Source organism: Acidovorax lacteus (assembly GCF_039540375.1).
Taxonomy (GTDB): Bacteria; Pseudomonadota; Gammaproteobacteria; order Burkholderiales; family Burkholderiaceae_C; genus Acidovorax_G; species Acidovorax_G lacteus.
The window spans coordinates 294985-351311 of record NZ_BAABEX010000029.1; the positions used below are offsets into that span (position 1 = coordinate 294985).

51 protein-coding genes, 1 tRNA gene and 1 pseudogene (1 of these 53 running past the window's edge) are annotated in these 56327 nt (G+C 64.7%); 32 read left to right on the forward strand and 21 right to left on the reverse strand.

Annotated features, from left to right (window positions below; translation table 11 throughout):
* Positions 1-219 precede the first annotated feature (219 nt).
* From ABD866_RS14190 to ABD866_RS14200, 3 genes are read right to left on the reverse strand one after another with little or no spacing between them, the layout of a single operon-like run.
* Complete coding sequence (locus ABD866_RS14190) at positions 220-1230, reverse strand: cytochrome d ubiquinol oxidase subunit II (RefSeq protein WP_345066464.1); 1011 nt, start codon at positions 1228-1230, stop codon at positions 220-222.
* Between the two features lie 31 nt (positions 1231-1261).
* Entirely contained in the window at positions 1262-2680 is a 1419-nt protein-coding gene (locus tag ABD866_RS14195; RefSeq protein WP_345066467.1) for a cytochrome ubiquinol oxidase subunit I, read from the reverse strand.
* A 2-nt stretch (positions 2681-2682) separates the two neighbouring features.
* Positions 2683-3267 (reverse strand): GbsR/MarR family transcriptional regulator, encoded by a 585-nt coding sequence (locus ABD866_RS14200; RefSeq protein ID WP_345066470.1) that lies wholly within the window; start codon positions 3265-3267, stop codon positions 2683-2685.
* Between the two features lie 466 nt (positions 3268-3733).
* On the opposite strand from ABD866_RS14200, the gene ABD866_RS14205 reads away from it, so the two are divergent.
* Together ABD866_RS14205 and ABD866_RS14210 are read left to right on the forward strand one after the other, a co-directional pair.
* Positions 3734-4867, forward strand: coding sequence for an acyltransferase family protein (locus ABD866_RS14205; protein ID WP_345066472.1), 1134 nt, complete (start codon positions 3734-3736; stop codon positions 4865-4867).
* A gap of 375 nt (positions 4868-5242) precedes the next feature.
* Positions 5243-6394, forward strand: a complete 1152-nt coding sequence (locus ABD866_RS14210; RefSeq protein WP_345066860.1) for a PA0069 family radical SAM protein — start codon at positions 5243-5245, stop codon at positions 6392-6394.
* Between the two features lie 129 nt (positions 6395-6523).
* Here ABD866_RS14210 and nosR read toward each other — a convergent pair whose 3' ends face one another.
* The 12 genes from nosR to ABD866_RS14270 form a co-directional block, all read right to left on the reverse strand.
* Positions 6524-7885 carry a response regulator c-di-GMP phosphodiesterase, NosR family gene (gene nosR / locus ABD866_RS14215; RefSeq protein ID WP_345066475.1) on the reverse strand — a complete coding sequence of 454 codons (1362 nt, stop codon included), beginning with the start codon at positions 7883-7885 and terminating at the stop codon, positions 6524-6526.
* Positions 7882-8868 carry an ATP-binding protein gene (locus ABD866_RS14220; protein ID WP_345066478.1) on the reverse strand — a complete coding sequence of 329 codons (987 nt, stop codon included), beginning with the start codon at positions 8866-8868 and terminating at the stop codon, positions 7882-7884. Before ABD866_RS14220 ends, nosR begins: the two co-directional genes overlap by 4 nt.
* Complete coding sequence (locus ABD866_RS14225) at positions 8865-9746, reverse strand: HDOD domain-containing protein (protein ID WP_345066480.1); 882 nt, start codon at positions 9744-9746, stop codon at positions 8865-8867. The genes ABD866_RS14220 and ABD866_RS14225 overlap by 4 nt, the downstream gene beginning before the upstream one ends.
* On the reverse strand, positions 9743-9955 hold the full coding sequence (locus tag ABD866_RS14230) for a hypothetical protein (protein WP_345066483.1): 213 nt from the start codon (positions 9953-9955) through the stop codon (positions 9743-9745). The genes ABD866_RS14225 and ABD866_RS14230 overlap by 4 nt, the downstream gene beginning before the upstream one ends.
* A gap of 9 nt (positions 9956-9964) precedes the next feature.
* A complete protein-coding gene (locus ABD866_RS14235; protein WP_345066486.1) occupies positions 9965-12877 on the reverse strand; it encodes an EAL domain-containing protein in 2913 nt (970 codons plus the stop codon).
* Positions 12878-13434: 557 nt separating this feature from the next.
* Positions 13435-14748, reverse strand: a complete 1314-nt coding sequence (locus ABD866_RS14240; RefSeq protein ID WP_345066489.1) for a citrate synthase — start codon at positions 14746-14748, stop codon at positions 13435-13437.
* Positions 14749-14805: 57 nt separating this feature from the next.
* Complete coding sequence (locus ABD866_RS14245; protein WP_345066492.1) at positions 14806-15132, reverse strand: FAD assembly factor SdhE; 327 nt, start codon at positions 15130-15132, stop codon at positions 14806-14808.
* Between the two features lie 20 nt (positions 15133-15152).
* Positions 15153-15857 carry a succinate dehydrogenase iron-sulfur subunit gene (locus tag ABD866_RS14250; protein WP_345066495.1) on the reverse strand — a complete coding sequence of 235 codons (705 nt, stop codon included), beginning with the start codon at positions 15855-15857 and terminating at the stop codon, positions 15153-15155.
* Between the two features lie 22 nt (positions 15858-15879).
* On the reverse strand, positions 15880-17688 hold the full coding sequence (sdhA, locus tag ABD866_RS14255) for a succinate dehydrogenase flavoprotein subunit (RefSeq protein WP_345066498.1): 1809 nt from the start codon (positions 17686-17688) through the stop codon (positions 15880-15882).
* A gap of 22 nt (positions 17689-17710) precedes the next feature.
* Entirely contained in the window at positions 17711-18076 is a 366-nt protein-coding gene (sdhD, locus tag ABD866_RS14260) for a succinate dehydrogenase, hydrophobic membrane anchor protein (RefSeq protein ID WP_345066501.1), read from the reverse strand.
* 33 nt (positions 18077-18109) lie between these two features.
* The gene (sdhC, locus tag ABD866_RS14265) at positions 18110-18544 is read right to left on the reverse strand and encodes a succinate dehydrogenase, cytochrome b556 subunit (protein WP_345066504.1); all 435 of its coding nucleotides are present in this window, start codon (positions 18542-18544) and stop codon (positions 18110-18112) included.
* A 137-nt stretch (positions 18545-18681) separates the two neighbouring features.
* Positions 18682-19428 carry a GntR family transcriptional regulator gene (locus tag ABD866_RS14270; RefSeq protein WP_345066863.1) on the reverse strand — a complete coding sequence of 249 codons (747 nt, stop codon included), beginning with the start codon at positions 19426-19428 and terminating at the stop codon, positions 18682-18684.
* A 236-nt stretch (positions 19429-19664) separates the two neighbouring features.
* On the opposite strand from ABD866_RS14270, the gene ABD866_RS14275 reads away from it, so the two are divergent.
* The 5 genes from ABD866_RS14275 (at position 19665) to ribD (ending at position 26335) form a co-directional block, all read left to right on the forward strand.
* Complete coding sequence (locus ABD866_RS14275) at positions 19665-20651, forward strand: malate dehydrogenase (RefSeq protein ID WP_345066507.1); 987 nt, start codon at positions 19665-19667, stop codon at positions 20649-20651.
* A 31-nt stretch (positions 20652-20682) separates the two neighbouring features.
* A complete protein-coding gene (locus tag ABD866_RS14280; protein ID WP_345066866.1) occupies positions 20683-21720 on the forward strand; it encodes an HpcH/HpaI aldolase/citrate lyase family protein in 1038 nt (345 codons plus the stop codon).
* Positions 21721-21741: 21 nt separating this feature from the next.
* Complete coding sequence (locus ABD866_RS14285; protein WP_345066510.1) at positions 21742-22368, forward strand: hypothetical protein; 627 nt, start codon at positions 21742-21744, stop codon at positions 22366-22368.
* 103 nt (positions 22369-22471) lie between these two features.
* Positions 22472-25075 carry a bifunctional aconitate hydratase 2/2-methylisocitrate dehydratase gene (acnB, locus tag ABD866_RS14290; RefSeq protein WP_345066513.1) on the forward strand — a complete coding sequence of 868 codons (2604 nt, stop codon included), beginning with the start codon at positions 22472-22474 and terminating at the stop codon, positions 25073-25075.
* A 135-nt stretch (positions 25076-25210) separates the two neighbouring features.
* Positions 25211-26335, forward strand: coding sequence for a bifunctional diaminohydroxyphosphoribosylaminopyrimidine deaminase/5-amino-6-(5-phosphoribosylamino)uracil reductase RibD (gene ribD, locus ABD866_RS14295; RefSeq protein ID WP_345066518.1), 1125 nt, complete (start codon positions 25211-25213; stop codon positions 26333-26335).
* 10 nt (positions 26336-26345) lie between these two features.
* On the opposite strand, the gene ABD866_RS16345 is transcribed toward ribD, so the two are convergent.
* Positions 26346-26540, reverse strand: a complete 195-nt coding sequence (locus ABD866_RS16345; RefSeq protein ID WP_425549594.1) for a hypothetical protein — start codon at positions 26538-26540, stop codon at positions 26346-26348.
* Between the two features lie 165 nt (positions 26541-26705).
* Between ABD866_RS16345 and ABD866_RS14300 the strand changes: the two genes are divergently transcribed.
* The 23 genes from ABD866_RS14300 to ABD866_RS14410 all read left to right on the forward strand — a co-directional run bounded on the left by ABD866_RS14300 (position 26706) and on the right by ABD866_RS14410 (position 48496).
* On the forward strand, positions 26706-27863 hold the full coding sequence (locus tag ABD866_RS14300) for a pyridoxal phosphate-dependent aminotransferase (RefSeq protein WP_345066521.1): 1158 nt from the start codon (positions 26706-26708) through the stop codon (positions 27861-27863).
* Positions 27864-27964: 101 nt separating this feature from the next.
* On the forward strand, positions 27965-28231 hold the full coding sequence (gene rpsO, locus ABD866_RS14305; RefSeq protein ID WP_345066524.1) for a 30S ribosomal protein S15: 267 nt from the start codon (positions 27965-27967) through the stop codon (positions 28229-28231).
* Between the two features lie 202 nt (positions 28232-28433).
* On the forward strand, positions 28434-30668 hold the full coding sequence (gene pnp / locus ABD866_RS14310; protein ID WP_345066527.1) for a polyribonucleotide nucleotidyltransferase: 2235 nt from the start codon (positions 28434-28436) through the stop codon (positions 30666-30668).
* A 113-nt stretch (positions 30669-30781) separates the two neighbouring features.
* Positions 30782-31774 (forward strand): NAD(P)H-quinone oxidoreductase, encoded by a 993-nt coding sequence (locus tag ABD866_RS14315; protein ID WP_345066529.1) that lies wholly within the window; start codon positions 30782-30784, stop codon positions 31772-31774.
* Positions 31771-32517, forward strand: coding sequence for a triose-phosphate isomerase (gene tpiA, locus ABD866_RS14320; protein WP_345066531.1), 747 nt, complete (start codon positions 31771-31773; stop codon positions 32515-32517). The genes ABD866_RS14315 and tpiA overlap by 4 nt, the downstream gene beginning before the upstream one ends.
* 38 nt (positions 32518-32555) lie before the next feature.
* A complete protein-coding gene (gene secG / locus ABD866_RS14325) occupies positions 32556-32918 on the forward strand; it encodes a preprotein translocase subunit SecG (protein ID WP_345066533.1) in 363 nt (120 codons plus the stop codon).
* Between the two features lie 112 nt (positions 32919-33030).
* Positions 33031-33115 (forward strand) — tRNA-Leu (locus tag ABD866_RS14330).
* 76 nt (positions 33116-33191) lie between these two features.
* Positions 33192-33551, forward strand: coding sequence for an NADH-quinone oxidoreductase subunit A (locus ABD866_RS14335; protein ID WP_345066535.1), 360 nt, complete (start codon positions 33192-33194; stop codon positions 33549-33551).
* A gap of 25 nt (positions 33552-33576) precedes the next feature.
* A complete protein-coding gene (locus ABD866_RS14340; RefSeq protein ID WP_345066539.1) occupies positions 33577-34056 on the forward strand; it encodes a NuoB/complex I 20 kDa subunit family protein in 480 nt (159 codons plus the stop codon).
* A gap of 11 nt (positions 34057-34067) precedes the next feature.
* Complete coding sequence (locus tag ABD866_RS14345; RefSeq protein WP_345066542.1) at positions 34068-34676, forward strand: NADH-quinone oxidoreductase subunit C; 609 nt, start codon at positions 34068-34070, stop codon at positions 34674-34676.
* Between the two features lie 27 nt (positions 34677-34703).
* Positions 34704-35957 carry an NADH-quinone oxidoreductase subunit D gene (locus tag ABD866_RS14350; RefSeq protein ID WP_345066546.1) on the forward strand — a complete coding sequence of 418 codons (1254 nt, stop codon included), beginning with the start codon at positions 34704-34706 and terminating at the stop codon, positions 35955-35957.
* On the forward strand, positions 35954-36445 hold the full coding sequence (gene nuoE, locus ABD866_RS14355) for an NADH-quinone oxidoreductase subunit NuoE (RefSeq protein WP_345066549.1): 492 nt from the start codon (positions 35954-35956) through the stop codon (positions 36443-36445). The genes ABD866_RS14350 and nuoE overlap by 4 nt, the downstream gene beginning before the upstream one ends.
* Positions 36442-37797, forward strand: a complete 1356-nt coding sequence (gene nuoF, locus ABD866_RS14360; RefSeq protein ID WP_345066552.1) for an NADH-quinone oxidoreductase subunit NuoF — start codon at positions 36442-36444, stop codon at positions 37795-37797. The genes nuoE and nuoF overlap by 4 nt, the downstream gene beginning before the upstream one ends.
* Before the next feature lie 15 nt (positions 37798-37812).
* On the forward strand, positions 37813-39939 hold the full coding sequence (nuoG, locus tag ABD866_RS14365) for an NADH-quinone oxidoreductase subunit NuoG (RefSeq protein ID WP_345066555.1): 2127 nt from the start codon (positions 37813-37815) through the stop codon (positions 39937-39939).
* On the forward strand, positions 39936-41018 hold the full coding sequence (nuoH, locus tag ABD866_RS14370) for an NADH-quinone oxidoreductase subunit NuoH (protein ID WP_345066557.1): 1083 nt from the start codon (positions 39936-39938) through the stop codon (positions 41016-41018). Before nuoG ends, nuoH begins: the two co-directional genes overlap by 4 nt.
* 12 nt (positions 41019-41030) lie before the next feature.
* Positions 41031-41543: an NADH-quinone oxidoreductase subunit NuoI gene (nuoI, locus tag ABD866_RS14375; protein ID WP_345066560.1), complete on the forward strand. Its 513-nt coding sequence runs from the start codon at positions 41031-41033 to the stop codon at positions 41541-41543.
* Positions 41544-41587: 44 nt separating this feature from the next.
* Positions 41588-42259 (forward strand): NADH-quinone oxidoreductase subunit J, encoded by a 672-nt coding sequence (locus ABD866_RS14380; protein WP_345066563.1) that lies wholly within the window; start codon positions 41588-41590, stop codon positions 42257-42259.
* Complete coding sequence (gene nuoK / locus ABD866_RS14385; protein WP_345066566.1) at positions 42256-42564, forward strand: NADH-quinone oxidoreductase subunit NuoK; 309 nt, start codon at positions 42256-42258, stop codon at positions 42562-42564. The genes ABD866_RS14380 and nuoK overlap by 4 nt, the downstream gene beginning before the upstream one ends.
* Positions 42565-42595: 31 nt before the next feature.
* On the forward strand, positions 42596-44608 hold the full coding sequence (gene nuoL, locus ABD866_RS14390) for an NADH-quinone oxidoreductase subunit L (protein WP_345066568.1): 2013 nt from the start codon (positions 42596-42598) through the stop codon (positions 44606-44608).
* Positions 44609-44621: 13 nt separating this feature from the next.
* The gene (locus ABD866_RS14395; RefSeq protein ID WP_345066571.1) at positions 44622-46097 is read left to right on the forward strand and encodes an NADH-quinone oxidoreductase subunit M; all 1476 of its coding nucleotides are present in this window, start codon (positions 44622-44624) and stop codon (positions 46095-46097) included.
* Between the two features lie 25 nt (positions 46098-46122).
* A complete protein-coding gene (gene nuoN, locus ABD866_RS14400) occupies positions 46123-47616 on the forward strand; it encodes an NADH-quinone oxidoreductase subunit NuoN (protein ID WP_345066574.1) in 1494 nt (497 codons plus the stop codon).
* Positions 47617-47644: 28 nt separating this feature from the next.
* Positions 47645-47953, forward strand: coding sequence for a DUF2818 family protein (locus tag ABD866_RS14405; protein ID WP_345066577.1), 309 nt, complete (start codon positions 47645-47647; stop codon positions 47951-47953).
* A gap of 81 nt (positions 47954-48034) precedes the next feature.
* Positions 48035-48496: a DUF1178 family protein gene (locus ABD866_RS14410; RefSeq protein WP_345066580.1), complete on the forward strand. Its 462-nt coding sequence runs from the start codon at positions 48035-48037 to the stop codon at positions 48494-48496.
* 102 nt (positions 48497-48598) lie between these two features.
* Here the strand turns inward: ABD866_RS14410 and ABD866_RS14415 are convergent, their stop codons facing one another.
* The 3 genes from ABD866_RS14415 to ABD866_RS14425 form a co-directional block, all read right to left on the reverse strand.
* Positions 48599-50419 (reverse strand): ABC transporter transmembrane domain-containing protein, encoded by a 1821-nt coding sequence (locus ABD866_RS14415; protein ID WP_345066583.1) that lies wholly within the window; start codon positions 50417-50419, stop codon positions 48599-48601.
* A gap of 530 nt (positions 50420-50949) precedes the next feature.
* On the reverse strand, positions 50950-52137 hold the full coding sequence (locus ABD866_RS14420; RefSeq protein ID WP_345066586.1) for a lipocalin-like domain-containing protein: 1188 nt from the start codon (positions 52135-52137) through the stop codon (positions 50950-50952).
* A 17-nt stretch (positions 52138-52154) separates the two neighbouring features.
* Positions 52155-53210, reverse strand: coding sequence for a PLP-dependent cysteine synthase family protein (locus ABD866_RS14425; RefSeq protein WP_345066589.1), 1056 nt, complete (start codon positions 53208-53210; stop codon positions 52155-52157).
* A gap of 478 nt (positions 53211-53688) precedes the next feature.
* On the opposite strand from ABD866_RS14425, the gene ABD866_RS14430 reads away from it, so the two are divergent.
* Positions 53689-54117, forward strand: coding sequence for a hypothetical protein (locus ABD866_RS14430; protein WP_345066592.1), 429 nt, complete (start codon positions 53689-53691; stop codon positions 54115-54117).
* A gap of 38 nt (positions 54118-54155) precedes the next feature.
* Here the strand turns inward: ABD866_RS14430 and ABD866_RS14435 are convergent.
* Positions 54156-54392, reverse strand: a pseudogene (locus ABD866_RS14435) (hypothetical protein); the annotation flags it as partial.
* Positions 54393-54507: 115 nt separating this feature from the next.
* On the opposite strand from ABD866_RS14435, the gene ABD866_RS14440 reads away from it, so the two are divergent.
* Positions 54508-55413: a CPBP family intramembrane glutamic endopeptidase gene (locus ABD866_RS14440; RefSeq protein WP_345066597.1), complete on the forward strand. Its 906-nt coding sequence runs from the start codon at positions 54508-54510 to the stop codon at positions 55411-55413.
* A gap of 83 nt (positions 55414-55496) precedes the next feature.
* On the opposite strand, the gene ABD866_RS14445 is transcribed toward ABD866_RS14440, so the two are convergent.
* A protein-coding gene (locus ABD866_RS14445) for an FtsX-like permease family protein (protein WP_345066600.1) crosses the window boundary here: on the reverse strand, positions 55497-56327 show its 3' portion. It continues 1800 nt past the right edge of the window; 831 of the gene's 2631 nt are visible here — the last part of the coding sequence; its start codon lies off the right edge, out of view; it ends in the stop codon at positions 55497-55499.

Consider the following 56327-nt stretch of genomic DNA (forward strand, 5'->3'; position numbering starts at 1 on the left):
CAGGCGCACGGCAGTGCGCCTGGGGACGCAGACGTGGGGTCGCCTTTTCTTTGGTGACTTTCTTTTGGCGACCCAAAAGAAAGTCACTGCGCCGCCGGGCGCACATCCCGGCACCGGAACACGGCACAAGCACAGCAGCCCACTATCGCCAGCCACCGAATGCTATGAACTTGATAGCTGCTCGTGCTTAAGAAACAAGCACAAGCAGCCCAAAAGCCTTCACAACCCGTACGTCAACTCCCGCGCCTTGCCCCAGAACACGCGGTACATGAAGATCGTATAAACCACGATCACCGGCAACGTGATGCCCACCCCAATCGCGATCACCACCAGCGACTCGGTAGCGCTGGCCGCGTCCCACACCGTCAGGCGGTCGATCACGATGTACGGGTACAGGCTGTAGGCCAGGCCGAAGAAGGCCAGCACAAACACCAGCACCGTGGCCACGAACACGATCCAGCCGTAGCCGGCGTCCACCACCCGCGGCGTGTGCAGTACATGGCGGATGGCCAGGAAGGCGGCCACGCAGGCCAGCGGAATCGGCAGCAGCACGAACAGCTCGGGCAGTGCGAACCACTTGGCAAACACCGTGGGGCTGACCAGCGGAGACGCCATGGAGATGCCCAGCAGCGCCAGGCCCATGGGCCACAGCACTGCACGGCCCCAGCCCATGGCCTTGCGCTGCAGCTCGCCTTCGGTCTTCATCAACAGCCAGCCCGAGCCCAGCATGGCGTAGGCGGCAGGCAGCGTGAAGGCGATGCCCAGGGCAAACAGGCGGGCCCAGGTGTCGGTGGCAAAGCCGGTGATGTAGGCCCCCAGCATCCAGCCTTGGGCCAGCGTGGTGACAAGCGAGCCGATGGCGAACACCGCGTTCCAGGTGGCCTTGTGCGAATCGCGCGCCTTGACGCGAAAGTCAAACGCCACGCCGCGCAGGATCAGGCCGATCAGCATCACGGCCACCGGCAGGTACAGCGCCGACAGCACCAGCCCGTGCGCCATCGGAAACGCCACCAGCAGCACGCCCACGCCCAGCACCAGCCAGGTTTCGTTGGCGTCCCAGAAGGGGCCGATGCTGGAGACCATGATGTCTTTTTCGGCATCGGTGGCAAAGGGCAGCAGGATGCCCACGCCCAGGTCGTAGCCGTCGAGCACGACGTAGGCGAGCAGGGCCAGGCCCATCACGGCCATGAAGGCCAGGGGCAGCACGGTGGACCAGTCAATCGTTGCCATGGTGCGGTGTCTTTCTGTGGTGCGCCTGGCCTCAGGCGGTGCCGGTACCGGCCGCCGTACGGGCCTGTGAGGCGGTGGTGGCCACGGCGGGCGGTGCGGGCGGGTGCACGGCGGCAGTGGGCTGGTGCGCGTGCTCGGCCATGTGTTTGATCACGCCCACGTAGGCCACCAGCAGCAGGCCGTACACCACCAGGTAGGCGATCAGCGTGGCCAGCACGGTGTGCGGCGGGTGCTGGGCCACGGCTTCGGCGGTGGTCAGCAGGCCGTACACCAGGTAGGGCTGGCGGCCGATTTCGGTCACGTACCAGCCGGCCAGCGTGGCCACCCAGCCCGAAAACGTCATGGCCACCAGTGCCCACAGCAGCGTGCGCGGCAGTGCGGCGGCGGGCTGCGCCAGACGGCGGCGGCGCCACAGGCTGGCGGCGCCCCACCAGGCCACGGCCAGCATCAGCATGCCCACGCCCACCATGATGCGAAAGCCCCAGAACACCGGTGCCACGGGCGGGTGGGCGTTCGGAAACTCGTTCAGGCCCTTGAGTTCGCCGTCCCATTCGTGCGTGAGGATCAGGCTGGCGAGCTTGGGGATCTTGATGGCGTAGTCGGTGCGCTGCTCTTCCTCGTTGGGAATCCCGAACAGCGTGAGCGGCGCGCCCTTTTCGGTCTGCCAGATGCCTTCGATGGCGGCCACCTTGGCGGGCTGGTGCTCCAGCGAGTTCAGGCCGTGCAGGTCGCCCATGAAGATCTGCGCCGGGATGAGCACCGCCGCAGCCGTGAGTGCAGCGCGCAGCGCCTTGGGCGTGCCCTCGGTGGCGGTGCCCTTGAGCAGTTGCCAGGCGCTCACGCCCGCTATCAGGAAGGCCGCCGTCAGGCCCGAGGCCAGCAGCTTGTGCCCCAGCCGGTACGGGAACGAGGGGTTGAACACAATGGCCCACCAGTCCACGGCGTGGAACTTGCCGTCGATGATTTCATAGCCCGCAGGCGTCTGCATCCAGGAGTTGAGGCTCAAGATCCAGAACGCCGACAGCGTGGTGCCAATGGCCACCATGAGCGCGGCAAACAGGTGCATGCGCTCCGACACCCGGTTACGGCCGAACAGCATGATGCCGAGGAAGGTGGCCTCCAGGAAGAAGGCTGTGAGCACCTCGTAGCCCAGCAGCGGCCCGGCAATGTTGCCCGCCCGCTCCATGAAGCCCGGCCAGTTGGTGCCGAACTGGAAGCTCATGGTGATGCCCGACACCACGCCCAGCGCGAAGGTGAGCGCGAACACCTTGGTCCAGAAGTAGTAGGCCTGCTCCCACGCCGCGGCAGCGGGCGTGCCCCGCGTGGCCGCATGGCGCAGGCGGAAGAACACCAAAAACCAGCACAGCGCGATGGTGATGGTGGGAAACAGGATGTGGAAGCTGATGTTGGCCGCGAACTGGATGCGCGACAGCAGCAGGGTGTCGTCCATGGTCATTGCCCCTTGGCGTTTGGCGTGCCGCCCTTGCCCGTCAGGCGGTCCTTGAATTCGAGCACCCGCGTGACCGCGGTGCCCATGCCCATCAGTTGCAGCGCGGTTTCGGGTGCCAGGCGCTGCACGTCGTCAAACCAGGTCATCAGGCGGTCGATCAGGTCGTGCATCTCGCGCATGCGCTCCTGGGCGTGGCGTTCCTGCTCGGTGGAGGGCTCCTCCAGCAGCGCCATGCGCAGCATCGACAGCGTGGGCTCGATCTCGCGGCGGCGGCGCTCTTCGGCCAGCACGCGGAAGATCTCCCACACGTCCTGCGGGGCCTCGAAATACTCGCGCCGGTCGCCCGGCCGGTGGCTCAGCTTCACCAGCCGCCAGGCCTGCAGCTCCTTGAGGCCCATGCTCACGTTGGAGCGCGAGAACTCCAGCGCCTCGGCGATTTCGTCGGCATTGAGCGGGCGTTGCGACAGGAAGATCAGGGCATAGATCTGCCCCACCGTCCGGTTGATGCCCCAGCGGCTGCCCATTTCGCCAAAGTGCGCCACGAACTGCCGGTTGAGCGGGGGAAGCAAGGTATTGACGGAGGTCATGGAACGGCATGATATCCGGCTTCTCCTGAAATTTCAGTATTTACTGAAAATTCGCGAATTTCCGCAAAGTGTGTAGGGAGTTGATCTGGCGTGGAGTTGCTGGGCAGCCCGGCGCACGCGCAGTCCGCCGGTGTGGCAGGGCGCTGGCATGGTGTGAACAGGCGCTGCAAAGGGTGGGGCTGGGCGGGCAAGGTCGAGCATGGGGTGGGGCGACACATGCCGCAGGCGCGGTGGTGTGCACGCGCGCGGGTCGCCGTGTTCGCCGCGCATGCGGTCTGCAAGTGCCCGGCGCTGCAGTGCCCCCCGCTGGAGGCGGCGCTCTTTTTGTCGCGCGGGCGCTGCAAAGCCACGCGCGGGCAGGGGACAATATGCGGTTTGCCCGCCACGGCTGGCGTCGCGTGGCCCGCACGGGCTGGGCTGGCGCGTGCAGCCGCCTCCTTCGCTCGTCCACCCTTTGCCGCCCGTCATGGCCACCGCTCCGATGTCCCGCACCCCGTTTCTCGATATGGCCAAAGGCCTGGCCTGCGCGGTGATCGTGGCGCACCACCTGGCCTTCTACGGCCCGATGTCGGATATCGCGCAGCCGCTGGCCCCGGCGCTGATCGCTTGGCTGTACGACTACGGCCGCATGGCCGTGCAGGTGTTTCTGGTGCTGGCGGGCTATCTGGCGGCGGCCAGCCTGGCCCCCCAGGGCGTGGCCCGCTACGACAGCGCCTGGCAACAGGCGCTGCGCCGCTATGCGCGGCTGGTCACGCCGTATCTGGTGGCGCTGCTGGTCACGCTGGCCGTGGCCGCGCTGGTGCGCGCCTGGTTCGCACACGATTCGGTGCCGGGCGAGCCCGACGGGCTGCAACTGCTGGCGCATGGGCTGCTGCTGCATGGGGTGCTGGGCTACGAGTCGCTGTCGGCCGGGGTCTGGTATGTGGCCATCGACCTGCAACTGTTCTGCTGCGCGCTGCTGATATGGTCGGCTGCGCGGGCCGTGGGCCGCAGGCGCGGTGGTGTGCAGGGGGCGCAGCACGCGCTGCGCGCCGCACAGGCGCTGGTGGTGGCAGGGGCTGCGGCGTCGCTGTGGGGCTTCAACCGCGATGCCGCGTGGGACAACTGGGCGCTGTACTTCTGGGGCGCGTATGCGCTGGGCATCGTGGCCTACTGGGCGGTGCAGTCGGCCCGTCCGCTGGGTTGGCTGCTGACCCTGGGGCTGCTGGTGGGCGTGGCGCTGTGGCTGGACCCCCGCACACGCATTGCCGTGGCAGGTGCCACAGCGCTGCTGCTGGTGGGGGTCATGCGCTCGCCGTTGCTGCGCAGTGGGGGCTGGGCGCCGCTGGTGCAGCTGGGCCAGCGCTCGTACTCGGTGTTTCTGATCCACTTTGCCGTCTGCCTGCTGGTCAACGCCGTGGCCAGCCGCTGGTGGCCCCCGGTGCCCGCCCTGCACGCCGCGGGCATGGTGCTGGCCTGGGGCCTGTCGCTGGCGGCGGGGCAGCTGCTGTACGCGGGGGTCGAGTCGCGCAGCACCGACCTGCGCTCGGCCCTGCGTTGGCTGGCCGGCCTGCTGCTGACCGGTGGCCTGCTGGAGGCGTACGCGCTGGCCACGGCCTGACGCCCGCCCCACGGCTGCGGCGCTGCCCGGCAGCAGGCTTGAGCGTGGGCCTTGAGGCCGGTGCCTGTAGGCCTGTGGGGCTTGCGCAGGGCGGTGGCAGCCTTCAGGCCTTTGAGGCCTTCGAGGCCTTTGAGGCCACTCGTGCTTATAAATCAAGCACGAGCAGCTATCAAATCAATAGCAAAAAACACACAACGGGAAGTCCACCACCGAGGCAACGCCGCGGGCGGTGGCCGCCGCTCAAGACCCGTGCAACACGGAGGGCGCCGCACCGTCTCGGGCTGCAGCGGTGTGGCCTGCTCCATCGCCTGCTGGATGGGTGCCCAAAGCACCAACAAAACTGTATATTCGTACAGTATGTCAAAGCCCTTGCACATGGACTCGGCCGATACGCTGACTCCCAAGTCCGGCCTGCCAGCGGCTGCGGTGGCAGCGCTCAAGGGGCGCGGTGTGTCCATGGCGGTGGCGCACCGCTTCGTGAGCGACCAGCGCGAAGCCTTTGACGACGGCTGGGGCGGGCCTGCCGTGGGGGCCGACGGGCTGCCGGATCGGCCGCCACCTCCCACCACCCAGGTGCGGCTCGAAACCGTGCGCAGCGCGCTGTGCGAGAACGACTCGCCCGACATCTTTTTCGAGCGCTCGGTGAACCCCTACCGGGGCTGCGAGCACGGCTGCGTGTACTGCTACGCGCGGCCTACGCACAGTTACCTGAACCTCTCGCCCGGGCTGGATTTCGAGACCCGCATCATCGCCAAGCAGAACGTGGTGGAGGTGCTGGCCGACGAGATCACGCGGCCCGGCTACCGGCCCACGCTGGTCAACGTGGGCTCTGCCACCGACTGCTACCAGCCGGCCGAGCGCGAACTGCGCCTCACGCGCGGCGTGGTCGAGCTGCTGGGGCGGGCGGGCCATCCGCTGGCGCTGATCACCAAGTCCAGCGGCGTGGAGCGCGATCTGGACCTGCTGGCGCCGCTGGCTGCGCGGCGGCTGGCCGCGGTGTACGTGACCATCACCACGCTCGACGCCCGGCTGGCGCGCATTCTGGAGCCGCGCGCCGCTGCGCCCCACCGGCGGCTGCGCACCATCCGGGCCCTGGCCGAGGCCGGGGTGCCCGTGGGCGTGAGCGTGGCACCGCAGATTCCGTTTGTGAACGAAGACATGGAGCAGGTGCTCGAAGCCGCGCGCGACGCCGGGGCGCGCAGCGCGTTCTACACGGTGCTGCGCCTGCCCTGGGAACTGGACCCGATTTTTCGCGCCTGGCTGCAGCAGCACTACCCGGACCGCGCGGCCCGCGTGATGGCCCGTGTGCAGGACACGCACGGCCTGACCGACACCGAGCGCGCCGAAGGCCGCAGTTACCGCAGCGACTTTGCCAGCCGCATGAAGGGGCAGGGCCTGTGGGCCGACCTGCTGCGCCAGCGCTTTGCCAAGGCCTGCGCGCGCCTGGGACTCAACCGCGAGCGCACCGAGCTGGATCTGCAGCAGTTTCGCCCGGCCGCCGTGCGCGGCCAGCACAGCCTGTTCTGACGGGCCCACGGGCTGGCAGGGCGCGCATGCAGGCGTGCAGATACGGCGGGTGCCCAGGCGCTGTGTGGGCCTAGGCCATGCACGGGCCGGGTGCGCAGGCCCAAGGCACGGGCACGAAGGCACAGACCCTTAGCGCGCGGCGTTCGGCTCCGGCAGGCGGATGTCGAGCACGATCTGCAGCCCCTCGGTTTTTTCGTAGCGGCGGATGCGGTGGATCATCTCGGCCGAGAGCACATGCCCGGCCGACAGCAGCAGCACGCCTTCTTTGGAGACCAGGTCCTTGCCCAGCACCATGCCGGGCACCAGCGATTCGGTGTCGGTGGGCACCAGCGGGCGTTGGGTGGGCTTGGCCTGCTGGGTGATGTGCAGGAACACATCCACCACCTCGGGATCAAACTGCGTGCCGCGGCCGCGCTGCAGCAGCGTGCGGGCTTCGGCTTCGGTCAGGTTGGCGCCCGTCAGGTGGCCGTGCAGCAGGTCGTCGTAGGTGTCCACCACGGCCAGAATGCGCGCGCCCAGCGCAATGTCGGCACCCTGCAGCTGCTGCGGGAAACCGCTGCCGTCAAAGCGCTCGTGGTGGCTGCGGATGACCGTGGCCACGCCCTGGTGCTCGTCCAGTGCCATGAAGGCCTGGGCGCCCAGTTCGGGGTGGCGGCGGTACTGGGCCAGCTCCTCGGCCGTGAGCCGGCCCACGGGTTTGGACAGGATGCTGTCGGGCAGCGCCATGAAGCCCACGTCGTGGATCAGGCTGGCCACGAAGACGTCCTGTACCGCGTCGGGCGGGAGTTCCATGGCCAGGGCCACGCGGCGTGCGAGTTGCGCCGTGCGCTTGCCGTGCCCGGCCAGCGGGCCGCTGCGCAGCTCCATCAGGCTGGAGAAGATCTTGATGCTGGTGAGGTAGCTGCGCTGCAGTTTTTCGTTGGCGCTGCGCAGATCGGCCGTGCGTTCGGCCACGCGCGCCTCCAGCGTGGCGTTCAGCTCGCGCAGCGCTTCGTTCTGCGACGCCGTGAGCGCCTGCAGCGCTGCGCGTTCGCGCTCCAGCCGCTGCCGCTCGACGGCCTGGCGCACCGTCACGCGCAGTTCGGTCTCGTCCCAGGGCTTGTGGATGTAGCGGTAGATCTGGCCTTCGTTGATGGCCGCGATGGTCGCGTTCATGTCGGCATAGCCGGTGAGCAGAATGCGCGCCACCTCGGGCCAGCGTTCGCGCACCTGCGCCAGCAGGGCAGCGCCGTCCATGCCGGGCATGCGCATGTCGCTGATGACCACGTCCACGGTTTCACGCTCCAGCACCGACAGCGCCTCGGCACCGCCGCCGGCCTGCAGCACACGGCAGTCTTCGGCGCGCAGCACGCGCTTGAGCGCCGACAGGATGTTCGGCTCGTCGTCCACGCACAGCACCGTCCACGTCGAAGCCGCCATGGCGGGGCTGCCGACGGGCCCTACTGGCTCCGATGGTGCGGGCGTGGTGCTCGGGGCAATCTGATCGGTCATGGGCGGCTTTCGGCAAGGGCGGCCGGTGCCGGTGCGGCCGTGTCGGCCACGGGCGGCTGCTGGATGGGCAGGGTCACCCGGAAGGACGTGCCCTGGCCCAGCTCGCTGCACACCTCCATGCGGCCTCCGTGCTTTTGCACGATGCCGTAGGACAGCGACAGGCCCAGGCCGGTGCCCTTGCCCACGGGCTTGGTGGTGAAGAACGGATCGAAAATGCGCGCCAGGTTCTCGGGCGCGATGCCGCAGCCGTTGTCCGACACCTCCACCCACACATGCGCGCCATGCGTGCCCGTGCGGATGCGGATCGTGCCGCGTTCGGCCGTAATGGCATGGGCCGCATTGACCAGCAGGTTCATGAACACCTGGTTCAGCTCGGACGGCAGGCACTGCACTTCCGGGATGTCGCCGTATTCCTTGATGACGTCGGCCTTGTACTTGATCTCGTTGTTGACGATGTTCAACGTCGAGTCGATGCCGTGGTGCAGGGACACGGTCTCCCATTCCTGGCGCGCGTCCACGCGCGAAAAGTCCTTGAGGTCTTGCACGATCTTGCGCACGCGCTGAATGCCGTCGCGCGACTCGTGCATCAGCGTCGGAATGTCGTCCTTGAGGTAGGCGAGATCCCGCTCGGACTTGAGTGTGCGCAGGCGCATGAGCACGGTCGGGTCCTGGATGCTGGCCTCTGCGTCTTCGTAGGCCTGCAGGATGTCGAACAGATCGCCCAGGTACTGCTCCAGCGTGCCGAAGTTCGAGAAGATGAAGCCGATGGGGTTGTTGATCTCGTGTGCCACGCCCGCCGCCAGCTGGCCGATGGAGGCGAGCTTTTCGGATTGCATCAGCTTGTTCTGTGCGTCTGACAGCCGGGCGTTGAGGGTCTTGAGGTCTTTGTTGGCCTGCAGCAGCTCGCCCACGATGGCGCGGATCTGCGCATCGGACATTTCGGCCAGTGTGGGCTCGGCGGGCAGTGTTTGGAGGGTGTTCATACGGCCTCCGGTATTGGTCGAAGAATGGCTTGCAAGGTCTGGAATTCCAGTTCGATGGCCTGAAGCGTGGGCACCAGCGCACCGGTGTGCCACTGCAGTCGCTGCCAGGACCAGCCATTGACCGGGGGCACGGCCTCGGCGTCGTGCAGCGCGATGTCGAGTGCATGGGCGATCGCATCGGCTCCATGCACCACGTCGATCAGCGTGACGGCACCGGACGGTGGAGGCTCATGGTGCTGCCCAATCGCCTCCACCACCTGGGGCGCAAAGCGCCAGTGCCGTGCCATCCACTGGCCGACTTCGGTGTGGTCGATCCCCAGCAAGGCTTGCTCTGCCTGGCATAAGCACATGTCCTGCGCACGGGCCCAGCGCAGGACCTGGGCCATCTCGTTCGGATACCGGCTGTCGAGCACGAGGCGTCCCACGTCGTGCAAGAGGCCGGCCGTGAAAGCAGACGCCTCGTCCAGGCCCACGTGGCGCGCCAGGTGCTGTGCAGCCACTGCGCAGGCCATGGAGTGTCGCCAGAAAGTCTCCATGTGCAGCGACTGGCCATGCAGCCGCTCAAACTGCAGGGTCACGGCCGCTGTCAGCACCAGGCTGCCGAGCTGCCGCAGCCCGAGGATCTTGATACCGTCCCGAATCGAGGCAATGCGGCCCGACAGGCCGTACAGCGGGGAGTTGGCCAGTTGCAGCACACGGGCGGACAGGGCCTGGTCCTGGCTGAGCGTGGTACCGATGCGGTCTATGTCGGCTTCCTGGGCCTGCATCAGCGCCAAAAGCTCCTGCACCACGGTGGGCAGGGATGGCAGTGCCCGGATGTTGCGCGCCAGCGCGTCGCGGTCAAGCGTGAGGGGCAATGGCAGTGCGGCAGTGGTCATGGGCGAACTCCGCGCAGTTGGCAGATGGCTTCGTACAGCGGGTGCTCCGCTGGCTCGGGGCAGCGCCTGAACAGGTACCGCACGCGTTCACGGCGCGCGTGGCCGTCGTCGGTCGGCACGCCCGTGGACGGCAGCCCGGACGCGGGCGCAGGCTCCTGCGGTGTGGGGTCCCGGGAGGCGTCGCGAGAGGGGTCGAGGGCGCAGGACATGGGGAGCTTTCAGTGGGGGCGCTGTGCCGCTTCGGTGAGGACCAGCAGCGTGCCGCGCGCGCTGGGCTGGTCCAGGGTCTGCATGCGCAGCAGCCATCTGCGCTGCTGGAGCTGTACGCATGAGGGCAGGGCGGGTGCATCGCTCTGCAGCGGGAGCGCCATGTCTGCCACACCGGCCACCGCGTGGGGCCGCAGCAGCGTGCAGACCTGCTCGCCGAGCAGTGGGGCTTGCGGTCCCCACAGCCGCTGCGCTTCGCGATTGACCAGCACCACGGTGCCGTCTGGGTCCACACCCAGCACCGGCACGGGCAGCAGGTCCACCATGTCCCGCGCAGTGTTGGCGCGCACCTCTTCGCGGTCAATCTGGCTCTTTTGTGTGGCCAGCACCATCTCCAGCCGTTCGTTCACCTGGGCGAGGGCCTCATTGGCGCTGACCACTTCGCCCGCCAGGCGCTTGTTCTCATCGGCCATGCCTTTTTGCCGGAAGGCCTCCTGAACGTGCTCGCGCAGGTGTTCGTCGTCCCAGGGTTTGGTCAAGAAGCGGTAGATCGCGCCTTCGTTGATGGCATCGGTGATGGATTGCAGTTCGGTGTAGCCCGACAGCACCATGCGCACCGTGTCGGGGTACAGCTCCTTGGCGCGGCGCAGGAACTCCACACCCGTCATGCCGGGCATGCGCTGGTCTGAGAGCACCACGTCCACCTCGTACTCGGCCATGCGCTGCAGGCCCTCCACGCCGCTGTGCGCCGTGACGATGCGGTAGCCGTCGCGCCGGAACAGTCGCTTGAGCGCCGAGACGATGTTGGGTTCATCGTCCACCAGCAGCAGCGTGCGCTCGCGTTGTGTGCGCAGGAAGTGGGCTGGCAGGCGCAGGCCTTCGCGCTGCTGCCGCACGACCTCTTCAGCCAGGCCGGGCAGGGCGAACACCGGTCCCTGCATGCGGTCGCAGCCGTTGGCCACGAGCAGCGTGAGCTGGCCCGGGGTTTCCACCCCCTCCGCCAGCACCTTCAAATGCAGGCTGTGGGCAAGGTTGAGGATGGCGCGTGTGAGTGACACGTCGCCCGTGGCAGCGGTCACGTCCGGCACGCAGGAGCGGTGCACCTTGATCACGTCCACGGGCAGCGTGCGCAACAGCCGCAGGTTGGTGGCGCCCGAGCCGAAGTCGCCCAGAGTGATCTCCAGCCCCAGGGCCCGAAGGGCCGACAGGGTCTTGGCGATGTCCATGTGGGCGCTGACCAGCACCTGCTCACTGATCTCGATGCCAAAGCGCGACCCCGGCACCCGGTGGCGTTCCAGGCAGCCCCGGATGCGCTCGACGATATCGGGCTGCGACAACTCCAAGGGCGTGATGCGCATGGACACCCGCAGTGCCGCCATGCCCTGGGCGTCCCAGGCCGAGAGCTGCCGGCACACCGCATCGCGCGCCCAGTTGCCGAGCATCACGATCAGGCCGGTCTGGCGGGCCACCGACAGGAATTCCGGCCGGGGCACCTCGCCCAGCTCGGCGCTGTGCCAGTGCAGCATCGCGTCGGCACCAGCGAGTTCGCCTGTCACCAAGTCGGCTTGCAACTGGTAGCGCATGAACAGCTCGTCGCGCTCCACCGCGTGGCGCAGCCCGGACTCAATGGCGATCCGGCGCAGTGCGGTGGCGCGGGTCTGGGGCGTGTAGAAGGCCACCTCTTCATCCGGGCTGCCCATGCGTGCGGTCTGGGCGGCTTCCAGCAACTGACCGGCCTGTTCGGCATCTGCCGGGAACCGTGCCACGCCCACCCGGCCCCGGGGCACGATCTCGGCCGCTCCCAGGCGCTCGGGTCGTGCCAGGGCTTCGACGATCTTGCGCGCATGGTGGGCGCCGCTCGGATCCATGGCGGCGCTGCGCGGGTCCAGCAGGATGGCGAATTCACCGCCATCTACGCGGGCCACTGTGTCGCCGTTTTCAGCGAGGACGCACAGCCGTGCCGCAACGGCCATCGCGAGGGCGTCGCCCGCTCCATAGCCCATGGCCCGCCGCAGGTGGTCGATCTCGTCCACCTCAATCGACAACAGCAAAAAAGGCTGCGGGTCCCACCGCGCTGCATGCACCGCCTGGTCAATCCGATCGAGCAGCTGCGTGCGGTTGGCCAGGCCAGTCACCTCGTCGTGGTTGGCAAGCTCTTGAATGCGCTGTTCGGCTTCGCGCTGCGCGGTGATGTCCTGCAGGATGAAGTAGCCGTGCTTGCGGCCTGCGGCATCGGTCTCTACGGTGCCGCGCTGCAGCACCTCCATCTTGGAGCCATCCGGCCGCAGCAGACGGTGCTGAAACTCGAAGGGTTCGTCGGTGATGGCTGCGCGCCAGATCGAGGCCACATACGGCCGTTCGGCCGGGGGCACCCAGCGCAGCAGGCGCCATGCGGCCATGGGGGCTGGGTCGAAGCTCAGGCACAGCAGACGGTGCAGGCCTTGCGACAGAACAGCCTGCCCGTTGTCCAGATCGATCTCGGCCGAACCGCTGCGGCCCATGGCCTCGGTCTGCTCCAGCATGCGCGCGCGCCAATCGGCCGAAAAGGCGATGCGCTGGGTGTGCGTGTCGTCCACCACCGTGATGACTTCGATGCCCTCGAACTCACCGGGCAGCGGGCGCATGTAGGCCCGCCCGACGAACGGCTTGCCGTCTGTGCGCGTGAGACTGATGCGCTTGGGCGCTTTGCCCAGCCCGACCAGCTGGGGCCACAGGTCGGGCCACTGCGCCTGCAGCGCCTCGCTGTCGGACTGTGCGTTGCCCGGTGCGCCGCCGAGCATGGCGGCCAAGTGCTGGTTGACCGCCAGCGGAACGCCTTGGCGCAGCATGCACAGGCCCATGGGCGTCACTTCGAACAGGCGGCTTTTGAGCAGGCCGAGCTCTTCGGGCGTGATCCGGGCAGCGATGGCGGTCGGGTCCGGCATGGGCATGTCCCTCTTGTGTGGGCGAAAGCTCTCGGAACCGGAGCGGTCCTTCAAACCTGCAGGTTGATTATGCCGGCTTTGCGGTTTTAATCAATCACATTTATCAATTAAGGTCGATGGCCATATCCATGGTCGCCAGGTCTTGGGCATCGGTTTGCTATAAAAATAATAGCTGCTCGTGCTTGATAAATCAGCACGAGCAGCCTCTTTGGCATTCCATGGACGCGCGGGTGGAATGGTGTGGCACTGGCTGGGCAGCCACGCCGGTGCGTCCTGGCCGCTGTGCACAGCGCTCGCAGCACTGCACGGGACCTGGTGTACCGCTGTCTGTGCAGAGAAAGCAGGGCCTGCTGCGATGTCTGTTCAGACGCCAGGCCGTGGGGCCTGCAGCGAGAGCCAGGCCGCAGACCACCCGTGCCATGCGCAGGCATGGCCCAGAGGTCGAATTCGGGCGCGACACCGCCGATAGCGGCCTCACGCCAACAAAAAAGCCCGCCAGAAGGCGGGCTTGTTCAAGGGGCCGGCGGCACGCGCCGACCCGGGCACAAGGCCAGTGCTCAGCCGCGCTGCGCGAGCGGGGGCACGTCGCGGCGCACGGCGCCGGTGAAGAGCTGGCGCGGACGGCCGATCTTGTACTCGGGGTCGCCGATCATTTCGTTGAGCTGTGCGATCCAGCCCACGGTACGGGCCAGCGCGAAGATGCCGGTGAACAGGTTGACCGGAATGCCGATGGCGCGTTGCACGATGCCCGAGTAGAAGTCCACGTTCGGGTAGAGCTTGCGCTGCACGAAGTAGTCGTCTTCCAGGGCGATCTTTTCGAGCGACTTGGCGAGCTTGAACAGAGGATCGTTTTCCAGGCCCAGCTCGGCCAGCACTTCGTTGCAGGTTTCCTGCATCAGCTTGGCGCGCGGGTCGTAGTTCTTGTAGACGCGGTGGCCAAAGCCCATCAGCTTCACGCCGGAGGACTTGTCCTTGACCTTCTCCATGAACTCGCCCACCTTGGCCACGCCGCCCATGGCCTGGATTTCTTCCAGCATGTTCAGGCAGGCTTCGTTGGCGCCGCCGTGGGCAGGGCCCCACAGGCAGGCCACGCCAGCGGCAATGGCCGCGAACGGGTTGGTGCCCGACGAGCCGCACAGACGCACGGTGGAGGTCGAGGCGTTCTGCTCGTGGTCGGCGTGCAGGATGAAGATGCGGTCCATCGCGCGCTCAATGACCGGGTTGACCTTGTAGTCCTCGCAGGGCGTGCCAAACATCATGCGCAGGAAGTTGCCGGCATAGCTCAGGTCGTTGCGCGGGTACATGTAAGGCTGGCCAATGCCGTACTTGTAGGCCATGGCCACGAGCGTGGGCATCTTGGCGATCAGGCGGATCGCGGCAATCTCGCGGTGCTGCGGATTGTTGATGTCCGTGCTGTCGTGGTAGAAGGCCGACAGCGCGCCCACCAGGCCCGTCAGCACGGCCATGGGGTGGGCGTCGCGGCGGAAGCCGCGCAGGAAGAACTGCATCTGCTCGTTGACCATGGTGTGGTTGGTCACGAGCTTGTGGAAGTCGGCACGCTCGGATTCGCCCGGCAGTTCGCCCTTGAGCAGCAGGTAGCAGGTATCCAGGTAGTCGCAGTGCGTGGCCAGTTGCTCGATCGGATAGCCGCGGTACAGCAGTTCACCCTTGTCGCCATCGATGTAGGTGATGGCCGACTGGCACGCCGACGTGGACAGGAAGCCAGGGTCGTACGTGAACATGCCGGTCTGGGCGTACAGCTTGCGGATGTCGATCACGTCCGGGCCGATGGTGCCTTGATAGACCGGCAGGTCCACGCTGGGGCTGCCGTTGCTGAACGACAGGGTGGCTTTGTTGTCAGCGAGCTTCATTTTTGTTTCCTTGGGTGGGTTGCTGAGAATCGTCCGGTCGAAGAGGGCGGTGCCAGGTCAGGCCGCCCGCAGGGCAGTCGGCGTGCCGCGGGCGGCACGGAGCAGGCCGAGCACGGCATGGACCTCGGGCACGTCGAGCGCGTCCTCCGGTTCGCGCCGGCGCAGCAGCAGGTCCAGCAGATCGTTGTCTGCCAGGTCCATCAGGGCCAGCAGGCCCTGGGCATGCCATTGCGTGAGTTGCGCCTCGTGCCGCAGAAAAAACTGCTCGATGAACAGATCGTTTTCGAGCAGGCCGCGCCGACAGCGCCAGTGCAGCTTGCTGAGCTCGCGCTCCGACAGGAGCGGCGAGCCGTTCGGGGTGGGCAGGGGCTCAGTGCTTGCCATGACAGGCCGTGGGGCTGCGCTCAGACGGCGCGGCGAACCATCAGTTCCTTGATCTTGCCGATGGCCTTCGTCGGGTTCAGACCCTTGGGGCACACGTCCACACAGTTCATGATGGTGTGGCAGCGGAACAGACGGTACGGATCTTCGAGGTTGTCGAGGCGCTCACCGGTGGCCTGGTCGCGGCTGTCGGCGATGAAGCGATAGGCTTGCAGCAGACCGGCGGGGCCCACGAACTTGTCGGGGTTCCACCAGAAGCTGGGGCAGCTCGTCGAGCAGCTGGCGCACAAAATGCACTCGTACAGGCCGTTGAGTTCTTCGCGCTCTTCGGGCGACTGCAGGCGCTCCTTCTCGGGCGGCACGTTGTCGTTGATCAGGTAGGGCTTGATCGAGTTGTACTGCTTGAAGAACTGCGTCATGTCCACGATCAGGTCGCGGATCACCGGCAGGCCCGGCAGCGGCTTGAGCACGATCGTGCCCGGCAGCGTGCGCATGTTGGTCAGGCAGGCCAGACCGTTCTTGCCGTTGATGTTCATCGCGTCCGAGCCGCACACGCCTTCGCGGCACGAACGGCGGAACGACAGCGTTGGATCCTGAGCCTTGAGCTTCATCAACGCGTCGAGCAGCATGCGCTCGCTGCCATCCAGCTCGACCTCGACGGTCTGCATGTAGGGCTTGGCGTCCTTGTCGGGATCGTAGCGGTAGATTTGGAAAGTACGTTTTGCCATGGTGGGGTACTCCTGTTTCCGATCAGAACGTGCGAACCTTGGGCGGAACCGATTCCACGGTCAGGGGCTTGAGCTTGACGGGCTTGTAGGTCAGGCTGTTGGACGCGCTGTGCCACAGGGTGTGCTTCATCCAGTTGGCATCGTCGCGGCCCAGCGGTGCGACCGGATCGTCGGCCGGACGCTCGTAGTCGCTCACCGTGTGCGCACCGCGGCATTCCTTGCGGGCAGCGGCCGACACCATCGTGGCCTGGGCGGATTCGATCAGGTTCTCGACTTCCAGCGCTTCGATGCGCGCAGTGTTGAACACCTTGGAGTGGTCCTTGAGGCCCACTTTCTTCACGCGCTCGCGCAGCTCGGCAATCTTGCGAACGCCTTCGTCCATGCCCGCCTGCGTGCGGAACACGCCGGCGTGCTGCTGCATCGAGGCGCGGATGTCGTTGGCCACATCCTGGGCGTATTCACCGCTGGAAGCCGAGCCGAGCCGGTTAAGGCGTTCCAGCGTACGGTCGGCTGCGTCCTTGGGCAGAGGCTTGTGTTCCTTGTTCTTGTTGTTGAACTCGACGATGTGGTTACCGGCTGCGCGGCCGAACACCAGCAGGTCGAGCAGCGAATTCGTGCCCAGGCGATTGGCGCCATGCACAGACACGCACGAGCATTCGCCCACGGCGTACAGACCATTCACGATCAGGTTGTCTTCGCCGCCTTGCTGCACCACCACCTGGCCGTTGATGTTGGTGGGAATGCCGCCCATCTGGTAGTGGATGGTGGGCACCACGGGGATCGGCTCCTTGGTGATGTCCACGTTGGCAAAGTTCACGCCAATCTCGTACACCGAAGGAAGGCGCTTGTGGATGGTCTCGGCGCCCAAGTGGTCGAGCTTGAGCAGCACGTAGTCCTTGTTCGGACCGCAGCCACGGCCTTCCTTGATTTCCTGGTCCATGGAGCGGGACACGAAGTCGCGCGGTGCCAGGTCCTTCAGGGTGGGCGCATAGCGCTCCATGAAACGCTCGCCGTTGCTGTTCAGCAGGATCGCACCTTCACCGCGGCAGCCTTCGGTCAGCAGCACACCTGCGCCTGCCACACCGGTGGGGTGGAACTGCCAGAACTCCATGTCTTCGAGCGGAATGCCGGCACGTGCGGCCATGCCCAGACCGTCGCCGGTGTTGATGAAGGCGTTGGTGCTGGCGGCAAAGATGCGGCCGGCGCCACCCGTGGCCAGCAGCGTGGTCTTGGCTTCAAGGATGTGCAGGTCGCCGGTTTCCATCTCCAGCGCGGTCACGCCCACCACGTCGCCATCGGCGTCACGGATCAGGTCCAGTGCCATCCACTCGACGAAGAAGTTCGTGCGGGCCTTGACGTTCTGCTGGTACAGCGTGTGCAGCATCGCATGGCCGGTACGGTCGGCCGCGGCGCACGCGCGCTGCACAGGCTTCTCACCGTAGTTGGCTGTGTGGCCGCCGAACGGGCGCTGGTAGATCGTGCCATCCGGGTTGCGGTCGAACGGCATGCCCATGTGCTCCAGGTCGTACACGACCTTGGGGGCTTCACGGCACATGAATTCGATCGCATCCTGGTCACCGAGCCAGTCGGAACCCTTGATGGTGTCGTAGAAGTGGTAGTGCCAGTTGTCCTCGGACATGTTGCCCAGCGAGGCGCCGATGCCGCCCTGCGCTGCCACAGTGTGCGAGCGTGTGGGGAAGACCTTGGACAGCACGGCCACATTGAGGCCGGCACGGGCGAGTTGCAGCGAGGCGCGCATGCCGGAGCCGCCGGCACCGACGATGACAACGTCGAACTTGCGCTTGGTGATGTTGGCTTGGGTATAGCTCATTGTGTACCTTCCGTCGCGGAAATCAGAGACGCCAGAGGACCTGGATGCCCCAGCCGGCACAGCCGACCAGCCAGACGATGGTGAACACTTGGAAAGCCAAGCGCACGCCTACGGGCTTGATGTAGTCCATGAAGACATCGCGCATGCCCACCCAGACGTGCCAGGCAAGGCCAACGATGACGGAGAACGTAAGCACCTTCATCCACTGCGCGGAGAAGATGCTGGCCCAGCGGTCGTAGCCGATGGGGCCGGAAGTCAGAAGCACCTGGGCGAGCACCACCACGGTGAACAGCGCCATCAGGATGGCCGTAACGCGCTGGCTCAGCCAGTCGCGCAAGCCGTAGTGGGCACCGACCACGGTGCGCTTGGAACCATAGTTGACAGACATTGGTGTTTCCTTGAAGCGGTGTGGGCTGGAGATTTAGTACAGGCCGAAAAGCTTGGCGCCCAGTGCTGCGGTCAGGCCAAGACTGACGACCAGCGTGGCCGTGGCCGAGGTCTTGCCGAATTCCTTGCTCACGGCGTCGTGGCTCATGTCCATCCACAGGTGGCGAACGCCAGCCGTGAAGTGATGCAGGTAGGCCCAGATCAGGCCCAGCGCGACCAGCTTGAAGAACCAGCCCGGCACGAAGCCGAGACCAGCGTTGAACGCTGCCGTGAACTTGGCAAACGAAATCTCGGACGACACAGAGGTGTCGAACATCCAGATCACGAAGGGGAGCAGCAAGAACATCAGCACCCCGCTGACACGGTGCAGGATGGACACCCAGCCGGCTGCGGGCAGGCGGTAGGTGGTGAGGTCCTTGAACGCATTGATATTGCGGAACTCGGGCCGCTTTTTGGCTAGCTCAGTCATGTCGAGGGGCTTTCTAGGGGTGTAACTGCGATGTAATCCAGCCGGAATGGGCAACACAAAATTCTATTGCAACGCAACAAGCGGGGCTTTCCCGCAGCCAGAATTTTCGAGGTTTCCACTCGGGCGCCAGATTGCCGTCAGCTCAATTCATTACGGTAGTGGTGGGTATCGGTCCGATAGAGCCCGCGCCGTAACTCCATCGGAACATCGTTGTAGGTGTAAGCGATCCGCTCCACGCTCAGAAGCGGCGTAGCAGTTGTAACTTCCAGCAGGGCGGCTTGATCGGCATCTGGCAGGACGGCGCGCAGCTTTTCCTCGGCGCGCACCATGCGTACCCCGTATTCGAGCTCGAACATCGCATAGGTCGGGCCTTGGTAGCTGGCCATGTGCTCGGCTGTCAGGCCCTTGAAGGCGTGGCCGGGCAGCCAGATGTCTTCCAAAATGGTGGGTACGCCGGCAAATGCCAGAATGCGCCGGGCCTGGATCACCGGATCGCCGCTGCGCAGCGCCAGGGCGCGCGCGACATCGGCCGTCGCCCGGCCGCGCCGGCAGTCGAGCACCCGGCGCTGGGCCGGGCCCTCTTCCCGTACATCGCCGCTGTCTGGGAGCAACTTGAGGAAGCGGTATTGCACATGCTGTTCGGCATGTGTGGCCACAAAAGTGCCTTTGCCCTGGCGTCGGACCACCAGATTTTCGGCTGCAAGCTCATCGATGGCCTTGCGCACGGTGCCTTGGCTGACCCGGAATCGGGCTGCCAAATCCATTTCGCTCGGGATCGCCTCTCCGGGGCGCCACTCTCCCTGCTGCAGGCTCTGCAGTATCAAGCCCTTGATCTGCTGGTACAGCGGGCTGAACGCAGGCGTTGGCAATGTCGCGCCAGACATCAGCGGTGCTGCTGCGTCGGAGGGTTGAAAAGGGGTGGACATGAGCGGCGTGAGGCGGGCCTGAAACGCTCGCCGAGGTCTGGATCATATCTTATATAAGACATAAGACAAATTGACCGATGCGGGTTTTCAGCAGTACACTTGCGAGCTGTTTGCAGGGCGCACGCTTCTGATGGCAGGCGCGGTGGCGGCCCGGCTCCCCAACGCGTTTTTCCATCACTTCCTGGAGTTTCACCATGAGCAAGAAGCCCGTCCGTGTTGCCGTTACCGGCGCCGCAGGCCAAATCGGTTACGCCCTGCTGTTCCGCATCGCCTCGGGCGAAATGCTGGGCAAGGATCAGCCCGTGATCCTGCAACTGCTCGAAATTCCGGACGAAAAGGCCCAGAACGCGCTCAAGGGCGTGATCATGGAGCTCGAAGACTGTGCGTTCCCTCTGTTGGCGGGTATCGAGGCCCACAGCGATCCGATGACGGCGTTCAAGGACACCGAGTACGCGCTGCTGGTGGGGGCGCGCCCCCGTGGTCCCGGCATGGAGCGTGCCGACCTGCTCGCTGCCAACGCCCAGATTTTCACGGCGCAGGGCAAGGCCTTGAATGCTGTGGCGTCGCGTAACGTCAAGGTGCTGGTTGTCGGCAACCCGGCCAACACCAACGCCTACATCGCCATGAAGTCGGCTCCTGACCTGCCGCGCGAGAACTTCACCGCCATGCTGCGCCTGGACCACAACCGCGCCGCCTCGCAGATTGCCAGCAAGATTGGCTGCGCCGTCGGCGATATCGAGAAGCTGGCTGTGTGGGGCAATCACTCGCCGACGATGTACGCCGATTACCGCTTCGCCACCGTGAACGGCAAGTCGGTCAAAGACACCATCAACGACGATGTGTGGAACCGCGATTACTTCCTGCCCACGGTGGGCAAGCGCGGTGCTGCCATCATTGCGGCGCGTGGCCTGTCGTCCGCAGCTTCGGCCGCCAACGCGGCCATCGACCATATGCGCGATTGGGCACTGGGCACCAATGGCAAGTGGGTCACCATGGGCATTCCGTCCAACGGCGAGTACGGCATCCCCAAGGATGTGATGTTCGGTTACCCCGTGACCTGCGAAGGCGGTAAGTACAAGATCGTGGAAGGCCTGCCGATTGATGCGTTCTCGCAAGAGTGCATCAACAAGACCCTGGCCGAACTCCAGGGCGAGCAAGACGGCGTCAAGCACTTGCTCTGAGGCCAGTCTGATGCCTCTTGAGGTTGCGGTGATGACTTCCGGCGCGTTGGGTGTTCCGGCGTCGGACGCTGCGCCGCACCCCCGGGAGGTGTTGCTGGGGGCGCAGGCTGCTGCTGTCGTGCTGCCAGTCTGCGACCATTACTGCGGGGTAGAAGACCGCATGCGAAAAAGCCTGCAGCTGCAGGCCGAAATGCTGGACGAGTACGGCGCCTGCGTGTTCGACGTGACGCTGGACTGTGAAGACGGTGCGCCCGTCGGCGCGGAGGCCGCCCATGTCCGGCTGGTGGCGCGTCTGGCGCACGAGACGCCCCCGGGCCAGCGCGTGGCGGTGCGTGTCCATGCTGTCGATCACCCTTCGTTTGTCGATGATATGGCCGTGGTTGCGGGCGAACTCGCGTCCCGACTGTGTCATGTGATGGTGCCCAAGGTGGAAGGCCCGCAGGACATCGACCGTGTCTGTGAATCGCTGGATCGGTATGGCGCGTCCCAGTTGCCTGTACATGCCTTGATCGAGTCGCCATCGGCCGTGCATCAGGCGTTCGCGATTGCAGCCCATCCCCGTGTGCAGAGCTTGAGCTTCGGGTTAATGGATTTCGTATCGGCGCATGCTGGCGCTATTCCATCGTCCGCCATGGGGGTGGCTGGCCAGTTTCAGCATGCACTGGTCGTGCACGCCAAGCTCGAGATTGCGTCGGCATGTCATGCGAATGGCAAAGTACCGTCGCATTGCGTAGTGACGGAGTTTCGCGACCATGCGGCGTTGTCGCTGGCTGCCTGCAAAGCATCGCAGGAGTTTGGCTACACCCGCATGTGGAGCATCCATCCCACGCAGATCCGTCCCATCGTGGAGGCGTTCGCGCCGACTTCCGACGAGATTCACGCTGCCACCGAGGTCTTGGTGGCGGCCGCCCATGCGGCCTGGGCGCCCATCAGCGTCGGTGGTACGCTCCACGACCGGGCCAGTTATCGGTACTTCTGGCAGGTGCTGGAGCGGGCCCACCAGACGGGCCGTGTGCTGCCAACCGCAGTGCAGGGCTGGTTCGCGACCAATCCGGTTGCGGTTCCCTGACCCACCTTTGCAGGATTCTTGATGAAACCCATCCTTCTCGCAGCCGCCCTGGTGCTGATCCCCGCGCTGGCCTCTACCCAGGCCGCATCGGCCGACAAGGCACCAGCCAAACCTGCTGCCGCCAAGAGTGGTACTCCGAGCGCTAAGGCAACAGACCGCAGTCCCGCCAGAGACGCGGGCAAACAAACGTCTGCCAAGCCCGCGGCCCGCACAGAAACGAGCAGCCGTACGCAGCTCAAGAGCGCGGCCAATCAAGTCGCCACTGGCATCATGGCGGCGGAGGAGGCCCTCTCGCCCGAAGAACTGGCGATTGCCGAACGGGTGCACGTCGGCCGTATCGCCTGCGAACTTGGGCAGCATGTGACGGTGACCGCCGATCCGGCGGCTCCTGGCCGCTTCAACATTGAGGGCAAGGGATTCAAGTACCGCATGTCCCCCGTTGCCACCACCACCGGTGCCATCCGCCTAGAGGATCAGCGCGGCGGTGCCGTGTGGCTGCAGATCGCCAACAAATCAATGCTCATGGACCAAAAGCGCGGCCAGCGCTTGGCTGACGAATGCATGAGCGCCGAGCAGACCGTGGTGGCCGAGGCCCTCAAGAAAAATCCCCCGCCGAGCGTGCTCGAACCAGCTCCGGCCGCGAAGTAATGACCTCCGCGGCGGTGAGTGGCACAGGCTTGTACGCGAGACCACTCCTGCCGGAGCAGACCCACACCCACGCCCCACTTTAGAACGCAACTGGAGAGAACAGATGTTGAAAGCCTACCGTGACCACGCCGCCGAGCGCGCCGCCCTCGGTATTCCGCCGCTGCCGCTGGACGCCAAGCAGGTCGCCGAGTTGATCGAACTGATCAAGAACCCGCCCGCTGGCGAGGAGGCATTCCTGCTGGAACTGCTGACCCACCGCGTGCCGCCTGGAGTGGACGACGCTGCCAAGGTCAAGGCATCTTTCCTGGCGGCTGTGGCCCACGGAGACGTGGCCGTCGGCTTGATCTCCAAGGCCAAGGCCACAGAACTGCTGGGTACCATGGTGGGCGGCTACAACGTCAAGCCGCTGATCGATCTGCTCGACGACGCGGACGTGGCCGCAGTGGCCGCAGAGGGCCTGAAAAAGACCCTGCTGATGTTCGATGCCTTCCACGATGTGGCAGAGAAGGTCAAGGCGGGCAATGCCCATGCCAAGGCTGTGATGCAGAGTTGGGCCGATGCCGAGTGGTTCACCTCGCGCCCCGAAGTGGCCCGGAAGATCACGGTCACCGTGTTCAAGGTGCCCGGCGAGACCAACACCGACGACCTGTCGCCCGCTCCGGATGCCTGGAGCCGCCCCGACATTCCGCTGCACTACCTGGCCATGCTGAAGAACACGCGCCCTGACGCGGCCTTCAAGCCTGAGGAAGACGGCAAGCGTGGCCCGATCCAGTTCATCGAGGATCTGAAGAAGAAGGGCCATCTGGTTGCCTACGTGGGGGACGTGGTGGGCACGGGCTCGAGCCGCAAGTCGGCCACCAACAGCGTCATCTGGGCCACGGGCGAAGATATTCCCTTCGTGCCCAACAAGCGCTTTGGGGGTGTCACACTGGGCGGAAAGATCGCGCCAATCTTCTTCAACACGCAGGAAGACTCGGGCTCGCTCCCCATCGAAGTGGACGTGAACAAGCTGGAGATGGGCGACGTGATCGACGTGCTGCCCTATGACGGCAAGCTGCTCAAAAACGGCGAGACCGTGGCCGAGTTCCAGCTCAAGAGCGATGTGCTGCTGGACGAAGTGCGGGCTGGTGGCCGTATCAACCTGATCATCGGCCGCTCGCTCACGGGCAAGGCGCGTGAATTCCTGGGCTTGCCGGCCTCCACGGTGTTCCGCCTGCCGGTGGCTCCGAAGGACACGGGCAAGGGCTACACCCTGGCCCAGAAGATGGTCGGCCGCGCCTGCGGCTTGCCGGTGGTGGGTGGCAACCAGCAGGGCATCCGCCCGGGCACGTACTGCGAACCCAAGATGACCACCGTGGGTTCTCAGGACACGACCGGTCCGATGACCCGCGACGAACTCAAGGACCTGGCCTGCCTGGGCTTCTCGGCCGACCTCGTGATGCAGTCCTTCTGCCACACCGCAGCCTATCCCAAGGCGGTGGACGTGAAGATGCACCGCGAATTGCCGACCTTCATCAGCAACCGCGGTGGGGTGGCACTGCGTCCGGGCGACGGCGTGATCCACAGCTGGCTTAACCGCCTGCTGCTGCCTGACACCGTGGGCACGGGCGGCGATTCGCACACCCGTTTCCCGATTGGCATCTCCTTCCCCGCAGGTTCGGGTCTGGTGGCCTTCGGTGCCGCCACCGGCGTGATGCCGCTGGACATGCCCGAGTCGGTGCTGGTGCGCTTCAAGGGCCAGATGCAGCCTGGCGTGACCCTGCGTGACCTGGTACATGCGATTCCGCTGTATGCCATCAAGGCCGGCCTGCTGACCGTTGAGAAGAAGGGCAAGAAGAACATCTTCTCGGGCCGCATTTTGGAAATCGAAGGTCTGCCCGACCTGAAGGTGGAGCAGGCATTCGAGCTGTCGGACGCTTCGGCCGAACGCTCTGCTGCGGGCTGCACGATCAAGCTGAACCCCGAGCCGATCAAGGAGTATCTGACCTCCAACATCGTGCTCATGAAGAACATGATCGCCGACGGCTACGAAGACAAGCGCACGCTGGAGCGCCGCATCAAGGCCGTGGAGGGTTGGCTGGCGAATCCGCAACTGCTGGAGGCCGACAAGGACGCCGAATACGCCGCCGTGATCGAGATCGATCTGGCCGACATCAAGGAACCCATCGTCTGCTGTCCGAACGATCCGGACGATGCCAAGTTCATGTCTGAAGTGGCGGGTACAAAGATCGACGAGGCCTTCATTGGCTCGTGCATGACCAACATCGGCCACTTCCGTGCAGCTGCCAAGGTGCTGGGCGGCGCTCGCGACATTCCGGTCAAGCTGTGGGTGGCCCCGCCGACCAAGATGGACCAGAACGAGCTGATCAAGGAAGGTCACTACGCGACTTTCGGTACGGCCGGTGCGCGTACCGAAATGCCGGGCTGCTCGCTGTGCATGGGCAATCAGGCGCAGGTGAAGGAAGGCGCTACTGTCATGTCGACCTCGACCCGCAACTTCCCGAACCGCCTGGGCAAGAACACCAACGTGTTCCTGGGCTCGGCCGAGCTGGCCGCAGTGTGCTCCAAGCTAGGCCGCATCCCGACTGTGGCCGAGTACCACGAGGCCGTGGGTATCGTGAACAAGGACGCTGCCAGCATCTACAAGTATATGAACTTCGACCAGATCGAAGAGTACGCAGAGACGGCCAAAGGCGTGACGGTATGACGGCGTGACCGGCTGGGGCGCTGAACGCTGCCCCAGCCTTGGTTGGCGCTTCAAGGCCCGCTGATGCGGGCCTTTTTTATGGCCGTCTGAACAGCGGAGGCTGCTGCCCTTGCGAGCCCGCGCACAATCCACCCGATGAGCATGCTTTCACTGCCCCATGATCCATCCCTCATGCAACGCGCGCTGGATCAGGCCCGCGCTGCCATGTGGCGCACGTCCCCCAATCCGCGCGTGGGCTGTGTCATCGCTTCGGCGGATGGCACCGTGCTGGGCGAGGGTGGCACGCAGCAGGCTGGAGGGCCCCACGCAGAGATCATGGCCCTGAGGGATGCCGCTGCGCATGGCCGCTCGGTGCGGGGTGCGACTGCGTATGTCACCCTGGAGCCTTGCGCGCATCACGGACGCACAGGGCCGTGCTGCGATGCGCTCGTGGCAGCAGGTATCGCGCGGGTGGTGGCCTCCATGGAGGACCCCAACCCGCTGGTGGCTGGGCAGGGGTTTGCGCGGCTGCAGGCGGCGGGTGTGCGTGTCGAGGTGGGCCTCGGGGCGGAGGCCGCGCGGGAGCTAAACCTGGGTTTCTTGAGCCGCATGGTGCGCAAGCGTCCATGGGTCAGACTCAAGGCAGCGCTGTCGGCCGAGGGCAGCACGGCGCTGGCCAACGGGCAAAGCCAATGGATCACCGGAGACGCCGCGCGTGCCGATGGCCATGCCTGGCGCGCCCGGGCGTGTGCCGTACTGACCGGTGTCGGAACCGTGCTCTCGGACGATCCGCTGCTGGATGTACGCGCCGTGCAGACCCCGAGACAGCCCCATCTGGTGGTGCTGGACAGCCGCTTGCGCACGCCACCGCAGGCACGCCTGTGGGCGGTGGAGCGTCAGCGCTGGATTTATGCCGCAGCGGTTGACGACAACGGGCGCCGCGCCGCTCTGGAGGCGCGTGGTGCGCAGATCAGGGCGTTGCCCGATGGGCAGGGGCGGGTGGATCTGCCGTCGCTCCTGCAGGACCTGGCGCAGCGCGGCGTGAACGAGCTGCACATAGAAGCGGGCGCGGAGCTCAATGGTGCATGGCTTGCGGCCGACCTCGTGGACGAGCTGCTGCTGTATGTGGCACCGCGCATCGTGGGGCCAGGGCGGCCGCTGGCCCTTTGGGGGCCATTGACCCGTCTCGATCAGGCGCGTGACTTCGAATGGCAGTCGTGCGAGCAGATCGGTCGTGATCTGCGGTTGGTGGCGCGGCGTACGGGTCCTGTGGCGTTTTGATGCGGCGGGTTCACGGCTTGCGGGTGTAGCCCAGGCAGGCTCCAGCATTGGGTCGACCCGCACATTCGCGGTACAGCCTGCGGTCTCGCTCGGCTTTTGTCTCCTCGGCCGGGCTGCGCGACTGCTTGACGCTGGTTTTGGCGCTTTTGGGCTTGTCGGTTGCTGCTGCCGATGCCGTGGGCAGCCCCGCAACAACCAGCGCCATGCCGCATGAAACCACGACCGCCCTCAGTAGAACGGGTGGCTTTCTGGGGGCAGGTGGTGCACGATGATGGACCGCGCCGAATGCGCGACGGCACGCCCATAGGGCAGCCTGTACGCTTGCAAGCTTTTGCATATCAAACCTCCTCTCCGAACACGCCATCGTCCCATGCGTTCCGTGATCCAGCACCTCGAAGAATCCCGTATCCGTGAAGTGGCGAACGCCGGCATGGGAAGGCCGGACGTACTGGCCTTCTGGTTCGGCGAGAGCGACGAGCCCACACCGGAGGCGGTGCGTCGGGCCGCCATCGCATCCATCGAGCGCGGCGAGACCTTCTATGCGCACAACCTGGGCTTGCCTACCCTGCGGGAGGCCTTGGCGGCGTACATGACGGAACTGCATGGGGCGATCGGGCCGGAGCGCATTGCCGTCACGTCTGGTGGTGTGAGTGCGCTCATGATCGCCATGCAAGCGCTGGTGGACCCGGGTGACGAGGTGGTGGTGGTGACACCGGTATGGCCCAACCTGATCGCGCAGCCCCAGATTCTGGGGGCTACCGTGCACACGGTGGCGCTGGCGCCCGATGCGCAGGGTCGCTGGCGGCTGGACCTGGTGGCCTTGCGCGAGGCGGTCGGGCCTCGTACGCGGATGCTGGTACTCAATGCGCCCAACAACCCGACCGGGTGGACACTCACACAGCAAGAGCAGCGCGCCATCCTGGATCACTGCCGCGCAACAGGCACCTGGATCCTGGCGGACGAGGTGTACGAACGCCTGTTCTACGGCGCAGAGGCTGGAGCCTGTGCGCCGAGCTTTCTAGACATAGCGGAGCCCGACGACCGTTTGGTGGTGGCGCACAGTTTTTCGAAGAGCTTTCTCATGACCGGCTGGCGCCTGGGCTGGCTGGTGCTGCCGCCCGCGATGACAGCTGCCATCGGCAAGCTCATCGAATTCAACACGTCGTGTGCCAGCGTGTTTTCGCAACAGGCAGGCCTGGAGGCGCTGGCGCGTGAGGCCGAGATCACACCCCGTGTGCAGCAGCATCTGCAACGCTGCCGCGATACGCTGGTGCCGGCCTTGCAGTGCGTGCCGGGCCTGCAGGTGGCCGCAGCTCCAGGCGGCATGTATGCGTTTTTTCGGCTGCCAGGCCATCCGGATGCGCTCCAGACGGCCAAGCGTCTTGTGGTTGAGGCAGGTCTGGGGCTCGCGCCAGGCTGTGCATTCGGCGAGGCAGGGCAGGGCTGGCTGCGCTGGTGCTTTGCGTCGCGCGATCCGCAGCGCTTGCTGGAGGGCGTGGGGCGGCTGCGCCGCTGGCTCGCGTTATAATCCGCGGGTTTTGCATGTTGCAAAGCGCACGCAGGAGGCCGTTCCAGCCGCCTGCGCAAGTCACAACCCGGGCCCAGTGCCCGCACGATAAGGAAATTTCCATGATCGCCTCTTCCATCAAGGCCGAAGTCGTCAAGGCCAACGCACGCAGCGAAAACGACACCGGCAGCCCCGAAGTGCAGGTTGCACTGTTGACCGCCCGCATCAACGAGCTGACCCCCCACTTCAAGCAGCACGCCAAGGACCACCATGGCCGTCGCGGTCTGCTGCGCATGGTGAGCCGCCGCCGCAAGCTGCTGGACTACCTCAAGGCCAAGGACGCTGACCGTTACACGGCCCTGATCAGCAAGCTGGGTCTGCGCAAGTAATTGCCACCGTATGCCAAAACGCCTGGGTTAGTCCGCTAGCTCAGGCGTTTTTTACTTCGGAGCCGCAAAACAGAGCGAAGCTGTGTCATTCCAACAGTGCTGCCAATGCGCAGGGCAGGGCTGCTGGAATGGCATCGTGTTCTGAATTGCACTCCGGTCCCCGGCGGGAAGGCATCGCCCGCCATCACTACAGGAGATATTCATGAGCATGTTCAACAAGGTCACCAAGACATTCCAGTGGGGCGACAAGACCGTCGTCATGGAAACGGGTGAAATCGCCCGCCAGGCCACTGGCGCGGTGCTGGTCAACATCGACGATACCGTGGTGCTGGCCACTGTGGTGGCCTCCAAGAGCGCCAAGCCGGGCCAGGACTTCTTTCCGCTGACCGTTGACTACATCGAAAAAACCTATGCCGCCGGCAAGATTCCGGGTAGCTTCTTCAAGCGCGAGGCCAAGCCCAGCGAACTCGAAACGCTGACCAGCCGCCTGATCGACCGTCCGATCCGCCCCCTGTTCCCCGAAGGCTTCTTCAACGAAGTGCATGTGGTCATCCACACGCTGTCGCTGAACCCTGAGGTGGACGCTGACATCGCCGCCATGATCGCCACCTCGGCCGCACTGGCCGTATCGGGTATTCCGTTCAATGGCCCGATTGGCGCTGCGCGCGTGGGCTACATCAATGGCGAATACGTGCTCAACCCGGGCCAGACGGCGCGCAAGAACAGCCAGATGGACCTGGTGGTCGCTGGCACCGAAGCGGCCGTGCTGATGGTCGAATCGGAAGCGCTGCAGCTGTCCGAAGAAGTGATGCTGGGCGCCGTGGTGTTTGGCCACGAGCAGGGCAAGGTGGCGATCAACGCCATCCATGAGCTGGTGCGCGACGCCGGCAAGCCCGTGTGGGACTGGCAGCCGCCTGCCAAGGACGAGCCGCTGATCGCCAAGGTCAACGCGCTGGCCGAAGACAAGCTGCGCGCGGCCTACCAGATCCGCAACAAGCAGGCCCGTACCCAGGCTTGCCGCGAGGCCTACGCCGCCGTGATGGAAGGCCTGAAGGCCGAAGGTGTGGAGTTCGATGCCGTCAAGGTCGAAGGCCTGCTGTTCGACATCGAAGCCCGCATCGTGCGTGGCCAGATCCTGGCCGGTGAGCCGCGCATCGACGGCCGCGACACGCGCACCGTGCGCCCCATCGAAATCCGCAACAGCGTGCTGCCCCGCACGCACGGCTCGGCCCTGTTCACCCGCGGTGAAACCCAGGCGCTGGTCGTGGCCACGCTGGGCACCGAGCGCGACGCCCAGCGCATCGACGCGCTGGCCGGCGAGTTCGAAGACCGCTTCATGCTGCACTACAACATGCCCCCGTTCGCCACCGGCGAAGTGGGCCGCATGGGCAGCACCAAGCGCCGCGAAATCGGGCACGGCCGCCTGGCCAAGCGCGCCCTCGTGGCCGTGCTGCCCACCAAGGAAGAGTTCCCCTACACCATGCGTGTGGTGTCCGAAATCACCGAATCCAACGGCTCCTCGTCGATGGCCTCGGTGTGCGGCGGCTGCCTCTCGTTGATGGACGCTGGCGTGCCCATGAAGGCGCACGTGGCCGGTATCGCCATGGGCCTGATCAAGGACGGCAACCGCTTCGCCGTGCTGACCGACATCCTGGGCGACGAGGACCACCTGGGCGACATGGACTTCAAGGTGGCCGGCACCACGGGCGGTATCACGGCGCTGCAGATGGACATCAAGATCCAGGGCATCACCAAGGAAATCATGGAAGTCGCCCTGGCGCAGGCCAAGGAAGCGCGCATGCACATCCTGGGCAAGATGCAGGAAGCCATGGGCGAGGCCAAGGCCGAGGTCAGCAGCTTCGCGCCCAAGCTCTACACGATGAAGATCAATCCCGAGAAGATCCGCGATGTGATCGGCAAGGGTGGGGCGGTGATCCGCGCGCTGACCGAAGAGACCGGCTGCCAGATCAACATCGAGGAAGACGGCACCATCACCATTGCTGCCACCGACGCCACCAAGGCCGACGAGGCCAAGCGCCGCATCGAGCAGATCACGGCCGAGGTCGAGATCGGCAAGGTGTACGAAGGCCCGGTCACCAAGATCCTGGACTTTGGTGCGCTGATCAACCTGCTGCCCGGCAAGGACGGCCTGCTGCACATCAGCCAGATCGCCCATGAGCGCGTCGAGAAGGTCACCGACTACCTGAGCGAAGGCCAGATCGTGAAGGTCAAGGTACTCGAGACCGACGAAAAGGGTCGCGTGAAGCTGTCGATGAAGGCGCTTGCCGACCGTCCGGCTGGCATGAGCGATCGCCCGGCCCCGGCCGAGCGCGGCGAGCGTTCGGAGCGTGGCGACCGCGGTGAAGGCCGCCGTGAGCGCCACCGCGATGGCGACCGCGCTCCGGTCGAGCAGCAACAGCAGCAACAGCAGCAGTGATGCGGATCAGGATGTCTCCCGGCATCCTGGTTGCTATGATTTTGATAGCTGCTTGTGCTTGAATATTAAGCACGAGCGGTTTTCTTTACACTGAATCCTCTGACCCACAAGGCATGAAAGCCATCGCCATCACCGCCCCAGGCGGCCCCGACGTGCTGCAGCCCGTGGAGGCTCCGACGCCCACCCCTGGTGCGGGCGAGGTGCTGATCCGCGTGACGGCCAGCGGTGTGAACCGCCCGGACGTGCTGCAGCGCAAGGGGCTGTACGCTCCGCCGCCGGGTGCGTCGGAACTGCCGGGCCTGGAAGTGGCCGGTGAAATCGTGTCGGGCGATGCTGCGGCGCTTGCAGCCGAAGGCCTTCGCGTGGGCGACCGCGTGTGTGCCCTGGTGGCGGGTGGCGGCTATGCCGAGTACTGCGTGGCACCGGTGGTGCAGTGCCTGCCGGTTCCGGCGGGGCTTAGCGACCTGGAGGCCGCCTCGCTGCCCGAGACCTTCTTCACCGTCTGGAGCAACGTGTTCGACCGCGCGCGCCTGCAGCCGGGTGAAACCCTGCTCGTGCAGGGCGGCACCAGCGGCATCGGCGTCACCGCCATCCAGCTTGCGCGCGCACTCGGTGCGACGGTGATCGCCACCGCGGGCAGCGCCGCCAAATGCGACGCTTGCCTGGCGCTCGGCGCGCACCATGCCATCGACTACAAGCGCCAGGACTTTCGTGACGAGGCGCTGCGCCTCACCGAAGGCCGTGGCGTGGACGTGATCCTCGACATGGTCGCGGGTGAGTACGTGGCGCGCGAAGTCGAATGCCTGGCCGAAGACGGCCGCCTGGTCATCATCGCGGTGCAAGGCGGGGTGCAGGCGCAGTGCAACGCGGGGCTGGTGCTGCGCCGCCGGCTCACCATCACCGGTTCCACCTTGCGCCCGCGCCCGGTTGCCTTCAAAGGAGCCATCGCGCGTGCGTTGCGCTCCCAGGTGTGGCCGCTGATCGAGCAGGGGCGCGTGCGCCCGGTGCTGTTCAAGACCTTTGCGGCCCATGAGGTCGCGCAGGCCCATGCCTTGATGGAATCCAACCAACACATCGGCAAGATAGTTCTTACCTGGACGTCATGAAACGCAAACTGATTGCTGGCAACTGGAAGATGAACGGCGGCCTGGCGGCCAACGAAACGCTGCTGCGTGCCATCGTGGCTGGGCTGCCTGCGCAGGCGGCCTGCGACATTGCCGTGGCGGTGCCATCGCCATACCTCGCACAGGTGCAGGCGCTGACCGCGGGCACCTCGGTGGCGGTGGGGGCGCAGGACGTCTCGACCCACGAAGCGGGCGCCTACACCGGCGAAGTCTCGGCTGCGATGCTGCGCGACTTCGGTGTGCGTTACGCCCTGGTCGGGCATTCGGAGCGTCGCCAGTACCACGCCGAATCGGATGCGGTGGTGGCCGCCAAGGCGCAGCGGGCGCTGGCGGCCGGCATCACACCGGTGGTGTGCGTGGGCGAGACACTGGCCGAGCGAGAAGCGGGCCAGACCGAGCAGGTGGTGCGTCGCCAGTTGGCGGCGGTCATCCATGTCAACGGCCATTGCATTAGCGAGATCGTGGTGGCCTACGAGCCCGTGTGGGCCATCGGCACGGGCCGCACGGCCACGCCCGAGCAGGCGCAGGCGGTGCATGCCGTGCTGCGCGCGCAGCTTGCGGCGGCCACCGAGCATGCCGCGCGCATGCGCATCCTCTACGGCGGCAGCATGAACGCGACGAACGCGGCCGATCTGCTGGCCCAACCCGACATCGACGGCGGCCTGATCGGCGGTGCGTCGCTCAAGGCCCCGGACTTTCTTCACATCATTGCGGCTGCGGCCTGAGCGCCCGGCCCACCCCGATTCTTTTTTGGAGCGAACTCATGAGCATTCTCGTCAACGTGATTCTGGCCGTGCAGATGCTGACGGCCCTGGGCATGATCGGCCTCATCCTCGTGCAGCACGGCAAGGGCGCCGATATGGGCGCTGCTTTTGGCAGCGGCGGCTCTGGCAGCCTGTTTGGTGCCAGCGGCAGCGCAAACTTCCTGTCGCGCAGTACCGCGGTACTGGCCACAGTGTTCTTTGTGGCCACGCTGGCCCTGGCGTATTTCGGCAATGCACGCCCTGCCGGTGTGGGCAGCGTGCTGGAGGCGCCTGCTGCTGCCACACCCGCCGCCGGTGCCAGCGCACCCGCTGAGGCCCCTGCTGCACCGGCTTCCGGCGCTGCCCAGATCCCGACGAAATAATCGCCATTTTTCGGGTCGCTTGACCCGGAGCAGGGTTTTTCCGGGGTAGAATCTCGGATTATCTGGAAAGCCAAAACCGCAAGGTCCTCATGCCATCCAGACACCTGCAACAGCCGTCGTGGTGAAATTGGTAGACACGCTATCTTGAGGGGGTAGTGGCGAAAGCTGTGCGAGTTCGAGTCTCGCCGACGGCACCAAATCCAGAAAGCCCGCCTGCTACGCGTCAGCGAATGCGAAGCCGGCCGGGCTCACAGCGGTGAGCGCATCCCCAAGATGAACCTCGATCAGTACCTCCCCGTTCTCCTGTTCATCTTGGTCGGCATCGCCGTCGGCGTGGTGCCACTGGTGCTGGGCTACATCCTCGGCCCCAACCGCCCCGACGACGCCAAGAACTCTCCCTACGAATGCGGCTTTGAAGCCTTCGAGGACGCGCGCATGAAGTTCGATGTGCGCTACTACCTCGTCGCCATTCTGTTCATCCTGTTCGATCTCGAAATCGCCTTCCTGTTTCCGTGGGCGGTCTCCCTGCAGGAGGTGGGCATGACCGGCTTTGTGGCCGTGCTCATCTTCCTGTCCATCCTCGTCGTCGGTTTCGTCTACGAATGGAAAAAGGGCGCCCTGGACTGGGAGTGATCGGGCTTCTAACGAGGATCTCGCAATGATTGAAGGCGTGATGAAGGAGGGCTTCATCACCACGAGCTATGACTCCGTGGTGAACTGGGCCAAGACGGGTTCGCTGTGGCCGATGACCTTCGGTCTGGCCTGCTGTGCGGTGGAAATGATGCACGCAGCCGCTGCGCGATACGACATCGGCCGTTTCGGTGCGGAGGTGTTTCGCGCCAGTCCGCGCCAGTCCGACCTGATGATCGTCGCGGGCACGCTGTGCAACAAGATGGCGCCTGCGTTGCGCAAGGTGTACGACCAGATGTCGGAGCCTCGCTGGGTCCTGTCGATGGGTTCCTGCGCCAATGGCGGCGGGTACTACCACTACAGCTATTCCGTGGTGCGTGGCTGTGACCGCATCGTTCCGGTCGATGTGTATGTGCCCGGCTGCCCTCCCACCGCCGAAGCGCTGATCTACGGCATCATTCAGTTGCAGCAAAAGATCCGGCGCACCCATACCATCGCGCGCGCCTGAAGGATACCCATATGACGTCTGTAGCCATCCGGCCCGAACAACTCCAGGGCGTGATCGCGGCTGCGCTGGGTGACAAGGCCCGTTCGGTCACCGTTGCGCTGGACGAGGTGACCGTTGTGGTGCCCGCGCAAGCGTATCTTGAGGCCATGCAAATGCTGCGCGACCATGCCCAATGCCGGTTCGAGCAGCTGATCGACCTGTGCGGCATTGACTACTCCACCTACGGCGATGTGGGCACGGATGGGGCTCGCTATGCCGTCGTGTCGCATCTGCTGTCGGTCAGCCTGAACCAGCGTGTGCGCGTGAAGGTGTTCTGCCCGGATGATGACTTTCCGGTTGTGGCCTCCGTCGCAGAGCTCTGGAACTCTGCCAATTGGTATGAGCGCGAGGCGTTCGATCTGTTTGGCATCGTGTTTGATGGCCACAATGATCTGCGCCGGATTTTGACCGACTACGGATTCATCGGGCACCCGTTCCGCAAGGACTTCCCCTTGTCCGGTCATGTCGAGATGCGCTACGACCCCGAACTGCGTCGCGTGGTGTACGAGCCGGTCACGATTGAGCCGCGAGAAATCACCCCGCGCATCATCCGCGAAGACAAGTATGGAGGCCTGCACTGAGCCCACTGGGCCCTTGCGAGATTCACCATGGCGGAAATCAAGAACTATTCCCTGAACTTCGGGCCGCAGCACCCGGCAGCCCATGGCGTGTTGCGCCTCGTGTTGGAGCTGGATGGTGAGGTCGTGCAACGCGCAGACCCGCACATTGGCCTGCTGCACCGCGCCACCGAAAAGCTGGCCGAGCACAAGACCTACATCCAGTCGCTGCCCTACATGGACCGGTTGGACTACGTCTCGATGATGTGCAACGAGCAGGCCTACTGCCTGGCCATCGAGAAGATGCTGGGCATTGAGGTGCCAGTGCGTGCCCAGTACATCCGTACCCTGTTCGGTGAGATTACGCGCCTGCTCAATCACCTGATGTGGCTGGGCTCGCACGGCAACGACTGCGGCAGCTCCACGATCCTGATCTATACCTTCCGTGAGCGTGAAGACCTGTTCGACATGTACGAGGCCGTGTCGGGGGCTCGCATGCATGCGGCGTATTTCCGGCCGGGCGGTGTGTACCGCGATCTGCCGGACACGATGCCCAAGTACCAGGCCAGCAAGATCAAGAACGCCAAGGCGATCGCGGAGTTGAACCGCAACCGCGAAGGCTCGTTGCTGGATTTCATCGACGACTTCTGCGCGCGTTTCCCCAAGTGCGTGGATGAGTACGAAACCCTCCTCACCGACAACCGCATCTGGAAGCAGCGCACCGTCGGTATTGGTGTGGTGTCTCCTGAGCGTGCCTTGAATCTGGGCATGACCGGACCGATGCTGCGTGGATCGGGTATCGCCTGGGACCTGCGCAAGACCCAGCCCTACGACGCCTACGACCGCGTGGATTTTGATATCCCGATCGGCAAGACGGGCGACTGCTATGACCGCTATCTGGTCCGCGTACAGGAAATGCGCGAGTCCAACCGCATCATGAAGCAGTGCGTGGATTGGCTGCGCGCCAACCCCGGTCCGGTGATCACCGACAACCACAAGGTGGCGCCGCCATCGCGTGAAGCCATGAAGTCCAACATGGAGGAGCTGATTCACCACTTCAAGCTCTTCACCGAAGGCTTCCGGGTGCCCGAGGGAGAGGCCTACGCGGCCGTTGAACATCCCAAGGGTGAGTTCGGCATCTACATGGTCAGCGACGGCGCCAACAAACCCTATCGTTTGAAGATCCGCGCCCCGGGTTTCGCCCACCTGGCGACCCTTGATGAGATGGCGCGCGGGCATATGATCGCCGACGCCGTCGCGATCATTGGCACCATGGACATCGTGTTCGGAGAGATTGATCGATGATTACCGAAGCGACCAAGGCGCGATTCGCGCGTGAGGTGGCCAAGTACCCGGCCGACCAGAAGCAGTCGGCCGTCATGGCGTGCTTGTCCATCGTGCAGCAGGAGCAGGGTTGGGTCAGCGCCGAGAGTGAAGCGGTGATTGCCGAGTACCTCGGCATGCCGCAGATCGCCGTACACGAGGTCACGACCTTCTACAACATGTACAACCAGCAGCCGGTGGGAAAATACAAGCTCAACGTCTGCACCAATCTGCCGTGCCAGTTGCGTGATGGCCAGAAGGCCTTGCACCACCTCGAAAAGAAGCTCGGCATTTCCATGGGCGAGACAACGCCCGACGGCCTGTTCACCCTGCAGCAATGCGAATGCCTTGGTGCCTGCGCCGATGCACCCGTGATGCTGGTCAATGACCGCACGATGTGCAGCTTCATGGACAACGAAAAGCTGGATCAACTGGTGGATGGATTGCGTTCCGCGGAGGCTCGCCCATGATCACGTCGGCTCAGATTCTTAGCCAGTTCCAAGCCACAGGCGTTCAGACCTGTTTCCACGACCGCCACGTCGAGCCGCAGATCTATGCAGGTCTGGATGGTACGAACTGGAGCCTGAAGGACTACGAGGCCCGGGGAGGCTACCAGGCGCTGCGCAAGATCCTGGGCAAGGACGGCGGCGAAGGCCTGAGTCAGGACCAGGTGATTGCGACCGTCAAGGAGTCCGCGTTGCGTGGCCGCGGTGGTGCGGGCTTCCCGACCGGTCTCAAGTGGAGCTTCATGCCGCGGCAGTTTCCCGGCCAGAAGTACCTGGTGTGCAATTCGGACGAGGGTGAGCCGGGTACCTGCAAGGACCGGGACATCCTCATGTACAACCCCCACATCGTGATTGAAGGCATGGCCATTGCGGCTTACGCCATGGGCATCACCGTGGGCTACAACTACATCCACGGCGAAATCTTTCAGGTATACGAGCGCTTCGAGGCCGCCCTGGAAGAGGCCCGCGATGCCGGGCTGCTGGGTGACAACATCCTGGGCAGCAACTTCAGTTTCCAGCTGCATGCCCACCACGGTTTCGGTGCGTACATCTGCGGCGAAGAAACGGCGCTGCTGGAGTCACTGGAAGGCAAGAAAGGTCAGCCACGCTTCAAGCCGCCGTTTCCCGCAAGTTTCGGCTTGTACGGCAAGCCGACGACCATCAACAACACCGAGACCTTTGCAGCCGTTCCCTGGATCATCCGCAATGGCGGTGCTGCCTACCTGGCCTGCGGCAAGCCCAACAACGGGGGCACCAAGATTTTCTCGGTCAGCGGCGATGTGGAACGTCCTGGCAACTACGAGATTCCGTTGGGAACGCCGTTTGCAAAGTTGCTCGAGTTGGCAGGCGGTGTCCGCAAGGGGCGTCAGCTCAAGGCCGTGATTCCGGGGGGCTCCTCGGCGCCGGTGCTACCTGCGTCCGTCATCATGGACTGCACCATGGACTACGACTCGATCGCGAAGGCCGGGTCCATGCTGGGTTCTGGCGCCGTGATCGTGATGGACGATTCCCGCTGCATGGTGGAGAGTCTGCTGCGCCTGTCGTACTTCTATTCGCACGAGTCGTGTGGCCAGTGCACACCGTGCCGCGAGGGCACCGGCTGGATGTGGCGTGTGATTGATCGCATCCAGCACGGCCAGGGGCGCGAAAGTGACCTGGACCTGCTCAATTCCGTAGCGGACAACATCCAGGGGCGCACGATTTGCGCCTTGGGCGACGCTGCTGCCATGCCGGTGCGCGCAATGCTGAAGCATTTCCGCTCGGAGTTCGAGGCCAAGATTCGGAACCAGGCGAACCAGGCTCGCAGCCTGGCCTGACCGCGAGTGACGCATATGGTGGAAATTGAACTAGACGGCCAGAAGGTCGAGGTGGCAGAAGGCTGCATGGTGATGCATGCAGCCGAAAAGGCGGGTACCTACATCCCGCATTTTTGCTACCACAAGAAACTCTCGATCGCAGCGAACTGCCGCATGTGTTTGGTGGAAGTCGAAAAGGCCCCCAAGCCCCTGCCGGCATGTGCCACGCCCGTCACCCAGGGGATGGTGGTTCGCACCAAGAGCGACAAGGCCATCAAGGCCCAGCAGTCGGTGATGGAGTTTCTGCTGATCAACCACCCGCTCGACTGTCCGATCTGTGACCAGGGCGGTGAGTGCCAGCTGCAGGATCTCGCGGTTGGCTATGGTGGAAGCGCTTCCCGCTATACCGAAGAAAAGCGCGTCGTGTTCCACAAGGATGTGGGTCCGCTGATCTCGATGGAAGAGATGAGCCGTTGCATCCACTGCACGCGCTGTGTTCGGTTCGGACAGGAAATTGCTGGGGTCATGGAACTGGGCATGATCCATCGTGGCGAGCACTCGGAGATCACCACGGTCGCGGGCGACACCGTGGATTCCGAGTTGTCCGGCAACATGATCGACCTCTGCCCGGTGGGCGCACTGACCAGCAAGCCATTTCGCTACAGCGCCCGCACGTGGGAGCTTTCGCGGCGCAAGTCGGTGAGTCCGCATGACTCCACCGGTGCCAATCTGATCGTGCAGGTGAAGAACCACCGTGTCATGCGCGTGCTGCCTCTTGAGAACGAGGCCGTCAATGAGTGCTGGATCGCTGACCGCGATCGCTTTTCGTACGAGGCGCTGAACAGCACCGACCGACTGATCCAGCCCATGCTCAAGCAGGGCGGCGTGTGGACCGAAGTGTCGTGGCAAACGGCTCTTGAGTATGTGGCCAACGGCCTCAAGGGGATCCGCGAGCAGCATGGTGCCCAGGCCATTGGTGCACTGGTCAGCCCGCACAGCACGGTGGAGGAGGCCTTCCTGGCGGGCCAACTCGTGCGCGGTCTGGGCAGCGACAACGTTGACCACCGCCTGCGCCATGCAGATTTCACCCGGCCCGATGGCATTCGCTGGTTGGGCATGCCGGTGGCTGCACTGTCGCAACTGCAAAGCGTTTTGGTGCTGGGGTCCAATCTCCGAAAAGACCACCCCCTGTTTGCGCTTCGGATTCGCCAGGCTGTGCGCCATGGTGCACGTGTCAGCCGGATCCACAACCAAGACCAGGATTGGGCGATGTCTGTCGCGCACGACCTGGTGGTGCCGGCGGGCGAGTGGTTGGCGTCCCTCTCGGCAGTGGCTGCCGCAGTCGCCCAGGAGCGTCAGGTCCAAGCGCCGCAGCAGGCCCAAGGCGTTGCCGCGACGGAGTCTGCAACGGCCATGGCGCGTGCCTTGCTGGCAGGCGAGCGAAAGGCCATCTTGCTCGGCAATGCTGCTGCCCACCACCCACAAGCCACGCAACTGCTGGCGCTGGCCGAATGGATCGCAAGCCAGACGGGTGCATCGGTCGGTTATTTGACTGAGTCTGCCAACACGGTGGGCGCGCAGTGGGCCAAGGCGATGCCTATGGCGCAGGGTCTGAATGCCGGTCAGATGCTGAATGGTGCGCTGAAGGCTGTGCTGCTGCTCCAGGTGGAGCCACAGTTCGACAGCGCAGCGGGTGCGCAGGCCGTGCAGGCACTGGCCAGTGCGGAGATGGTGGTCACGCTCAGTCCTTTCAAGACCAACATGGATTGCAGCGATGTGCTGTTGCCGATCGCTCCTTTCACCGAAACCTCTGGCACCTTCGTGAATGCCGAAGGGCGCGTGCAGGGCTTCCACGCGGTGGTGCGCCCCCTTGGCGAGACCCGCCCGGCCTGGAAGGTCTTGCGCGTGCTGGGCAACATGCTGGGTGTATCGGGATTCGACCAAGAGTCGTCGCAGGACGTGCTTGCGGCTGTCGCTGGCGGTCAGGTGCCGGCATTCGTGCCGCCTGAGCTTTTGAGCAACGGCGTTCGTTCGGTTCCATCGCTGCCATTTTCGACCGAGCCTTGCGTGGCCGCCATCTATCAACTGGACGGCCTTGTGCGGCGTTCCACTTCGCTGCAGCTGACGGCTGATGGTCGCGCGGCCCAAGGAGCACTCGCATGATCGACGCTCTCCACAGTGCAGGGCTGAACCTGCTGCCTTACGGCTGGTGGACGGCTGCTGCATGGCCCGTTCTCTGGATTCTGCTCAAGATTGTGGCCATTCTGGCGCCCTTGATGGGCGCCGTGGCGTACCTCACCCTCTGGGAGCGCAAGCTGCTGGGCTTCATGCAGGTGCGTCATGGGCCCAACCGCGTCGGCCCGATGGGTCTGCTGCAACCCATCGCCGATGCGGTCAAGCTGCTGACGAAGGAAATCATCCAGCCTGCAGCCGCGAGCAAGGGCCTGTTTGTCCTTGGTCCGGTCATGGCGATCATGCCGGCGCTTGCCGCGTGGGTGGCGGTGCCTTTCGGCCCTGACGTCGCGTTGGCCAACGTCAACGCCGGGCTGCTGCTGATCATGGCGATCACCTCGATTGAGGTCTATGGCGTGATCATTGCGGGTTGGGCCTCCAATTCGAAGTATGCGTTCCTGGGCGCACTGCGCGCTTCGGCGCAGATGGTGAGCTACGAAATCGCCATGGGCTTTTGCTTCCTGGTGGTGATCATGGTGTCGGGCAGCATGAATCTGACCGAAATCGTGATGGGTCAAGCCCAGGGCGCCGCTGCAGAAGCCGGACTGAACTTCCTGTCCTGGAACTGGCTGCCGCTGCTGCCGATCTTTGTGGTGTACCTGATCTCTGGCGTTGCCGAAACGAACCGGCACCCGTTTGACGTGGTGGAAGGCGAGGCCGAAATCGTGGCAGGCCACATGGTCGAGTACTCGGGCATGGGCTTCGCGATCTTCTTCCTGGCGGAGTACGCCAGCATGTGGCTGGTTTCGATCCTGGCCGTGTTGATGTTCCTCGGAGGCTGGCTGCCCCCGATCGACAGCCCTGTGTTCAATGCCATTCCGGGCTGGATCTGGCTGGGGCTCAAGACCTTCCTGGTCGTCTCCATGTTCATCTGGATCCGGGCGACCTTCCCGCGCTTCCGCTACGACCAGATCATGCGTCTGGGCTGGAAGATTTTCATTCCTGTCACCTTGGTGTGGCTGCTCATTGTGGGTGGGTGGTTGCTCTCGCCCTGGAACATCTGGAAGTAAGCAGGTATCCCGATGACCGCTGCCGTTTCCGCCGCTCCTTTTTCCGTCAAGGATTTCCTCAAGAGCTTCATGCTGGTGGAGCTCTTCAAGGGCATGGCCCTGACGGGTCGTTACGCCTTCCGTCGCAAGGTGACGGTTCAGTTCCCCGAAGAAAAGACGCCGCTGTCGCCGCGCTTCAGAGGCTTGCACGCCTTGCGCCGTTATGAAAACGGCGAAGAGCGATGCATTGCCTGCAAGTTGTGCGAGGCCGTGTGCCCTGCGCTTGCGATCACCATCGAAAGCGACGTGCGTGAGGATGGTTCCCGCCGTACGACCCGCTACGACATCGACCTGACCAAATGCATCTTCTGCGGTTTCTGCGAAGAAAGCTGCCCGGTCGATTCCATTGTGGAGACTCAGATCCTCGAATACCACGGTGAAAAGCGTGGCGATCTGTACTTCACCAAAGACATGCTGCTGGCAGTGGGTGACCGCTATGAGCAGCAGATCGCTGCCGCGAAGGCGGCCGATGCGAAGTACCGCTGAGCTTCAGTCGTGTACCGCCCCTGATCATCGACAAAGAGCGATCCATGGACGTCAAGACCGGTTTTTTCTTTTTCTTCTCGGCAGTGCTGCTGTTCGCAGCCTTCCGCGTCATTACCGCGCGCAATCCTGTGCACGCGGTGTTGTACCTGATCCTGGCGTTTGCACAGGCGGCCGCGGTCTGGATGCTGCTCAAGGCCGAATTCCTCGCCATCGCTCTGGTGCTGGTGTATCTGGGCGCCGTGATGGTGCTGTTCCTGTTCGTGGTGATGATGCTGGATATCCATATCGACACCGTGCGCAAGGGGTTTTGGAAGCACTTCCCGCTCGCAGCTGCCATCGGAGCGCTGATTGCTTTTGAAATGGCCGCCATGCTCATGGGGGCCTTTGGTGGCGTGGACGAGTCGAAGGCCATCGCCGTCACGGTGGATGCCGCGGGCAAGGCGGTGCAGGTGTCCAACACCAAGGCCCTGGGCATTCTGCTGTACACCGAGTACTTGTATCCCGTGCAGGTGGCGGCTGTCATCCTGTTGGTGGCCATGATCTCGGCCATCGCTCTGACGCTGCGCCAGCGCAAGGACAGCAAGGCCATCAATCCGTCCGAGCAGATCCGCGTGCGCGCCCAGGACCGGCTGGAAATGGTCCGCATGGCACCCACCCAGAAGGCACCAGAACCGGCATCCGAGACCGGTGTGCAATCGGAGGAGAAGAAGGCATGACACTCACACTTGGGCATTACCTGTCGCTGGGCGCGATGCTGTTCGCGATCTCGGTGATCGGCATCTTTCTCAACCGCAAGAATCTCATCGTGCTGTTGATGGCCATCGAGCTGATGTTGCTGGCCGTGAACCTGAACTTTGTGGCCTTCTCCCACTACCTGGGCGACATGCACGGTCAGGTGTTCGTGTTTTTCATTTTGACGGTTGCTGCGGCCGAATCAGCCATCGGTCTGGCCATCCTCGTGCTGCTCTTCCGCAACAAGACTTCCATCAACGCGGAAGATCTCAATACCCTCAAGGGCTGAGCAGGCCAAGCGTACTTCTAGGTTCTCCAGCATGAGTCAAACCCTAAATGCTTCCACGTTGCTGGCCGTGCCGCTGGCGCCGCTCGTGGGTTCAGCCCTCGCAGGCATCTTCGGCACCACCCTGGGCGGCAACTGGATCGGACGCCGTCTGAGCCACAGCTTCACGATCCTGGGTGTCCTGGTGTCGTTCATCCTGTCGGCCATGACGCTCAAGAGCGTTGCGGTGGATGGCGCTTACTTCAACGAAACGCTCTACACCTGGATGGTGGTGGGCAACCTGAAGATGGAGGTGGGCTTCCTGGTGGACAGCCTGACCGCCATGATGATGGTGGTCGTGACGTTCGTGTCGTTGATGGTGCACATCTACACCATCGGCTACATGGAGGAAGATCAGGGCTACAACCGGTTCTTCGCCTACATCTCGCTGTTCACCTTTTCGATGCTCATGCTCGTCATGAGCAACAACCTGCTGCAGCTGTTCTTTGGCTGGGAGGCGGTAGGTCTGGTCTCGTACCTGCTGATCGGCTTCTGGTTCAACAAGCCGACGGCGATTTTCGCCAACATGAAGGCCTTCTTGGTCAACCGGGTGGGTGACTTCGGTTTCATTCTGGGCATTGGTCTGATCGCTGCGTATGCCGGAACGCTCAACTACGGCGAAATCTTCGCCAAGACGGGTGATCTCGCGGGAATGCAGTTTCCAGGGACGAGCTGGATGCTCGTGACGGTGATCTGCATCTGTCTGTTCATCGGCGCCATGGGCAAGAGCGCGCAGTTTCCCCTGCACGTGTGGCTGCCAGATTCGATGGAAGGTCCGACCCCGATCTCGGCGCTCATTCACGCCGCCACTATGGTGACGGCTGGCATCTTCATGGTGGCCCGCATGTCGCCTGTGTTCGAGCTGTCTGATACCGCGCTGAACTTCATTCTGGTCATCGGTGCAATCACAGCGTTGTTCATGGGCTTCCTGGGCATCATCCAGAACGATATCAAGCGTGTGGTGGCCTACTCGACGCTGTCGCAGCTTGGTTACATGACAGTGGCACTCGGGGCTTCGGCGTACTCGGTGGCAGTGTTCCACCTCATGACGCACGCTTTCTTCAAAGCCCTGCTGTTCCTTGCGGCCGGCTCCGTCATCATGGGCATGCACCACAACCAAGACATCCGATGGATGGGTGGCGTGCGCAAGTACATGCCGATCACCTGGATCACGTCGCTGCTGGGTTCGCTTGCACTCATCGGAACACCTCTCTTCTCGGGTTTCTACTCCAAGGACAGCATCATTGAGGCGGTGCGCTTTAGCCAACTGCCAGCGGCAGGTCTGGCGTACTACGCGGTTCTGGCCGGCGTGTTCGTGACGGCGTTCTACTCGTTCCGGATGTACTTCCTGGTTTTCCATGGCAAGGAGCGGTTCGACCAGAACCCGGACTCCCACCACGGCCACGATCATCACGACGACCACCACGAGCCGCACGAATCGCCCTGGGTGGTGACCGCTCCCCTGATCCTGCTGGCTGTGCCTTCGGTCATCGTCGGTTTCCTGTTTATCGAGCCGATGCTGTTTGGTGACTTCTTCAAGGGTGTGATCTTTGTGGATGCTGCCAAGCACCCCGCCATGGCAGAGCTTGCCAAGATCTTCTCCACCCCCGTGGGTATGGCACTGCATGGTCTGCAGACGCCTCCGTTCTGGTTGGCCCTGGCAGGTGTCGCGGCCGCGTACTACATGTACATGGTGAACCCCGCCTTGCCTGCTGCGATCAAGGCGCGCGTGCAGCCGATCTACACGCTGCTGGAAAACAAGTACTACCTCGACTGGATCAACGAGAACATCATCGCCCGCGGAGCGCGAGCGCTGGGCGTAGGCCTCTGGAAGGCTGGCGACCAGGCCCTGATCGACGGTGCTGTGGTCAACGGTTCCTGGAAGATTGTGGGCTGGATTTCGGGCCTGGTGCGCTGGTTCCAGTCGGGTTATCTGTACCACTACGCACTGGTCATGATCCTGGGCGTGTTTGTGCTGATGACCTATTTCGTCTGGCTCAACAAGTAGGAGAACAACAAAAATGGGACTGTTGAGTCTGGCCATCTGGACACCGATCGCCTTCGGTGCATTGCTGCTGGCCTTCGGGCGGGACGAGCACGCGCGTGCCGTCCGCTGGATCGCCCTCGTAGGGGCCTTGATCGGCTTGCTGGTCACCCTGCCGCTGTATGCGGGTTTCGACAACACGTCGGCTGCGCTGCAATTCGTTGAGAAGGCGGTGTGGATCGAGCGTTTCAACGTGCACTATCACCTGGGCGTGGATGGCATCTCGTTCTGGTTCGTGCCGCTGACGGCCTTCATCACCGTCATCGTGGTGCTGGCGTCCTGGGAGTCGATCACCGAACGCGTGAACCAGTACATGGGCGCGTTCCTGATCCTGTCGGGTCTGATGATCGGCGTGTTCGCAGCAGCCGACGGCATGCTGTTCTATGTGTTCTTCGAAGCCACGCTGATCCCGATGTATCTGATCATCGGCATCTGGGGCGGTCCGAACCGCATCTACGCAGCGTTCAAGTTCTTCTTGTACACGCTGCTGGGCTCGTTGCTGATGCTGATCGCGTTGATCTACCTGTACAACCAGTCCGGTGGCAGCTTCGATATCCAGACGTGGCACAAACTGCCGCTGTCCGCCACCGCGCAGACGTTGCTGTTCTTCGCATTCTTTGCTGCGTTTGCGGTCAAGGTGCCCATGTGGCCGGTGCACACCTGGCTGCCCGATGTGCACGTGGAAGCGCCCACTGGCGGCTCTGCGGTGCTGGCCGCCATCATGCTCAAACTCGGCGCTTACGGTTTCCTGCGTTTTTCGATGCCCGTGGCACCCGATGCAGCGCGCGAATGGGCCTGGCTGATGATCGCGCTGTCGCTTGTCGCCGTGATTTACGTGGGCTTGGTGGCCATGGTCCAGAAGGACATGAAAAAGCTGGTGGCCTACTCGTCGGTGGCCCACATGGGATTTGTGACGCTGGGCTTCTTCATCTTCAATGACCTCGGTGTGTCGGGCGGGCTGGTCCAGATGATCGCCCACGGCTTCGTCTCGGGCGCCATGTTCCTGTCGATCGGCGTGCTGTACGACCGCGTGCACTCTCGTGAAATCGCTTCGTACGGCGGTGTGGTGAACACCATGCCGAATTTCACCGCGTTTGCGCTGCTGTTTGCCATGGCCAACTGCGGCCTGCCGGGTACCGCTGGTTTCGTGGGCGAGTGGATGGTGATCCTGGGGGCTGTGAAGGCCAACTTCTGGGTAGGCGTCGCCGCCGCTACGGCTTTGATCTTCGGCGCAGCCTATACGCTGTGGATGTTCAAGCGCGTGTACCTTGGTCCTGTGGCCAATGCCGACGTGAAGGCCCTGACCGACATCGGCAGCCGCGAGTTCTTCATCCTTGCCGTGCTGGCCCTGGCCGTGCTCGGCATGGGCCTGTATCCCCGCCCGTTTACCGATGTGATGGATGTGTCGGTGGCAGAGCTGCTCAAGCACGTCGCGCTGTCCAAGCTGAACTGACCCAACCGAACTGAGAGACTTCGAGATGATTGACAACATCAGTTGGCTGGCGGTGTACCCGGAAATCGTCCTGCTCGTCATGGCGTGCGTGATCGCGCTGGTCGATCTGGGCGTGCAGAGCCCGCGCCGCACCGGCACCTATGTGCTGACCATGCTCACACTGGCTGTGGTGGCCGGCTTGCAAGCCATGTATGCCAGCAGCGGCAATACCTTCTACGGCTTTGGCAACATGGTCGTGAGCGATGCCATGGGCAACTGGCTCAAGTGCTTTGCTACCCTGGCCATGATGGTGACGCTGGTGTACGGGCGCCCCTATGCTGCAGACCGCGACATGCTGCGCGGTGGCGAGCTGTTCACGCTGTCCATGTTTGCACTGCTCGGCATGTTCATCATGATCTCGGGCAACAACCTGCTCGTGATCTATCTGGGCCTGGAATTGCTCACGCTGTCGAGCTATGCGCTCGTGGCCTTGCGCCGTGACCACGTGGTGGCCACCGAAGCGGCCATGAAGTACTTTGTGCTCGGGGCCATGGCCAGCGGTTTCCTGCTGTACGGCCTGTCGATGGTGTATGGCGCTACCGGCTCGCTCGACATCGGCCAGGTCTTCAAGGCCGTCAATGCCGGGCAGATCAAGCACCAGGTGCTGGTGTTCGGCCTGGTCTTTGTGGTGGCGGGCCTGGCTTTCAAGCTGGGGGTCGTGCCCTTCCACATGTGGGTACCCGATGTGTACCAGGGCGCTCCGACGGCCATCACGGCCATGATTGGCGGCGCTCCCAAGCTGGCGGCCTTCGCTATCACCATGCGCCTGCTGGTCGATGGGTTGCTGCCCCTGGCGATTGATTGGCAGCAGATGCTCGGGGTGCTGGCCATTGGTTCGCTCCTGGTGGGCAACCTGGCGGCCATTGCGCAGACCAACCTCAAGCGCATGTTCGCGTACTCGACCATCTCGCAAATGGGCTTCGTGCTGCTGGGCATGATGTCGGGCGTGGTGCAGGGCAATGTGGATGCTGTGGCGGCTGAAAACGCCTACAGCGCTGCCATGTTCTACGTGGTGACCTATGTGCTCACGGCGCTGGCCAGCTTCGGGGTCATCTTGTTGATGGCCCGGGAAGGCTTTGAAAGCGAGGAGATTGCCGACCTGGCAGGCTTGAACCAGCGCAGCCCGCTGTATGCAGGCGTGATGGCGGTGTGCCTGTTCTCCATGGCCGGTATTCCGCCGCTGGTGGGCTTCTACGCCAAGCTGTCGGTGCTGCAGGCCCTCGTGGCCTCGGGCTCGACGGCCCATCTGGTGCTGGCAGTGTTTGCCGTGATCATGTCGCTGATCGGCGCGTTCTACTACCTGCGGGTGGTGAAGGTCATGTACTTCGACGCGCCCCTGACCGCCACCACGGTGGCAGCGCCCGCCGACGTGCGGGTGGTGCTGACGATCAATGGTGCGCTGGTGCTCATCCTCGGGCTGATGCCGGGTGGCCTGATGGCGCTGTGCGCAGACGCCATCGTGCGTTCGCTCGCCAGCTGAACCACAACCGTCCGTAGGTCGATCTGCCATGTCACAGACGGGTGCCATCTGGCTTGTGATCGTCTGCGCTTTGCTCGCAGCGAATCTGCCGTTCATCAACCAGCGGGTACTGGCCTTCGGCCCTGCCGTGTCGCCCCGCAAGGCCTTGTGGGTGCATCTGCTGGAGCTGATGTTCTGGTACGGTGTGGTGGGGGCTCTGGGCTATTTGCTGGAGCGCCGTGCGGGCCAGAACGCTCCCCAGGGGTGGGAGTTTTACGTGGTGACGGCCTCGCTGTTCCTCACGCTGGCCTTTCCGGGCTTCGTCTATCGCTACCTGGCCAAGCGGACGTCTGCCTGAGCCGCGTGCTGGCCGCACCGCCACCGGGCGGCAGCACAGGCCTGACGGACCGCAGGCACCAGGACCTGCCGAGGCATTGCCATGAAAGTGCTTGATCTTCAGTGCGCAGCGCAACACCTGTTTGAAGGCTGGTTCGGTTCCGAAGACGACTTCCAGAACCAGCTGCAAGGTCAGCAGCTGCAATGCCCGGTATGCGGCAGCGCCGACATCCGCAAACGCCTGAGCGCTCCGCGCCTGAACCTTGGCCCACGCGAACCCCAGGCGGCCCAGCCGCCAGCACATCATCCCCAAGAGGGTGCCGATCCTGAGGCGCTGCGCCGCGCCCAGGCGGCCTGGTTGCGCTGGTCTCGCAAAGTGGCCGCCGAGGCCGAGGACGTGGGCGACCGCTTCGCAGAAGAGGCCCGCAGCATCCACCAGGGCGAATCGGCCGAGCGCCTGATCCGGGGGCAGGCTTCGCCCGAGCAGGCCGTGGCCCTGCTTGAAGAAGGCATTCCGGTGCTTCCCTTGTGGACCCCGGCCTCTGCCAACAAGACCCTGCAATGACCGCGTGGCGCTGACCGGGCGGCCCCGGCGTGGGTTGCACTCCCGTGGAACGGGCTGTGTCGGCCGGGCGCAGCGCGCCCTGGCAGTGGCGGTCGGCAGGGCTCAGCGGTCCGGTGCCCGGTGCTCCGACGCCCCCAGGTTTTGCAAGGATGCGAGCCGTGCATAGAGCCCCCCCTGTGCCAGCAGCTCGGCATGGCGGCCTTGCTCCACGATGCGGCCCTGGTCCATCACCACGATGCGGTCTGCGCGCTGCACGGTGGCCAGGCGGTGTGCAATGACCAGCGTTGTGCGCTGTCCCTGTCCGCTCAGGGCGGCGTCCAGCGCCGCCTGCACCATGCGCTCGCTTTCGGCGTCGAGCGCGCTGGTGGCTTCGTCCAGCAGCAGGAGGGGAGCATCTTTGAGCAGCGCGCGGGCAATCGCCAGGCGCTGGCGCTGGCCGCCTGACAAGCGCACCCCGTGCTCGCCAAGCGGGCTGTCGTAGCCCTGGGGCAGCGCCAGCAGAAAGTCGTGCGCCCAGGCGGCTTCTGCCGCGCGTTCCACTTCGGCGGTGGTGGCCTGTGGTCGGCCGTAGCGGATGTTGTCGCGGGCAGTGGTCGAGAACACCACGGCGTCTTGCGGCACCGTGGCGATGTGCTCGCGCAGGCTCTGCAAGGTCCAGTGCTGCACGGGACGCCCCTGCACCAGAATCTGGCCACTGTCGCCCGGGCCCAGCTCGTAAAAGCGCATCAGCAACTGGAACAGCGTGCTCTTGCCCGCGCCGCTTGGCCCGACCAGGGCGACGGTTTCACCCGCGCGGATGTCCAGGCTCACCGATCGCAGCGCGGGCTGGCCCGGCCGTGACGGGTAGTGGAAGCTCAGATCCTCGAAACGTACGGCCAGCCCTTGCGGGCTGGCGGGCAGGGGCTGCGCACCGGCGGCGTCCACAATCGACGGCGGGGTGTGCAGCAGCTCCATCAGCCGCTCGGTGGCACCGGCCGCGCGCAGCACGTCGCCATACACCTCGGCCAGCACGGCCACGGATGCGGCCACCAGCATGACGTACACCACCGTCTGCCCCAGTTCGCCCGCGCTCATGTCGCCGGCAATCACCGCGCTGGCCCCGCGGAACAGCCCCCACAGCAAAAACGCGGCGTTGGCCACGATCACGAAGGCCACCATGGCAGCGCGCACCGCAGAGCGGCGCGTGGCGGTGCGAAACGCATGCTCGGTGGCCGCTGCAAACCGTGCACTCTCGCGCGGCTCGGCGGTGTGGCCCTGCACGGTGGCCACATGGTTGAGCACCTCGGCCGCAACGGCGCTGGCGTCCGCCACGCGGTCCTGGCTGTCGCGCGACAGGCGCCGCACGCGCCGCCCGATCCACACACTGGGCAGCACGATGCCGGCAATCGCCACCGCCACCGTGAGCATGAGGTACGGCTGCGTCCACACCAGCATGGCCAGGGCTCCAACGCCCATCACCAGATTGCGCAAGCCCATCGAGAGCGACGAGCCCAGTACTGTCTGCACGAGCGTGGTGTCGTTCGTCAGGCGCGACAACACCTCGCCCGTGGCCGTGTGCTCGAAGAATGCGGGGCTCTGCCGCAGCACGTGGCCATACACAGCGTTGCGCACGTCGGCGGTGATGCGCTCGCCCAGCCAGCTCATCAAGTGAAAGCGCAGCGCCGAGAACACCCCCAGCGCCGTTGCCACGCCAAACAGCCCGAGAAACGGCCCGTGCAGATGCGCAGGGTCTTGGCCCGCACGCGCCAGCCCCTGGTCGATGAGCACGCGCAGCGCCCACGGAAAGCTCAGCGTGGCCGCGGCAGCCAGCAGCAAGAAGAGCAGGGCCAGGGCGATTTGCGGGCGGTACGGTCGCAGAAAGGGCCGCAACCCGGAGAGTGCGACTGGCCGGGCGGTGCGGCCGTCTGAGGGGGCGAGGGGCATGCATGGAGTGTAGGGCGATGCTTGGGGCCGTGCCTCGGGCTGGGCAGCGCCTCTGCCGACACTTCTGGGTTCGGCCCACGGGTCGGCACTCACTGGGCGGTTGTGCCAGGCTGCGCGCGGGCGTCGGGGCCGCAGCCCCTATGCACAGGCCGGTGCGGTGTTGGCGGGTGCGCTGGGCCGACGGCGGGCAGGCGAGCGACCCGGTGCGGTGCCACGTCATCCGCTCGCCTCCGATGTTTCAGTATGCTATTAAATTGATAGCTGCTCGTGCTTGGTTTTTAAGCACGAGCGGCTTAAAACGCCTCCAGTCGATGGTGGGGAGGCCGAAGGGCGTTGCGGGCCTTGCGCACTTCCTCTGCGGCTCGGGCCCAAGACGCTTGTGGGGCGCCAAGCGGCCGCACACCGCGCTGAGCTTGGCGCTGCTGCCTGGCGCTGCAAGAGGGTGCGACGCGCGCTGCAAGCTCGTGTGTGGGGGCGGCTGGAGCGGACGCAGCGGCCGTGCGCCAGGCCCACCGTGCGCTGCGCCCGGCTTACAGCCGCAGCGCCCGTGCGTAGCCCGTCATCTCCAGGTAGCCCTGGCCCACGGCGCTGCCGCCCTCGTCGTGCAGGGTCGAGAGACCCTCCCAGTAAATGGCGCCGGTCGATGCGGTGCTGTCCAGCTCCTGCGCGTCGAGCAGGCTGCGCACCTCCCAGCGGCCTGCGGGCGTGTGCACGCGCCAGGCCACAGGGTAGCGTGCGCCGCTGTGCGGGCTGGTCCAGTGGCGCAGCGGCTCAAAGCGCACCTCGGGTGCCGCAAAAATGCGCAGCGCCCCGGCTGCGCTGCGCCACGATCCCCCGGCCCACAGCGCCGAGCCATCGGCCCGCCGCAGCCGGAACGCCGTGAGCGCGCTGCCGTCCTGCAGGTTCATGCCAATCCAGTCCCAGCCCACGGCTTCGGGGTGGAGCAGGGCTTCGCTCCACTCATGGTCCATCCACGCGCGGCAGGGGCCCGCGGCGGGGTCGATGTCGAAGCGTTGGCCCTGCACTGCCAAGCTGCCGCGCACGGCCAGCTGCGGCTGGCTGTAGTAGTAGCTGGCCTGCACCGCATCCGGCCCCTTGCGCGACAGGCCCTGCTGGCCCTGCAGCAGCAGCGGCTGGGTGCTGTCGCAAGTGAGCTGCAGGCCGAGCTGGCTGCCCTCCAGGTGGGCGGTGTAGCGGCTGCCGCGCGCGCCGCCGGGCAGGGCCAGGTCGGTGCGGCGCAGGGTCCAGTCTTGCAGGCGGATGTCGGTGTCGTGCTCAGCCGCCTCGGCAATCCCAAAGCCCGCGCGGGCGATGCGTTCGTCGTGCAGCAGGCGGCCGCCTTGCAGGTCGGTGAGGGCCGCATGGGCAAACAGCAGCTGTCGCGCGGCAAAGGCCGACTGCAGGCTCTGTGTGCCATCCACCCGCGAGCGGAAGAACGTGACCTGAAACCCCCAGCGCCGCCCGCCGGCCGACCACGCCTGGCCCGTGATGTACCACCACTCGGTGCGCAGCCCCGGGTGGCTGCCATGGTCGCGCGGAAACTGCAGCGCCCGCGCGGGCAGGGCCTGTGCTGCGCCCGGCCAGGCCGCAGGCAGGGCGGCCGCCCAGAGTCCGGCCTGGGCCAGCCACTGGCGGCGGCGCAGGCCCGGGCCAGGCTGGGCGGGCGAGGGCGGTTGGGCTGAAGGTGTTGCGCTCAAGGCGTTGACAGGGCCGGGCATGGCCCGAGCCTACGCCATCAGGCCAGGGCTTGCAGCAACTGGGCTTCAGCCGCGCTGCAGTCGCCCATGCAGCGGGCCACCCAGTCGGGGTCGTGGTAGGTGGGCAGGTAGCGCTCACCCGCGTCGCACAGCAGCGACAGGATGGAGCCCTGCTCGCCGCGCGTGCGCATCTCGTGCGCCAGGGCCACCATGGCCACAAAGTTGGTGCCAGTGGACGGGCCCACGCGCCGCCCCAGCAGGCGCGACAACACACGCATGGCCGCCACCGACTCCACATCGGGCACGCACACCATGCGGTCCACCAGCGTGCGCACAAAGCTCGGCTCCACCCGTGGGCGGCCAATGCCTTCGATGCGCGAGCCGGGCGCGGTCAGCTGCGCGTCGCCCGTGCGGTGGTATTCGGCAAACACCGACCCGGCCGGATCGGCCACGCACACCCCGGTGGCATGGCGCTGGTAGCGGATGTAGCGGCCAATGGTGGCGCTGGTGCCACCGGTGCCCGCACCCACCACGATCCAGCGCGGTACCGGGTGCCGCTCGCGCTGCATCTGCGTGAACATGCTTTCGGCAATGTTGTTGTTGCCGCGCCAGTCGGTGGCCCGCTCGGCGTAGGTGAACTGGTCCATGTAATGGCCGCCGGTCTGCTGCGCCACGGTGCGTGCGGCGTCGTACACCTCGGCCGCGCTGTCCACAAAATGGCAGCGCCCGCCATGGAATTCGATCAGCGCCACCTTCTCGGCCGAGGTGCTGCGCGGCATCACCGCCACAAACGGCAGGCCCAGCAGGCGCGCAAAGTAGGCCTCGCTCACCGCGGTGGAGCCGCTGGACGCCTCCACAATCGTTGAGCCCTCGCGCACCCAGCCATTGCACAGCGCATACAAGAACAGCGACCGCGCCAGCCGGTGCTTGAGACTGCCCGTGGGGTGGGTCGATTCGTCTTTGAGGTACAGGTCAATGCCCTGCGCCGCAAAGCCCGGCAGGCGCAGCGGAATCAGGTGCGTGTCGGCGCTGCGCTGGTAGTCGGCCTCGATGCGGGCAATGGCTTCGTGGAGCCAGGGGGAGGGGGTGGTCATGGGGGGATTGTCGGCCAGGCCGGCCCGTGGGCGAGGGGGCTTGGGGCGGGCATCAAGCAACGTGATGTGGGATTAGCTAGGCGAGCAGGCCGTGCGGTACCTGCGACTGGTTGTGACTCGGGGCTGTTCTTTGGCCTCTTCTGCACCGCGGGCAATTACGTCCCCTAAAGGGCGCGAAAAGTCGCCTTCCACGGGAGTGGAAATGGCGATCAGTTCGGTACGTGGCAACTGGCTGCGAAGCGAGTGCATGAGCGCTCTGGAGTGTGCGAGGCCGAACGGTGTACTCAATCGGCAGTAGAAACGCAACCTGCAAGACATAACACGCGCCACTCCCAGCTTTGTGCGCGAGCGATTGCATCGTATCTTATTGTGCGTCGCATACTTCAAGATGCTATTCTGTCCAAATCCTTTTGTCTTTAATTGGATTGGCTGCGGTTCGATTCAAAGGTTGTTTTTGAAATGAATCTGGAGGGGTGAAATGGATTTTGTTGGTAAATATGAGGATTCAATTAAGGCTGCTGCGCTGGGAGATTTTTCTCGTCTTAATGATTTCATCGATCGTCTTCATGAAATTCCCCGCGATGGGGAGGGTTATGATCGGCTTCTCTCTTGCATAATTGAGAGTCACGATGGCGCGTCTTGCTCATTGAAAGTAACCATCTTGTCCGTGCTTTTTAAGCTGGATGGAAGAGTTGCCAGTGATATGGCTAGAAGGAATTTGGCCGAGGCATACAGAGATTTTCGCAATCATGGAAGCTACCTTCACCAAATCTTATTCACTATCAATCGTTTCGATGGTTTGAATTTGTCGACATCTTCAATTGAATATGACAGGAATATGCGTATCGCCTATGCCTTGGTCAATGGTTTGAATGTGGATGAGTTTTTGGCGAGCCTCCGGTGTTGAATACGTCCATGGCGTTGATGTGAATTGCCTCGCACCCCTCACCAATCCTCCTCCACCGCCAGCACCGCATCCCGCCCCGCCGCCGCGCGCCCTGCCAGCCAGGTCGTGACGGTACCTGCCAGCACCACTGCGGCGGCCAGCGCCAGCAGGCGCAGGGTGGGCAGGGCCAAGTCCATGGTCCAGCGAAGGCTTTGCGGGTTGACCACATGCACCAGCACCACCGACACGGCCAGGCCCTCGTCAGCCAACACTGCGTAAACCTGCCGGCTAGTGAGCAACGTAGGCAATCGCCACGCCGCCGGGGGCGGGTGATCTCGCCTGAACGACAATGCCGGCAAGCCCAAGCGTGCGGTACCGCTCAGGGGCCGTGCCGTTGTGAGGGAGCTTGCCATGTGGACCCCATCTGAAAGTGCTCGCGCGCCTGACGCGCCTGTGGTGATTCGCTTTTTGCGGTTGCCGCCGGTACGGATGGTGTTGCTGGGATTCATCCTCGTGGTGTTGATGACCCTCAACACCGATGTGATGTCTGTTTACGCGGAACGCCCTGGCAAAGCGGTGCTGCACGTTGCAGCACTGGCGATTGCGGGCGTGGCGGTTTATGTGGCGTATGCCCGTTTGATCGAGCAGCGCGCCGTGTCTGAGCTTGCCCTGGCGCGGATGGGGCGTGAACTGGGGCTGGGCCTGCTGCTGGGGGCAGGCCTGTACGCGGCTTGCGAGTTCATCCTGATGGCGCTGGGCATCTATCGCATCACAGGCTTGAACCCGCTGCACTACATGGTGCCTGCCATCGCCATGGCGCTAAGCTCCAGCGTGTACGAGGAATTGCTCTTCCGCGGCGTGGTGTTCGGCGCTCTCGAGCAGTGGCTGGGAAGTTGGGCAGCGCTTGTGATGTCGTCGCTCTTGTTCGGCCTGAGCCACCTGCTCAATCCACAAGGAACGCTGGAGGGCGCGCTGTTCATCGCGTTGGAGGCAGGGCTTCTGCTGGCCGCTGCGTACATGCTGACGCGTCGGCTGTGGTTGAGCGTGGGCTTTCACATGGCCTGGAACTACACCCAGTCGGCCATCTTTTCGGGGATTGTTTCGGGCAATGAGGCGCAGCAGGGGTGGATCCGATCGACCACCCATGGCCCGGACTGGCTGACCGGCGGTAGCTTCGGCGTGGAGTCGTCGGTGGTGGCATTGCTGCTGTGTACGACCGCAGGCCTCGTGCTGTTGCGCATGGCTGTTCGGCGGGGGCAGGTGGTGGCGCCGATCTGGCGGCGTACGGCCAAGGTCTCAGGCACCGCCCAGCGCTGAATCGGAGCGGTGACCGGGGTGCGCCTTGGGCGGCACCGTCTCGGGGCCGTCTGCAGGGTGGGAGGCGGCCTCTGCCCATCCCCTCACCAGTCCTCCTTCACCGCGAGCACCGCCTCCCGCCCCGCCGCCGCGCGCCCGGCCAGCCAGGCCGTGACGGTACCTGCCAGCACCACTGCAGCGGCCAGCGCCAGCAGGCGCAGGGTGGGCAGGGCCAAGTCCATGGTCCAGTGAAAGCTTTGCGGGTTGACCACGTGCACCAGCACCACCGACACGGCCAGGCCCAGGCCAGTGCCGGCCAGGGCCCCAAGGGCCGTCCAGGCCAGGCCTTCGCCGGCGACCACGGCCAGGATCTGTCGGCGCGTGAGGCCCAGGTGGGCGAGCAGGCCAAACTCCTTGCGGCGGGCCAGCACCTGGGCGCTGAAGCTGGCGGCCACGCCGAACAGGCCGATCGCGATGGCCACGGCCTGCAGCCAGTAGGTCACGGCGAAGCTGCGGTCAAAGATCTGCAGCGAACGTTCGCGGATGGCCGTGGCCGATGCAAATTCAATCAGCGGGCCGGGCGGCGCGGCGCCGCCGCTGGCCTGGGCCAGGCTGCGGGCCTCGGCCTCGATGGCGTCGCGCAGCGCGGCCAGGTCGGCCCCGTCGCGCGGCCACAGGGCCAGGTCGCTGATGCGGCTGTCGCCCGTCAGGCGCAGGTGGTCGGCGCGGTCCAGCGCCACGGCACCGGCCTGGCGGGCGTAGTCACGCCACACGCCTGCTATAAAAAAGTGAGCTGGTTGTGCTTGATTTTGCTGGGCTTCAGGCCCAAAAGCCTTTGAAAGCGCGGGCCAGTCCTGTCCGGGCCGCACGCCATACAAGTCCACCACCGCTTCGCTGACGTACACCGCAATGCGGCCCGGTGGCACCGGCAGCGG

What these genes read in the sequence shown, in the direction of transcription:
- ABD866_RS14190 (WP_345066464.1), bottom strand. Translation starts at nt 1,230, where the DNA reads ATGGCAACGATTGACTGGTCCACCGTGCTGCCCCTGGCCTTCATGGCC.
- ABD866_RS14195 (WP_345066467.1), bottom strand. Translation starts at nt 2,680, where the DNA reads ATGGACGACACCCTGCTGCTGTCGCGCATCCAGTTCGCGGCCAACATC.
- ABD866_RS14200 (WP_345066470.1), bottom strand. Translation starts at nt 3,267, where the DNA reads ATGACCTCCGTCAATACCTTGCTTCCCCCGCTCAACCGGCAGTTCGTG.
- ABD866_RS14205 (WP_345066472.1), top strand. Translation starts at nt 3,734, where the DNA reads ATGGCCACCGCTCCGATGTCCCGCACCCCGTTTCTCGATATGGCCAAA.
- ABD866_RS14210 (WP_345066860.1), top strand. Translation starts at nt 5,243, where the DNA reads ATGGACTCGGCCGATACGCTGACTCCCAAGTCCGGCCTGCCAGCGGCT.
- nosR (WP_345066475.1), bottom strand. Translation starts at nt 7,885, where the DNA reads ATGACCGATCAGATTGCCCCGAGCACCACGCCCGCACCATCGGAGCCA.
- ABD866_RS14220 (WP_345066478.1), bottom strand. Translation starts at nt 8,868, where the DNA reads ATGAACACCCTCCAAACACTGCCCGCCGAGCCCACACTGGCCGAAATG.
- ABD866_RS14225 (WP_345066480.1), bottom strand. Translation starts at nt 9,746, where the DNA reads ATGACCACTGCCGCACTGCCATTGCCCCTCACGCTTGACCGCGACGCG.
- ABD866_RS14230 (WP_345066483.1), bottom strand. Translation starts at nt 9,955, where the DNA reads ATGTCCTGCGCCCTCGACCCCTCTCGCGACGCCTCCCGGGACCCCACA.
- ABD866_RS14235 (WP_345066486.1), bottom strand. Translation starts at nt 12,877, where the DNA reads ATGCCGGACCCGACCGCCATCGCTGCCCGGATCACGCCCGAAGAGCTC.
- ABD866_RS14240 (WP_345066489.1), bottom strand. Translation starts at nt 14,748, where the DNA reads ATGAAGCTCGCTGACAACAAAGCCACCCTGTCGTTCAGCAACGGCAGC.
- ABD866_RS14245 (WP_345066492.1), bottom strand. Translation starts at nt 15,132, where the DNA reads ATGGCAAGCACTGAGCCCCTGCCCACCCCGAACGGCTCGCCGCTCCTG.
- ABD866_RS14250 (WP_345066495.1), bottom strand. Translation starts at nt 15,857, where the DNA reads ATGGCAAAACGTACTTTCCAAATCTACCGCTACGATCCCGACAAGGAC.
- sdhA (WP_345066498.1), bottom strand. Translation starts at nt 17,688, where the DNA reads ATGAGCTATACCCAAGCCAACATCACCAAGCGCAAGTTCGACGTTGTC.
- sdhD (WP_345066501.1), bottom strand. Translation starts at nt 18,076, where the DNA reads ATGTCTGTCAACTATGGTTCCAAGCGCACCGTGGTCGGTGCCCACTAC.
- sdhC (WP_345066504.1), bottom strand. Translation starts at nt 18,544, where the DNA reads ATGACTGAGCTAGCCAAAAAGCGGCCCGAGTTCCGCAATATCAATGCG.
- ABD866_RS14270 (WP_345066863.1), bottom strand. Translation starts at nt 19,428, where the DNA reads ATGTCTGGCGCGACATTGCCAACGCCTGCGTTCAGCCCGCTGTACCAG.
- ABD866_RS14275 (WP_345066507.1), top strand. Translation starts at nt 19,665, where the DNA reads ATGAGCAAGAAGCCCGTCCGTGTTGCCGTTACCGGCGCCGCAGGCCAA.
- ABD866_RS14280 (WP_345066866.1), top strand. Translation starts at nt 20,683, where the DNA reads ATGACTTCCGGCGCGTTGGGTGTTCCGGCGTCGGACGCTGCGCCGCAC.
- ABD866_RS14285 (WP_345066510.1), top strand. Translation starts at nt 21,742, where the DNA reads ATGAAACCCATCCTTCTCGCAGCCGCCCTGGTGCTGATCCCCGCGCTG.
- acnB (WP_345066513.1), top strand. Translation starts at nt 22,472, where the DNA reads ATGTTGAAAGCCTACCGTGACCACGCCGCCGAGCGCGCCGCCCTCGGT.
- ribD (WP_345066518.1), top strand. Translation starts at nt 25,211, where the DNA reads ATGAGCATGCTTTCACTGCCCCATGATCCATCCCTCATGCAACGCGCG.
- ABD866_RS16345 (WP_425549594.1), bottom strand. Translation starts at nt 26,540, where the DNA reads ATGGCGCTGGTTGTTGCGGGGCTGCCCACGGCATCGGCAGCAGCAACC.
- ABD866_RS14300 (WP_345066521.1), top strand. Translation starts at nt 26,706, where the DNA reads ATGCGTTCCGTGATCCAGCACCTCGAAGAATCCCGTATCCGTGAAGTG.
- rpsO (WP_345066524.1), top strand. Translation starts at nt 27,965, where the DNA reads ATGATCGCCTCTTCCATCAAGGCCGAAGTCGTCAAGGCCAACGCACGC.
- pnp (WP_345066527.1), top strand. Translation starts at nt 28,434, where the DNA reads ATGAGCATGTTCAACAAGGTCACCAAGACATTCCAGTGGGGCGACAAG.
- ABD866_RS14315 (WP_345066529.1), top strand. Translation starts at nt 30,782, where the DNA reads ATGAAAGCCATCGCCATCACCGCCCCAGGCGGCCCCGACGTGCTGCAG.
- tpiA (WP_345066531.1), top strand. Translation starts at nt 31,771, where the DNA reads ATGAAACGCAAACTGATTGCTGGCAACTGGAAGATGAACGGCGGCCTG.
- secG (WP_345066533.1), top strand. Translation starts at nt 32,556, where the DNA reads ATGAGCATTCTCGTCAACGTGATTCTGGCCGTGCAGATGCTGACGGCC.
- ABD866_RS14335 (WP_345066535.1), top strand. Translation starts at nt 33,192, where the DNA reads ATGAACCTCGATCAGTACCTCCCCGTTCTCCTGTTCATCTTGGTCGGC.
- ABD866_RS14340 (WP_345066539.1), top strand. Translation starts at nt 33,577, where the DNA reads ATGATTGAAGGCGTGATGAAGGAGGGCTTCATCACCACGAGCTATGAC.
- ABD866_RS14345 (WP_345066542.1), top strand. Translation starts at nt 34,068, where the DNA reads ATGACGTCTGTAGCCATCCGGCCCGAACAACTCCAGGGCGTGATCGCG.
- ABD866_RS14350 (WP_345066546.1), top strand. Translation starts at nt 34,704, where the DNA reads ATGGCGGAAATCAAGAACTATTCCCTGAACTTCGGGCCGCAGCACCCG.
- nuoE (WP_345066549.1), top strand. Translation starts at nt 35,954, where the DNA reads ATGATTACCGAAGCGACCAAGGCGCGATTCGCGCGTGAGGTGGCCAAG.
- nuoF (WP_345066552.1), top strand. Translation starts at nt 36,442, where the DNA reads ATGATCACGTCGGCTCAGATTCTTAGCCAGTTCCAAGCCACAGGCGTT.
- nuoG (WP_345066555.1), top strand. Translation starts at nt 37,813, where the DNA reads ATGGTGGAAATTGAACTAGACGGCCAGAAGGTCGAGGTGGCAGAAGGC.
- nuoH (WP_345066557.1), top strand. Translation starts at nt 39,936, where the DNA reads ATGATCGACGCTCTCCACAGTGCAGGGCTGAACCTGCTGCCTTACGGC.
- nuoI (WP_345066560.1), top strand. Translation starts at nt 41,031, where the DNA reads ATGACCGCTGCCGTTTCCGCCGCTCCTTTTTCCGTCAAGGATTTCCTC.
- ABD866_RS14380 (WP_345066563.1), top strand. Translation starts at nt 41,588, where the DNA reads ATGGACGTCAAGACCGGTTTTTTCTTTTTCTTCTCGGCAGTGCTGCTG.
- nuoK (WP_345066566.1), top strand. Translation starts at nt 42,256, where the DNA reads ATGACACTCACACTTGGGCATTACCTGTCGCTGGGCGCGATGCTGTTC.
- nuoL (WP_345066568.1), top strand. Translation starts at nt 42,596, where the DNA reads ATGAGTCAAACCCTAAATGCTTCCACGTTGCTGGCCGTGCCGCTGGCG.
- ABD866_RS14395 (WP_345066571.1), top strand. Translation starts at nt 44,622, where the DNA reads ATGGGACTGTTGAGTCTGGCCATCTGGACACCGATCGCCTTCGGTGCA.
- nuoN (WP_345066574.1), top strand. Translation starts at nt 46,123, where the DNA reads ATGATTGACAACATCAGTTGGCTGGCGGTGTACCCGGAAATCGTCCTG.
- ABD866_RS14405 (WP_345066577.1), top strand. Translation starts at nt 47,645, where the DNA reads ATGTCACAGACGGGTGCCATCTGGCTTGTGATCGTCTGCGCTTTGCTC.
- ABD866_RS14410 (WP_345066580.1), top strand. Translation starts at nt 48,035, where the DNA reads ATGAAAGTGCTTGATCTTCAGTGCGCAGCGCAACACCTGTTTGAAGGC.
- ABD866_RS14415 (WP_345066583.1), bottom strand. Translation starts at nt 50,419, where the DNA reads ATGCCCCTCGCCCCCTCAGACGGCCGCACCGCCCGGCCAGTCGCACTC.
- ABD866_RS14420 (WP_345066586.1), bottom strand. Translation starts at nt 52,137, where the DNA reads ATGCCCGGCCCTGTCAACGCCTTGAGCGCAACACCTTCAGCCCAACCG.
- ABD866_RS14425 (WP_345066589.1), bottom strand. Translation starts at nt 53,210, where the DNA reads ATGACCACCCCCTCCCCCTGGCTCCACGAAGCCATTGCCCGCATCGAG.
- ABD866_RS14430 (WP_345066592.1), top strand. Translation starts at nt 53,689, where the DNA reads ATGGATTTTGTTGGTAAATATGAGGATTCAATTAAGGCTGCTGCGCTG.
- ABD866_RS14440 (WP_345066597.1), top strand. Translation starts at nt 54,508, where the DNA reads ATGTGGACCCCATCTGAAAGTGCTCGCGCGCCTGACGCGCCTGTGGTG.